General features: G+C 43.5%; 57 protein-coding genes, 1 tRNA gene, 1 rRNA gene and 2 riboswitches (2 of these 61 only partly in view). Of the genes, 18 read left to right on the plus strand and 41 right to left on the minus strand.

From position 1 onward, the window contains the following. Positions 1-846: ribosomal RNA gene (locus NYE53_RS15500) — 16S ribosomal RNA — on the minus strand (it extends 704 nt beyond the left edge of the window). A gap of 465 nt (positions 847-1,311) precedes the next feature. After that, positions 1,312-1,413, plus strand: a riboswitch (TPP riboswitch). Between the two features lie 99 nt (positions 1,414-1,512). Between NYE53_RS15500 and thiT the strand changes: the two genes are divergently transcribed. Next, entirely contained in the window at positions 1,513-2,091 is a 579-nt protein-coding gene (thiT, locus tag NYE53_RS15505) for an energy-coupled thiamine transporter ThiT (RefSeq protein WP_339245504.1), read from the plus strand. A gap of 41 nt (positions 2,092-2,132) precedes the next feature. On the opposite strand, the gene NYE53_RS15510 is transcribed toward thiT, so the two are convergent. The 3 genes from NYE53_RS15510 to NYE53_RS15520 are packed head-to-tail and all read right to left on the minus strand — an operon-like array spanning position 2,133 to position 4,746. Further along, positions 2,133-2,654, minus strand: coding sequence for a GNAT family N-acetyltransferase (locus NYE53_RS15510; RefSeq protein ID WP_339245507.1), 522 nt, complete (start codon positions 2,652-2,654; stop codon positions 2,133-2,135). Between the two features lie 17 nt (positions 2,655-2,671). Further along, positions 2,672-4,201 carry a flotillin lipid rafts scaffold protein FloT gene (gene floT, locus NYE53_RS15515; protein ID WP_003228960.1) on the minus strand — a complete coding sequence of 510 codons (1,530 nt, stop codon included), beginning with the start codon at positions 4,199-4,201 and terminating at the stop codon, positions 2,672-2,674. Positions 4,202-4,221: 20 nt separating this feature from the next. Beyond that, the gene (locus NYE53_RS15520) at positions 4,222-4,746 is read right to left on the minus strand and encodes a hypothetical protein (RefSeq protein WP_339245510.1); all 525 of its coding nucleotides are present in this window, start codon (positions 4,744-4,746) and stop codon (positions 4,222-4,224) included. A 167-nt stretch (positions 4,747-4,913) separates the two neighbouring features. Between NYE53_RS15520 and NYE53_RS15525 the strand changes: the two genes are divergently transcribed. Further along, positions 4,914-5,402: a DinB family protein gene (locus NYE53_RS15525; protein ID WP_003242867.1), complete on the plus strand. Its 489-nt coding sequence runs from the start codon at positions 4,914-4,916 to the stop codon at positions 5,400-5,402. A 5-nt stretch (positions 5,403-5,407) separates the two neighbouring features. Here the strand turns inward: NYE53_RS15525 and NYE53_RS15530 are convergent, their stop codons facing one another. From NYE53_RS15530 to betB, 3 genes are all read right to left on the minus strand, one after another. Beyond that, complete coding sequence (locus NYE53_RS15530; RefSeq protein ID WP_014477775.1) at positions 5,408-5,986, minus strand: MOSC domain-containing protein; 579 nt, start codon at positions 5,984-5,986, stop codon at positions 5,408-5,410. Positions 5,987-6,073: 87 nt separating this feature from the next. After that, positions 6,074-7,282 (minus strand): choline dehydrogenase, encoded by a 1,209-nt coding sequence (gene gbsB / locus NYE53_RS15535; protein ID WP_339248559.1) that lies wholly within the window; start codon positions 7,280-7,282, stop codon positions 6,074-6,076. A gap of 16 nt (positions 7,283-7,298) precedes the next feature. Continuing rightward, positions 7,299-8,771 (minus strand): betaine-aldehyde dehydrogenase, encoded by a 1,473-nt coding sequence (gene betB / locus NYE53_RS15540; protein WP_339245512.1) that lies wholly within the window; start codon positions 8,769-8,771, stop codon positions 7,299-7,301. Positions 8,772-8,969: 198 nt separating this feature from the next. On the opposite strand from betB, the gene gbsR reads away from it, so the two are divergent. Then, positions 8,970-9,512, plus strand: a complete 543-nt coding sequence (gene gbsR / locus NYE53_RS15545) for a transcriptional regulator GbsR (protein WP_339245515.1) — start codon at positions 8,970-8,972, stop codon at positions 9,510-9,512. 197 nt (positions 9,513-9,709) lie between these two features. Beyond that, positions 9,710-10,255 (plus strand): biofilm surface layer hydrophobin BslA, encoded by a 546-nt coding sequence (gene bslA / locus NYE53_RS15550; RefSeq protein WP_003243556.1) that lies wholly within the window; start codon positions 9,710-9,712, stop codon positions 10,253-10,255. Between the two features lie 56 nt (positions 10,256-10,311). Here bslA and NYE53_RS15555 read toward each other — a convergent pair. Beyond that, positions 10,312-11,501, minus strand: a protein-coding gene (locus NYE53_RS15555; RefSeq protein WP_339245518.1) for an IS3 family transposase whose coding sequence is annotated in 2 segments (ribosomal slippage) — positions 10,312-11,201 and positions 11,201-11,501 — 1,191 coding nt in all. Because the reading frame shifts where the segments join, the coding sequence is not laid out codon by codon here. Between the two features lie 212 nt (positions 11,502-11,713). Continuing rightward, positions 11,714-11,862, plus strand: a riboswitch (cyclic di-AMP (ydaO/yuaA leader). A 71-nt stretch (positions 11,863-11,933) separates the two neighbouring features. On the opposite strand from NYE53_RS15555, the gene ktrA reads away from it, so the two are divergent. Both ktrA and ktrB read left to right on the plus strand, forming a co-directional pair. Beyond that, a complete protein-coding gene (ktrA, locus tag NYE53_RS15560; RefSeq protein WP_003228942.1) occupies positions 11,934-12,602 on the plus strand; it encodes a potassium uptake protein KtrA in 669 nt (222 codons plus the stop codon). Positions 12,603-12,608: 6 nt separating this feature from the next. After that, positions 12,609-13,946, plus strand: coding sequence for a Ktr system potassium transporter KtrB (ktrB, locus tag NYE53_RS15565; RefSeq protein WP_339245520.1), 1,338 nt, complete (start codon positions 12,609-12,611; stop codon positions 13,944-13,946). A gap of 36 nt (positions 13,947-13,982) precedes the next feature. Here the strand turns inward: ktrB and NYE53_RS15570 are convergent, their stop codons facing one another. The 3 genes from NYE53_RS15570 to NYE53_RS15580 form a co-directional block, all read right to left on the minus strand. Continuing rightward, positions 13,983-14,246, minus strand: coding sequence for a YiaA/YiaB family protein (locus tag NYE53_RS15570; RefSeq protein ID WP_003222348.1), 264 nt, complete (start codon positions 14,244-14,246; stop codon positions 13,983-13,985). 108 nt (positions 14,247-14,354) lie between these two features. After that, on the minus strand, positions 14,355-15,203 hold the full coding sequence (gene lytG / locus NYE53_RS15575) for an exo-glucosaminidase LytG (protein ID WP_134154301.1): 849 nt from the start codon (positions 15,201-15,203) through the stop codon (positions 14,355-14,357). A gap of 160 nt (positions 15,204-15,363) precedes the next feature. Beyond that, positions 15,364-16,899, minus strand: coding sequence for an MFS transporter (locus NYE53_RS15580; protein ID WP_339245525.1), 1,536 nt, complete (start codon positions 16,897-16,899; stop codon positions 15,364-15,366). A 502-nt stretch (positions 16,900-17,401) separates the two neighbouring features. Between NYE53_RS15580 and cdoA the strand changes: the two genes are divergently transcribed. Then, entirely contained in the window at positions 17,402-17,887 is a 486-nt protein-coding gene (cdoA, locus tag NYE53_RS15585) for a cysteine dioxygenase (protein ID WP_339245528.1), read from the plus strand. Between the two features lie 105 nt (positions 17,888-17,992). On the opposite strand, the gene NYE53_RS15590 is transcribed toward cdoA, so the two are convergent. From NYE53_RS15590 to NYE53_RS15600, 3 genes are all read right to left on the minus strand, one after another. Continuing rightward, positions 17,993-18,065, minus strand: a tRNA-Ala gene (locus NYE53_RS15590). Positions 18,066-18,172: 107 nt separating this feature from the next. After that, complete coding sequence (locus NYE53_RS15595; protein WP_014477785.1) at positions 18,173-19,003, minus strand: undecaprenyl-diphosphate phosphatase; 831 nt, start codon at positions 19,001-19,003, stop codon at positions 18,173-18,175. Between the two features lie 92 nt (positions 19,004-19,095). After that, positions 19,096-20,262 carry an AI-2E family transporter gene (locus NYE53_RS15600; RefSeq protein ID WP_024571881.1) on the minus strand — a complete coding sequence of 389 codons (1,167 nt, stop codon included), beginning with the start codon at positions 20,260-20,262 and terminating at the stop codon, positions 19,096-19,098. A 181-nt stretch (positions 20,263-20,443) separates the two neighbouring features. Here NYE53_RS15600 and iolU point away from each other — a divergent pair, with 181 nt between their 5' ends. Next, complete coding sequence (gene iolU / locus NYE53_RS15605; protein WP_041850599.1) at positions 20,444-21,430, plus strand: scyllo-inositol 2-dehydrogenase; 987 nt, start codon at positions 20,444-20,446, stop codon at positions 21,428-21,430. 40 nt (positions 21,431-21,470) lie between these two features. On the opposite strand, the gene rhaA is transcribed toward iolU, so the two are convergent. The 9 genes from rhaA to mcpB all read right to left on the minus strand — a co-directional run bounded on the left by rhaA (position 21,471) and on the right by mcpB (position 35,968). Further along, the gene (gene rhaA / locus NYE53_RS15610; protein ID WP_339245531.1) at positions 21,471-22,745 is read right to left on the minus strand and encodes an L-rhamnose isomerase; all 1,275 of its coding nucleotides are present in this window, start codon (positions 22,743-22,745) and stop codon (positions 21,471-21,473) included. Between the two features lie 25 nt (positions 22,746-22,770). Then, the gene (gene rhaM / locus NYE53_RS15615) at positions 22,771-23,085 is read right to left on the minus strand and encodes an L-rhamnose mutarotase (protein WP_276353970.1); all 315 of its coding nucleotides are present in this window, start codon (positions 23,083-23,085) and stop codon (positions 22,771-22,773) included. Between the two features lie 17 nt (positions 23,086-23,102). Further along, positions 23,103-24,560: a rhamnulokinase gene (gene rhaB, locus NYE53_RS15620; RefSeq protein WP_339245537.1), complete on the minus strand. Its 1,458-nt coding sequence runs from the start codon at positions 24,558-24,560 to the stop codon at positions 23,103-23,105. Between the two features lie 4 nt (positions 24,561-24,564). Further along, positions 24,565-25,341, minus strand: a complete 777-nt coding sequence (gene rhaR, locus NYE53_RS15625; protein ID WP_339245539.1) for a rhamnose catabolism operon transcriptional regulator RhaR — start codon at positions 25,339-25,341, stop codon at positions 24,565-24,567. 56 nt (positions 25,342-25,397) lie between these two features. Beyond that, a complete protein-coding gene (locus NYE53_RS15630) occupies positions 25,398-27,467 on the minus strand; it encodes a bifunctional aldolase/short-chain dehydrogenase (protein WP_339245542.1) in 2,070 nt (689 codons plus the stop codon). A 134-nt stretch (positions 27,468-27,601) separates the two neighbouring features. After that, positions 27,602-29,590 carry a methyl-accepting chemotaxis protein TlpB gene (tlpB, locus tag NYE53_RS15635; RefSeq protein ID WP_339245545.1) on the minus strand — a complete coding sequence of 663 codons (1,989 nt, stop codon included), beginning with the start codon at positions 29,588-29,590 and terminating at the stop codon, positions 27,602-27,604. A gap of 113 nt (positions 29,591-29,703) precedes the next feature. After that, positions 29,704-31,689, minus strand: a complete 1,986-nt coding sequence (mcpA, locus tag NYE53_RS15640) for a methyl-accepting chemotaxis protein (RefSeq protein WP_003244077.1) — start codon at positions 31,687-31,689, stop codon at positions 29,704-29,706. A 125-nt stretch (positions 31,690-31,814) separates the two neighbouring features. Beyond that, positions 31,815-33,803, minus strand: a complete 1,989-nt coding sequence (gene tlpA / locus NYE53_RS15645) for a methyl-accepting chemotaxis protein TlpA (protein ID WP_339245548.1) — start codon at positions 33,801-33,803, stop codon at positions 31,815-31,817. Positions 33,804-33,979: 176 nt separating this feature from the next. Continuing rightward, positions 33,980-35,968 (minus strand): methyl-accepting chemotaxis protein McpB, encoded by a 1,989-nt coding sequence (gene mcpB / locus NYE53_RS15650; protein WP_003243461.1) that lies wholly within the window; start codon positions 35,966-35,968, stop codon positions 33,980-33,982. A 157-nt stretch (positions 35,969-36,125) separates the two neighbouring features. Here mcpB and NYE53_RS15655 point away from each other — a divergent pair, with 157 nt between their 5' ends. Next, on the plus strand, positions 36,126-36,863 hold the full coding sequence (locus NYE53_RS15655) for a protein-glutamine gamma-glutamyltransferase (protein WP_268553097.1): 738 nt from the start codon (positions 36,126-36,128) through the stop codon (positions 36,861-36,863). A 13-nt stretch (positions 36,864-36,876) separates the two neighbouring features. Here the strand turns inward: NYE53_RS15655 and NYE53_RS15660 are convergent, their stop codons facing one another. From NYE53_RS15660 to NYE53_RS15690, 7 genes are all read right to left on the minus strand, one after another. After that, a complete protein-coding gene (locus tag NYE53_RS15660; RefSeq protein WP_339245553.1) occupies positions 36,877-37,131 on the minus strand; it encodes a hypothetical protein in 255 nt (84 codons plus the stop codon). A gap of 255 nt (positions 37,132-37,386) precedes the next feature. Beyond that, positions 37,387-37,785, minus strand: coding sequence for a secondary thiamine-phosphate synthase enzyme YjbQ (locus NYE53_RS15665; protein ID WP_003243483.1), 399 nt, complete (start codon positions 37,783-37,785; stop codon positions 37,387-37,389). Then, entirely contained in the window at positions 37,745-37,879 is a 135-nt protein-coding gene (locus NYE53_RS15670; protein WP_003243642.1) for a hypothetical protein, read from the minus strand. Before NYE53_RS15670 ends, NYE53_RS15665 begins: the two co-directional genes overlap by 41 nt. 25 nt (positions 37,880-37,904) lie before the next feature. Then, positions 37,905-39,569 carry an alpha-glucosidase gene (locus NYE53_RS15675; RefSeq protein WP_339245555.1) on the minus strand — a complete coding sequence of 555 codons (1,665 nt, stop codon included), beginning with the start codon at positions 39,567-39,569 and terminating at the stop codon, positions 37,905-37,907. 126 nt (positions 39,570-39,695) lie between these two features. Beyond that, positions 39,696-40,985 (minus strand): hemolysin family protein, encoded by a 1,290-nt coding sequence (locus NYE53_RS15680; RefSeq protein ID WP_038828450.1) that lies wholly within the window; start codon positions 40,983-40,985, stop codon positions 39,696-39,698. A gap of 43 nt (positions 40,986-41,028) precedes the next feature. After that, positions 41,029-41,706: a zinc metallopeptidase gene (locus tag NYE53_RS15685; protein ID WP_003228889.1), complete on the minus strand. Its 678-nt coding sequence runs from the start codon at positions 41,704-41,706 to the stop codon at positions 41,029-41,031. A 41-nt stretch (positions 41,707-41,747) separates the two neighbouring features. Further along, entirely contained in the window at positions 41,748-42,011 is a 264-nt protein-coding gene (locus tag NYE53_RS15690; protein ID WP_015483620.1) for a membrane protein, read from the minus strand. 46 nt (positions 42,012-42,057) lie between these two features. On the opposite strand from NYE53_RS15690, the gene mstX reads away from it, so the two are divergent. Together mstX and kbfO are read left to right on the plus strand one after the other, a co-directional pair. Next, positions 42,058-42,390 carry a biofilm formation protein MstX gene (gene mstX, locus NYE53_RS15695; RefSeq protein WP_021480479.1) on the plus strand — a complete coding sequence of 111 codons (333 nt, stop codon included), beginning with the start codon at positions 42,058-42,060 and terminating at the stop codon, positions 42,388-42,390. Next, a complete protein-coding gene (gene kbfO / locus NYE53_RS15700; protein WP_327828690.1) occupies positions 42,387-43,373 on the plus strand; it encodes a potassium channel protein KbfO in 987 nt (328 codons plus the stop codon). Before mstX ends, kbfO begins: the two co-directional genes overlap by 4 nt. On the opposite strand, the gene NYE53_RS15705 is transcribed toward kbfO, so the two are convergent. The 5 genes from NYE53_RS15705 to NYE53_RS15725 form a co-directional block, all read right to left on the minus strand. Continuing rightward, positions 43,370-43,774 carry a YugN-like family protein gene (locus NYE53_RS15705; RefSeq protein WP_327828689.1) on the minus strand — a complete coding sequence of 135 codons (405 nt, stop codon included), beginning with the start codon at positions 43,772-43,774 and terminating at the stop codon, positions 43,370-43,372. The genes kbfO and NYE53_RS15705 overlap by 4 nt on opposite strands. A gap of 59 nt (positions 43,775-43,833) precedes the next feature. Then, a complete protein-coding gene (locus NYE53_RS15710) occupies positions 43,834-44,205 on the minus strand; it encodes a hypothetical protein (protein WP_327828717.1) in 372 nt (123 codons plus the stop codon). A 58-nt stretch (positions 44,206-44,263) separates the two neighbouring features. Continuing rightward, positions 44,264-45,616, minus strand: coding sequence for a glucose-6-phosphate isomerase (locus tag NYE53_RS15715; RefSeq protein ID WP_003243401.1), 1,353 nt, complete (start codon positions 45,614-45,616; stop codon positions 44,264-44,266). A 111-nt stretch (positions 45,617-45,727) separates the two neighbouring features. Beyond that, positions 45,728-46,900 (minus strand): iron-containing alcohol dehydrogenase, encoded by a 1,173-nt coding sequence (locus tag NYE53_RS15720; RefSeq protein ID WP_336156409.1) that lies wholly within the window; start codon positions 46,898-46,900, stop codon positions 45,728-45,730. Between the two features lie 102 nt (positions 46,901-47,002). Then, complete coding sequence (locus NYE53_RS15725) at positions 47,003-48,166, minus strand: iron-containing alcohol dehydrogenase (protein ID WP_003228869.1); 1,164 nt, start codon at positions 48,164-48,166, stop codon at positions 47,003-47,005. Positions 48,167-48,395: 229 nt separating this feature from the next. On the opposite strand from NYE53_RS15725, the gene NYE53_RS15730 reads away from it, so the two are divergent. Continuing rightward, positions 48,396-48,632 carry a DUF378 domain-containing protein gene (locus tag NYE53_RS15730; RefSeq protein ID WP_003220771.1) on the plus strand — a complete coding sequence of 79 codons (237 nt, stop codon included), beginning with the start codon at positions 48,396-48,398 and terminating at the stop codon, positions 48,630-48,632. Between the two features lie 77 nt (positions 48,633-48,709). On the opposite strand, the gene yugI is transcribed toward NYE53_RS15730, so the two are convergent. The 3 genes from yugI to NYE53_RS15745 form a co-directional block, all read right to left on the minus strand. Beyond that, positions 48,710-49,102 (minus strand): S1 domain-containing post-transcriptional regulator GSP13, encoded by a 393-nt coding sequence (yugI, locus tag NYE53_RS15735; protein ID WP_003228864.1) that lies wholly within the window; start codon positions 49,100-49,102, stop codon positions 48,710-48,712. Positions 49,103-49,304: 202 nt separating this feature from the next. Further along, positions 49,305-50,465 (minus strand): aminotransferase, encoded by a 1,161-nt coding sequence (locus NYE53_RS15740; protein WP_003228862.1) that lies wholly within the window; start codon positions 50,463-50,465, stop codon positions 49,305-49,307. Next, on the minus strand, positions 50,466-50,966 hold the full coding sequence (locus tag NYE53_RS15745; protein WP_009968070.1) for an Lrp/AsnC family transcriptional regulator: 501 nt from the start codon (positions 50,964-50,966) through the stop codon (positions 50,466-50,468). A gap of 147 nt (positions 50,967-51,113) precedes the next feature. On the opposite strand from NYE53_RS15745, the gene NYE53_RS15750 reads away from it, so the two are divergent. Next, positions 51,114-51,935, plus strand: a complete 822-nt coding sequence (locus tag NYE53_RS15750; protein ID WP_339245560.1) for an alpha/beta hydrolase — start codon at positions 51,114-51,116, stop codon at positions 51,933-51,935. A gap of 28 nt (positions 51,936-51,963) precedes the next feature. Here NYE53_RS15750 and NYE53_RS15755 read toward each other — a convergent pair whose 3' ends face one another. After that, a complete protein-coding gene (locus tag NYE53_RS15755; RefSeq protein WP_032722422.1) occupies positions 51,964-52,224 on the minus strand; it encodes a YugE family protein in 261 nt (86 codons plus the stop codon). Between the two features lie 87 nt (positions 52,225-52,311). Here NYE53_RS15755 and patB point away from each other — a divergent pair, with 87 nt between their 5' ends. From patB to kapB, 3 genes are all read left to right on the plus strand, one after another. Continuing rightward, positions 52,312-53,475: a cystathionine beta-lyase PatB gene (patB, locus tag NYE53_RS15760; RefSeq protein ID WP_129010235.1), complete on the plus strand. Its 1,164-nt coding sequence runs from the start codon at positions 52,312-52,314 to the stop codon at positions 53,473-53,475. A 125-nt stretch (positions 53,476-53,600) separates the two neighbouring features. Beyond that, the gene (gene kinB, locus NYE53_RS15765) at positions 53,601-54,887 is read left to right on the plus strand and encodes a sporulation sensor histidine kinase KinB (protein WP_003228853.1); all 1,287 of its coding nucleotides are present in this window, start codon (positions 53,601-53,603) and stop codon (positions 54,885-54,887) included. A 45-nt stretch (positions 54,888-54,932) separates the two neighbouring features. Then, the gene (kapB, locus tag NYE53_RS15770; RefSeq protein WP_339245562.1) at positions 54,933-55,319 is read left to right on the plus strand and encodes a kinase-associated lipoprotein KapB; all 387 of its coding nucleotides are present in this window, start codon (positions 54,933-54,935) and stop codon (positions 55,317-55,319) included. A gap of 26 nt (positions 55,320-55,345) precedes the next feature. Here kapB and kapD read toward each other — a convergent pair whose 3' ends face one another. Then, complete coding sequence (kapD, locus tag NYE53_RS15775) at positions 55,346-55,963, minus strand: 3'-5' exonuclease KapD (RefSeq protein WP_003228846.1); 618 nt, start codon at positions 55,961-55,963, stop codon at positions 55,346-55,348. A 75-nt stretch (positions 55,964-56,038) separates the two neighbouring features. Next, positions 56,039-56,242 (minus strand): hypothetical protein, encoded by a 204-nt coding sequence (locus tag NYE53_RS15780; RefSeq protein ID WP_029318498.1) that lies wholly within the window; start codon positions 56,240-56,242, stop codon positions 56,039-56,041. Between NYE53_RS15780 and NYE53_RS15785 the strand changes: the two genes are divergently transcribed. Beyond that, a complete protein-coding gene (locus NYE53_RS15785) occupies positions 56,175-57,353 on the plus strand; it encodes a multidrug efflux MFS transporter (RefSeq protein ID WP_015251341.1) in 1,179 nt (392 codons plus the stop codon). The two genes, NYE53_RS15780 and NYE53_RS15785, sit on opposite strands and share 68 nt — an antisense overlap. 92 nt (positions 57,354-57,445) lie before the next feature. Next, positions 57,446-57,671 carry the 5' portion of a transglycosylase domain-containing protein gene (locus NYE53_RS15790; RefSeq protein ID WP_339245564.1) on the plus strand. The gene runs 1,649 nt beyond the window's last position, so only the first 226 of its 1,875 coding nucleotides appear in the window; its start codon is at positions 57,446-57,448; the stop codon falls past the right edge of the window.

The raw sequence follows: 57,671 nt of genomic DNA on the forward strand, positions 1-57,671 counted from the left end.
CCCCTAACACTTAGCACTCATCGTTTACGGCGTGGACTACCAGGGTATCTAATCCTGTTCGCTCCCCACGCTTTCGCTCCTCAGCGTCAGTTACAGACCAGAGAGTCGCCTTCGCCACTGGTGTTCCTCCACATCTCTACGCATTTCACCGCTACACGTGGAATTCCACTCTCCTCTTCTGCACTCAAGTTCCCCAGTTTCCAATGACCCTCCCCGGTTGAGCCGGGGGCTTTCACATCAGACTTAAGAAACCGCCTGCGAGCCCTTTACGCCCAATAATTCCGGACAACGCTTGCCACCTACGTATTACCGCGGCTGCTGGCACGTAGTTAGCCGTGGCTTTCTGGTTAGGTACCGTCAAGGTACCGCCCTATTCGAACGGTACTTGTTCTTCCCTAACAACAGAGCTTTACGATCCGAAAACCTTCATCACTCACGCGGCGTTGCTCCGTCAGACTTTCGTCCATTGCGGAAGATTCCCTACTGCTGCCTCCCGTAGGAGTCTGGGCCGTGTCTCAGTCCCAGTGTGGCCGATCACCCTCTCAGGTCGGCTACGCATCGTTGCCTTGGTGAGCCATTACCTCACCAACTAGCTAATGCGCCGCGGGTCCATCTGTAAGTGGTAGCCGAAGCCACCTTTTATGTTTGAACCATGCGGTTCAAACAACCATCCGGTATTAGCCCCGGTTTCCCGGAGTTATCCCAGTCTTACAGGCAGGTTACCCACGTGTTACTCACCCGTCCGCCGCTAACATCAGGGAGCAAGCTCCCATCTGTCCGCTCGACTTGCATGTATTAGGCACGCCGCCAGCGTTCGTCCTGAGCCAGGATCAAACTCTCCGATAAATGGATCACAGGTTAAGTTCACCGCATCCTGCGGCGACACCTGTGTGACCTGCGTCGTGCAGGCCCTAGTTTGACTGACTACGCACATTGCCGTGCGATTTATAAAAATGAATTAACAGGTACGTTTTGTCTTGTTTAGTTTTCAAAGATCATTTCGTTACTTCTCAATGAAGCAGCTTTACTAATATAACATTCAGCTTCTTTTTTGTCAACAACTTTTTTCAAGTTGTTTTGAAGCATCTAGTTTGTGTCCGCTGTGCATCAGCGACGTTTAATAATATAACACCTGTATTTATTTATTGCAATAGTTTTTTTAAAAAAATCTATAAAACAAATAAACTATAATCCTCGCCATGATTTCTAAAGCGTGTGTATCATATAACTTTCTTAAAAGAACATATACATCAGTCATGTGATCTTGTTGTTTTTTTCGTTTTCTTGTATAGTAGAAACGAACTAAATACTGATGACCACAAGGGGAGCATTAAAGCTGAGAGTGAGCGGTTTCGTTCTGACCCTTTGAACCTGTTAGTTAACGCTGGCGTAGGGATGTGGCAAAGTCAAATGAATTGCAGATCGTAAAGCAGTGCGTGGAACTTTTCTCATCCTTCCGCGTGCTGCTTTTTTGTTGTCCTTTTGGTTATCTGTCAATGGAAGGAGATAGATATGAATCAATCTAAGCAACTGGTTCGCCTTATTGAAATTGCCATTATGACAGCGGCAGCCGTTATTTTAGACATTGTCTCAGGAATGTTTCTTAGCATGCCTCAAGGAGGCTCGGTCTCCATCATGATGATTCCGATCTTTTTAATTTCGTTTCGCTGGGGTGTCAAAGCAGGTCTTACTACAGGTTTGTTGACAGGTCTAGTACAAATAGCAATCGGAAACTTGTTTGCTCAACATCCTGTACAGCTATTGTTAGATTACATTGTCGCTTTCGCAGCAATCGGTATAAGCGGCTGTTTCGCTTCTTCAGTCCGTAAAGCCGCTGTATCAAAAACAAAAGCGAAATTGATTGTTTCAGTGGTCAGCGCAGTTTTTATCGGCAGTTTGCTGCGCTATGCCGCGCATGTCATTTCAGGAGCTGTGTTTTTCGGCAGCTTTGCTCCAAAAGGAACACCGGTATGGATTTATTCTTTAACTTATAATGCGACTTACATGGTTCCTTCATTCATTATTTGTGCAATTGTCCTATGTTTATTATTTATGACAGCACCCCGTCTGCTTAAAAGTGACAAAGCGTAAAAGTAACAATCCCCCAGCGAATTCCGCTGGGGGATTGTTCGTTATCTGTTAAGAAGTGTTTTTAAAGCTGAAAGATCCGGCCAGCCAAGACCTACTTCTTTCAGCCTTACTCCGGCAATTTCAAAGTTGTCCTCCGCTACTCTTTCAGGTGAATAGGCCTGATAAAATATAATCGAGGGATTCTGCTCAATAACCCAAACAAACATACTTGAAAAACCATGTTGAAGCAAAAACTCCGCTCCTTTTGCTAAGAGCGCCCTGCCTGCACCTTGCCGCTGGCGCTCTTCCAGAAGATAAATAGCGTATAACTCGCTGTCATAGCCTTCTTGTTCAGAGCGAATAGGTCCAAATGAAGCAAAGCCGAATACTGAACCCTTTTCGTCCTGAGCAACAAATACTCCCTTTAACGAGCGACTTTTCCATTTGTCTTCAAATTCCTTATAGTTCAGGCTGTTTAAATAATCAATCGGGATAATTTCGTGGTATGTTGTCCTCCAGCTGTCTACATGCACTTTTGCAATGTCCTTTATATCCTCTAACTTCGCTTCACGTACAGTTACCATACGGTTCTGCCCTTTCCTTACTCTGATTTTTGGATCGTTTTGGCTTCTTTGATTTCATTTGTTAATTCATTAATGCTTTGTTTTACGTTTCCTTTTCCTGAAAAGTTCTCAAGCATTTCTTTTACATCAATTCCTGAGGATGCTTTTAAACTTTCTTGCAGACTTGACATTAAGTTCGTCGCATAGCTGGTTACTTTGTTTGCTCCGCTTGATTCACCGCTTCCTCCTGTATCGACAACGGTGATTTTATCAATATTTGAAAGAGGTGCCGCTGCTTGTTTCGCGTATTCCGGAAGCATTTTGACAATCATATCGAAAATCGCCGCCTGCCCGTACTGTTCAAAAGCAGCCGCAATTTTCTCTTTTGCTTCCGCTTCTGCAAGACCTTTCAGGCGGATAACCTCTGCCTCTGTCTCTCCTTTCGCTTTTTCCGCTTCTGCTTTTGCTAGCCCGTCAATTCTTACTTTCTCCGCCTCAGCCTTTGCCATTGCTTCAATACTGTACTTCTTGGCATCGGCTTCCGCGAGCTGTTTGGCTTTCTCAGCTGCTGCGGACTGCTCAACAGAATAACGGTCTGCATCGGCTTTTTTCTTTACCTCTGAGTCGTATTGACGTTCACGGCGAAGAATTTCTTTTTCTTCTAGTTCTATTTGTTTTTGGCGTTCGATAATTTTAACCTGCATTTCCTGCTCTGTGACTTGCTGGCGCGCTCTGGCAGTCTCTAAATCATATGCCTGGTCGGCATTCGCTTTTGCCGTATCTTGTTCTCTGCGAAATTCAGCCATTTTGAGCTGATTGATTTTTTCAGCTTCAGCGATTTCCGTCGCCCGTTCAAGTTCTGATTTTTTTGCGTCTTTATCGGCTTCTGCCCGCTTAATTCGGGTTTCTTTATCAGCCTCTGCTGTTGCGATATCAGCATCGCGTTTTACTTGGGCAATTCTCGGTTTCCCTAATGATTCAAGATAACCGTTTTTATCACGAACATCTTTAATGGTAAAGGAGACAATCACAAGCCCCATTTTCGCGAGATCCTGTGAAGCGACACGCTGCACCTCTTGAGAGAATTTCTCTCTGTTTTTATAGATTTCTTCAACTGTCATTGAGCCGAGAATGGAACGAAGGTGGCCTTCTAAAACCTCCCGCGCTTCCTGCTCACGGTCGTCTTTTGATTTCCCTAAAAATTGTTCGGCCGCTGTAGCGATTTCTCCTATAGAACCGCCGATTTTAATAATCGCAGTTCCATCGGCCATTACTGGCACTCCTTGTTCTGTATAGACTTCAGGTGTCGAAACATCGAGTTTGCTTGATAATAGGCTTAGCGGCTCTGCCTGCTGGAAGACGGGAAGGACAAAGGTTCCTCCACCGCGGACGATTTTAATACGGTTGCCGCCTTCATCGACATGAACATTTTTATTACCTAGATAGCTCCCTGTTACAATTAACGCTTCATCAGGCCCTGCTGTTCGATACTTCGTAATAAACACAGCTATTAGTGCAATTAATAAAAAGAATACAACTCCAATGATCATTATAATCGGCATTGTCATATCAAATTCCTCCTTGTATGTTAAATGGGTTCATGCGGAGTAACCGAAAGAACTCCGTTGTTAATATCTACGACTAACACCGTTGTCCCGTAACTGATCTGCTGATTATCAAAACTGACCGCTGACTTTGAAATGGTGCCGCCTATCCCTTCTATGACCACTTCACCAAACCCGTCAACCGGCACAGCTGTAATCACTTTACCGAGTCTTCCTCTGAGATCATCTTCTCTATATGCCAATGATTCTTCTGCAGAAGATAATGGTACCAGTACAAAGATGTGAAGCAATACCACCATCAGGATCGAAAGGATGCAAGATAAAAGCGCAATCAGCAAGCTTGACAGAGGCAATACAAGTTCACCTATATATCCGCCCGCTGAAAAACATGTGAAAAATGAGAGCACTAATGTCGGATTAAGAAACGGAATGCCTTCTGACAGTCCTGCAAATACATCTCCGAAAAACAGGAATAATAGCGTAAGGCTGCCCGCAATAATAAGCGTATAAAGATAAATTGTTTGTATAGGCACTCCAAATAACTCCAATTTCCTCATCCTTTCTTCATCAATGCATTGATGAACGGCCGCCGTTACCATTTATACGAGACACCACGGGAAAGGTTTCAAAATTTTAAGACAAATAACCCATTTGAAGTGCTTTATAAATGATAATTGCTTATATATATGGTAATGTCATTTTAGGAGGAGATATGATGAGTATCTTTAATGAAGCCAGATTAGAAACGTGGAATGAATTGAAAGGACTTTCTGACGAAAAGCTGAACCAAAAGCCTTCTGCTGAAGAATGGAGCATACGGGAAGTTCTTGACCATTTGAAAAAAATCGATATGACCGCACAAAAAATGTTGAAGGAACGTGTAAAGGACGCTCCGATTAAAGAAATTGAAGAAAAACCGCTTGAGGTAGCACAGGACAGAAATAATAAACGGAAAGCCCCGAGTCATCTTGAGCCTGCGCATGATTTTATTTCAGGCAGCCAAATGAAACGTGAGCTTGATGTGGTAAGAGAGCAGCTGACTGCTGCGATTGCCTCTCTGAAAGAAGAAGATTTTGAAAGAGTGCTTCCGCATCCTGTGTTTCAAGAGCTGACTGTCAGACAGTGGATCGATTTTATCGGCCATCATGAAAAACGGCACCTCAGCCAAATGAAAGAAATTAAAGAAAAGATAGAAAGGGCCTGATTTAATCAGACCCTTTCTGCTTTTCGTTTGACTTTTCGCTGATAGGAATGAACTTCTATTTCATCACCTGTGTAAACAGCACCAGGTCTTTCCACAATACAGACAATCCCTCTAATGCCCAGTGCGTGGCGGACGAAAGCCGGCGCCAGCTTCGGTTGGTCCGGATAATAAGACTGAATGACTTCTCCCGGCTGGATACACGGATCATTTTCGCCCTCACACAGCAGAGCCGCTCCGCTCGGAAAAATAATCCGGCTGCCTTCTTTTAATGAAGTAAGATCTGGCATACCGCTGACTGCCACATTCGCCCCGAGCCATTCCGGCAAAATCCTCGGCACTCCCATTTTTAAAGCGATTTCGTTGCATTCCTCTATTGAAACAATTGAAATTTGTCTGCGGTTAAAAATTTCAGTCCCTCTTGAAAACATTGGTTCTCTGGCTCCCGCTTTTTTGGTCAGGCCAAAATGCAAGTCGCCTGGGATGCCGCCATAATCAAAATCAAGCTTGTCCATTTGCTTTGTTACGAAGCTTTCTGTATCTGCGATATATAAGCCTTCCGCTTTTGCAGTCATACGCTTCCACATCAGCTGGCACCTTCCTTCTTATCCAAAATTTCCACCTATGCTTCATTATCCCAAAAAATCCCGCTCTGTAAAGGAGCGGGATTTTGATTATACCGTTTTAGGCGTAAGGTTAAAGCAGCGCTTGTAGATCCAGTTGTATGCTTTTTCATTTAAATCTCTAGGGTTTCCGAAGGTTTGCGGATCTTTCATTGCTTCTTTAGACAAGCGTTCGATCATATCAGGTGATACTCCCTGCTCTTCTAAAGTCGGCACTTCTAAATCTTCGACCAGATCATACATCCAATTGACAGATGCTTTCGCAGCTTCTTCTGTTGTCATCTTGCTTGTATCAATACCGAACGCTTTCGCAATACGCGCAAACTTCTCAGGATAGCCCTTCCAGTTGTATTCCATGACAGGGCCCATCATCGCCGCTACACATTGGCCGTGAGCGACTGGGATAATACCGCCAAGCGTTTGGCTCATCGCATGAGCCGCGCCCGCTGATTCACTTCCGTAAGAAAGACCGGCAAGCATCGCAGCCTGCGCCATTCCGTACCTTGCTTCCAGATCCTCTCCGTCAGCAAATGCCCTCTTAATGTAATGAGCGGCATACTCAATCGCCATTAAGGCAACCGCATCCGTGATTGGCTGTGCAAATTTCATTGTATAGCACTCAATGGCATGGGCGAGCGCATCAATTCCCGTCATAGCTGTTACATGCGGAGGCATTGAAACATGAAGCTCAGGATCAATGATGGTCAAGTGCGCTGCAATCAGCGGACCGCCCGTGTTGAATTTGAATTCTCTTTCTTCATCTGTGATAACCGCCCATTGGGTTACTTCTGATCCTGTTCCAGCTGTAGTGGGAATTGTCGTCAGCGGAGGAATGCGGTTTTCCAGCGTTTTTTTCCCATCTGCCGCTTCATAATCAAGCACGCTTCCTTCGTGAGTTGCTTCTACTCCGATTGCTTTTGCTGTATCCATGGAGCTTCCGCCTCCGACTGCCACCAAACCATTACAGTTCTCTTTTTTGTAAAGCTCAGATCCTTCATTCACCAGACGGACAGGCGGGTTTGGCTCAACTTTATGAAAGAGCACCACTTCAATGCCTGCTTCTTTAAGTGATTCGATTACAGGATCAGCAACACCGGCTTTATAAATCCCTGGGTCTGTGACAAGGAGCGCTTTTGATACGCCCAGTGCAGCTACTTCCTCACCCGTATGCTTGATGGCTCCGATTCCATGCTTAATCACAGTCGGAATTTCAAATGTGTGGAATTTCTGCATGCTTTCTACCTTCATATTTAATGTCATCATCAATCTCCCCCTCTTATGAATTGAACCAGTTAACCGCTGCCGGTTTTGTATTGCGGTATACATGTTTGACTTCTGTGTATTCTTCAAGGCCTATTTTTCCAAGCTCGCGTCCGAACCCGGATTGCTTATATCCACCCCATGGCGCTTGTGCAAAGTACGGATGAAAATCGTTGATCCAAACGGTTCCCATTCTCAAGCGGGCTGCTACCCGTTCGCACTTTTCAATGTCTTTTGACCATACCGCTCCAGCTAAGCCATAGATGGTATCATTCGCAAGCTCGATTACCTCTTCTTCAGAGCTGAAGGTTTCGACTGTCAATACAGGACCGAAAACCTCTTCCTGAACGATTCTCATGTCAGAATTACAGTTTGAGAAAATAGTAGGTTCATAGAAAAAGCCGTTTTGAAGCTCAGGATCTTCCGGGCGTTTGCCTCCTGTCTCCAGCTTCGCGCCTTCCTCTATTCCGATCTCTACATATTTTTCTACCTTTGCCCTGTGCTCCGCCGAAATAAGCGGACCGCTTTCTGTCTCAGCATGAAAACCGTTTCCGAGTTTTATGCGTTTTGCCCGTTTGACCAGCTCCGCCAAAAATTGATCATGAATGGCATCCTCAACAAGCAAGCGGGAACCTGCAGAGCATACTTGGCCGGCGTGGAAAAATACAGCGTTTAAGGCCTGATCAACCGCAACTTCTAATTCCGCGTCCTTGAAAACAATATTTGGGTTTTTCCCGCCAAGTTCAAGGGCGATTTTTTTGACGTTTCCGCTTGCCGCCCGCATGATTTTTTTGCCTGTTTCAATTCCGCCCGTAAATGAAATCAAATCGACGTCTTTGTTTACGGCAAGCTCGTCGCCCACTGTGGCTCCCGGTCCAAGAACAAGATTTGCGACACCTTTTGGAACACCGGCTTCTTCCATCAGCTTAAAGACTTTGATTGTCGTCAGCGGCGTAATCTCACTCGGCTTCATGACGATTGTGTTTCCTGCAGCCAGTGCAGGGGCGATTTTCCAGCTTGCTTGAAGGAGCGGATAATTCCATGGAGTGATCTGGCCGCAAACCCCGATTGGCTCCCTAATAATTTTGCTTTCTGAATCAGGAATCGGAGATGAAATGATCTCTCCGCCATCTTTGTCTGCCAAGCCGGCGTAATATTGAAAAACATTGGCGATATCGTCCATATCGGCCTTGCTTTCTTCGAGTGTTTTTCCTGTATCAAGAGATTCAAGCTCAGCCAGCTCCTCAAGATCGCGTCTGATTAATTCCGCAATTTTCAGAACAATTTTCCCGCGTTCAAGCCCGGATAGCGATGACCATTCTCCTTTGTCAAATGCTCTGCGTGCGGCTGCGATTGCTTTGATGGCGTCCTCTCGCCCTCCCTCGCTTACAGTTGCAATTTCTTCTTGATTAAATGGGTTGATAATACTGCGGATCTGTTCTTTTTCGGCACTGATCCATTCTCCGTCAATGAATAATGTTTGACTCATATAAGCCTCCTTGACGTAAATAAAGTTTGTTAAATAAAAATTTAATGTTTTTAACAACATTAATCTAACATATGGTTTTTAAACTGTCAAAGTCCCATTTCGATTTTTCTTTTTGACTTTTCCTCATGATTCGTTAAGATAAAGAACATAAAGAAATAACTTAACGAATTTAATTTTCTAAAGGAAAAGAGGGTCAGTATGGATGAAAATCCAGAATTTGCAGCTATAGAACAGGCTCGGGATCTTGTTATTGACTCCATTGCTGAAACGATGGATCTTTACGGAATTACCCGCAGTGTCGGGATTTTATATGGGACGATGTATATGAGGGATGAGATGACGCTTGACGAAATGCGTGAGGAGTTGCAAATGAGCAAACCAAGCATGAGCACTGGCGTCAAAAAGCTTCAAGACTTAAATGTAGTGAAAAAAACATTTCACCGGGGAATCCGCAAGCATACATTTGTGGCTGAAAAGGATTTCTTTAAATTTTTCACAAATTTCTTTCCACCTAAATGGGAGCGGGAGGTTCAGGTGAATGTAGCAGCGATCGAGGAAGCTCAAGCTGATTTACAAAAGGTTTTAAGAAAGGAAGATCTCGATGAGGATACCAAAAATGAAGCACTGCAGTTATATGATCAGCTGGAAAGCTCTAAAGCTTACTATGACTGGCTGAAACGGCTTGCTGAATCGGTGCAGACCGGAGAAATTTTTAAATTTATACCGATCGAAACAAAGTAAAGCAGAAAACGCCTGGGAAACCAGGCGTTTTTTTGATGTAACTACTACAAATTTGAAAAATACGGGAAAAACACCCCATTTACTTCCAAAATATTTGATGGTAATTTTATGTAGGTAAAATTTGTATTTGGCCTTTCAGAGGAGGTGAAAAGCGGGCAGGCCTGTTTAATTTATCATTTTTTAGGGGGAATTTTGTTATGAAACGCAAATTATTATCTTCTTTGGCAATTAGTGCATTAAGTCTCGGGTTACTCGTTTCTGCACCTACAGCTTCTTTCGCAGCTGAATCTACATCAACTAAAGCTCATACTGAATCCACTATGAGAACACAGTCCACAGCTTCATTGTTCGCAACAATCACTGGCGCCAGCAAAACGGAATGGTCTTTCTCAGATATCGAATTGACTTACCGTCCAAACACGCTTCTCAGCCTTGGCGTTATGGAGTTTACATTGCCAAGCGGATTTACTGCAAACACGAAAGACACATTGAACGGAAATGCCTTGCGTACAACACAGATCCTCAATAACGGGAAAACAGTAAGAGTTCCTTTGGCACTTGATTTGTTAGGAGCTGGCGAATTCAAATTAAAACTGAATAACAAAACACTTCCTGCCGCTGGTACATATACTTTCCGTGCGGAGAATAAATCATTAAGCATCGGAAATAAATTTTACGCAGAAGCCAGCATTGACGTGGCAAAGCGCAGCACTCCTCCGACTCAGCCTTGCGGTTGCAACTAATGTAAAAGACCGGTTAACGTGGTCTTACCCCTGTCAAGTAGACAGCCATAAAAAGCCTAAGCAACCAGTGTGTTACGGTATTCTACCGGAGCACACTGGTTTAATTTTTTCTGGAATCGTTCGTGATTATAGAACTGGATGTAATCTTTAATGCTTTTGTGGAGCTCTTTTTCAGTTTGGCATGAAGAAAAGTATGTATTCTCTGTTTTGAGGTGCGAGAAAAATGATTCGATACAGGCGTTATCCAGGCAGTTTCCCTTACGGGAATGGCTGCCCTTCAAACCAACGGTTTCAAGTCGCTTTTGATATGCTTTTGTTGTGTATTGGAATCCTTGATCAGAGTGGAGAATGGCCCCTTGGACATCCCGTTGAGTTGTTAAACTTTCCACTGTTTTCATCACCAGTTCAAGATCATTTCGCTTTGACAGTTTCCATGCGACAACCTCATTGTTGTAAAGATCTTGTACTGCAGAAAGATAATAGAATCGTTGTCCGCAAGCAATATAGGTAATATCGGTTACATATAACTGATTAGGCTGATTGGTTTGAAATTCTCGGTTAAGCCGGTTTGGCAGGACAACCGATGCCTTTCTTCCAAAATAACGACGCTTTTTTCGAATAATCGAGTGGATGTTCATCTCTCTCATCAATCTGTAAACACGCTTATGGTTGACGCAGAAACCTTCTTTCTTTAAAGCGACAGTAATCCGAGGATAGCCATAGAAAGGGCGTGAATGATGAATCGCCATGATGTGCTCTTTTATGATCTGATCTCTCTGTTGCCTTGCCATTCGAAACCTTTGAGCCTTGCGCCATTTATAGTACCCTGACCGTGACACTTTGGCGATACATACCAGCCACGTAATCGGATAACGGTCCTTCAATTCGTGAACAGCTTCAAATCGTGCTGCCTTCAAAATCCGTCCTCCCCATGCAGATTTGGATAGCGCTTTTTTAGGTATTCGACCTGTGCCTTTAAATAATCTCGTTCTTCCTCAACACTTTTAAACGTTGTTTTAGGGCGTCCAATAAAAGGATTGTCTGACTTTGTATCTTTTCCCCTTTGATCATCAAAAGACTTGCCTTCCCGATATGTTTTCACCCAATTTTTGAGCTGGGTTGAACTTCGAAGCCCTAATTCTTCAGCTAACGTGTTATAGCTTTTGTTTCCTTCCTCGTACATTTTGACAGCTTTCATCTTAAATTCTTTCGTATAGTTTTGAAAGTGTTGCCCTTTTCTCGCCATAAAAAATCCCCTCCACGTATAGTGTAACAGCCACTTTTGAAAAGCGGGCTTTTTACACTGTCTACTTAGAGGGGATAATATCAAACGCCGGTCTTTTTTGCGTTTTACCCTCCCCTTTTTCTTTAATCCCCGTTATCTTTTTTCTGGTTTAAAATTTAAATTGACAAACACTAGAAACAGGAGTAAATTCTTGAGTGTTCAATTTCATACAGTCTCTTTTACCGCTTAATCAAACACGAACGGGGGAACCAACGATTGGCTGTTTTATTAACAGCCTTGGGGTGAATCTTACTAAGTAAGAGGGGGTACTCTGAATCCCTAATCCGACAGCTAACCTCGTAGGCGTATACAGAGAGGAGGTCTATTATCGGCCATTCTTTGCAATGGTCTTTTTTGCTTCAAAACGTTAATTCACTAAGGGAGATATGAACATTGGGAAGAATTAAAAATAAGCAATTTGCCGTGATCGGGCTGGGCCGGTTTGGCGGCAGCATTTGTAAAGAACTTCATAGAATGGGACATGAGGTCCTTGCGGTTGATATCAACGAAGAAAAGGTCAATGCATATGCTTCTTACGCCACTCATGCGGTAATTGCCAATGCCACCGAAGAAAACGAATTGCTTTCATTAGGAATACGCAATTTTGAATATGTGATTGTTGCCATCGGAGCAAATATTCAAGCGAGTACGCTGACCACCCTATTATTAAAGGAGCTTGATATTCCAAATATTTGGGTGAAGGCTCAAAACTATTATCATCACAAGGTGCTTGAAAAAATCGGCGCTGACCGGATTATTCATCCTGAAAAAGATATGGGAGTTAAAATCGCACAAAGCCTTTCAGACGAAAATGTTTTGAATTACATTGATCTATCTGATGAATACAGTATTGTCGAGCTGTTGGCTACGCGCAAGCTTGATTCAAAATCGATTATTGACCTGAATGTAAGAGCAAAGTACGGCTGCACGATCCTGGCCATCAAACATCATGGAGATATCTGTCTTTCCCCCGCGCCTGAAGACATCATTCACGAGCAAGATTGCCTGGTGATCATGGGCCACAAAAAGGATATTAAACGTTTTGAAAACGAAGGGATGTAGACAAAGGTGACACTTCAAAAGGATAAAGTGATCAAATGGGTTCGGTTTACACCGCCTCAAGTGCTTGCCATTGGTTTTTTCCTTACCATTATCATCGGGGCTGTCCTATTAATGCTTCCGATTTCCACTACGAAGCCATTGTCATGGATAGATGCCCTTTTTACTGCGGCTTCCGCTACAACTGTTACAGGGCTTGCTGTTGTCGATACCGGTACTCAATTTACGGTATTCGGGCAAACAGTAATTATGGGGCTGATTCAGATTGGCGGGCTTGGATTTATGACATTTGCGGTCTTGATCGTCATGATATTAGGAAAAAAAATCGGCTTAAAAGAACGAATGCTCGTCCAGGAAGCCTTAAACCAGCCGACAATCGGCGGTGTCATTGGCCTTGTCAAAGTCCTGTTTCTGTTTTCGATCAGTATTGAATTGATAGCAGCACTCATTTTATCCATCCGGCTTGTACCTCAATACGGCTGGTCATCCGGCTTGTTTGCAAGTTTGTTTCACGCAATATCTGCTTTTAACAATGCCGGGTTTTCGTTGTGGCCTGATAATTTGATGAGCTACGTTGGCGATCCTACAGTAAACCTCGTAATTACTTTCTTATTTATTACAGGAGGGATCGGATTTACGGTTCTGTTTGATGTGATGAAAAATCGGCGTTTTAAAGCTTTTTCTTTACATACAAAGCTCATGCTTACAGGAACGCTGATGTTGAATGCGATTGCTATGCTTACGGTCTTTATTTTAGAATACAGCAACCCCGACACGCTCGGCCACCTGCATATAGTGGATAAACTGTGGGCGTCCTATTTTCAGGCAGTGACGCCGAGAACCGCAGGCTTCAATTCTCTAGATTTTGGCAGCATGAGAGAAGGAACAATTGTATTTACTTTATTATTGATGTTTATCGGAGCAGGAAGCGCATCAACGGCGAGCGGCATTAAGCTGACTACGTTCATCGTGATTTTAACATCTGTTATTGCTTACTTGAGAGGTAAAAAAGAAACGGTTATTTTCCGCCGTTCCATCAAATATCCGATTATCATTAAAGCTTTAGCTGTGAGCGTCACCAGTTTGTTCATCGTGTTTTTAGGGATTTTTGCCCTGACGATCACAGAACAAGCGTCATTTCTTCAAATTGTGTTTGAAACCTTTTCCGCATTCGGAACTGTCGGCCTTACGATGGGGCTTACTCCTGAACTGACAACAGCTGGCAAGTGTATCATTATTGTCATCATGTTTATCGGAAGAATTGGTCCTTTAACGTTCGTGTTTTCATTCGCAAAAACAGAGCAATCAAATATCCGTTACCCTGACGGCGAAGTGTTTACAGGGTGATATCAAAAAAATCCGGCGTACAGTCGCCGGATTTTTTTATGATTCGATATGAGATTGATTTTGTCTTTTTTCCTGTTCCGCGATGATTTCGTTATCCTCCGCGTTATCACGGGTCACTTTTTGTGTAAGAATCGCACCAACTGCTACAAGTATCATAACAGCGATGTAATAACCTTTTTCATTGAGTTCCAGGTTATCAGCATTATAGAGTCCGATACTAAACAAAAATACTCCTGCAAAAAAAGTAAAATAAGCTAATACTGTAAAGGCAACCGTATTTCTGCGTCTATATTTCTGCACCTTTGTTCCCTCCCGAAAGCATAGTTAAAAAGTGATAACTTCCGTGGAATATTATACCTCAAATTCCCCGGAATGGAACAAAGAATTAAAAATACCAGTAAAAAGGGCTTAGGTTGCCTCCTTTATTTCAACAGCTGAATCATCAATCCAGCCGATAAGTTTATCATTGATTTGGAATTGGTACCATACAGACTGGCCTTTCTGTTTTTTAGACACAACCTTTATGTCTTTGCCGACGTAAGATTGGGCAGAGGTAAGCCTTATGGACCGATCATCAGTAGAAGGCTTGGACCATACGTCTTGAACGGCACTGTCTTTAATAGAGGCGTTTAAATCCACAGATTTGAGGGATGGATTTACCTCATCGTACTCATCTAAATCGTATTTTTCCACAATAGCGCTGATTTTGTCAGCATAGTCAGGATCTGTAGCATATCCTGATGTTTGCAGGGCTGTTGCCGCTTCCTTATAATTCCCTGCCTCAAGCACCGGTTTATACTTCTTTTTATTCCACGATGTGCCACGAACGAACAATTGGGCGTGATCATCCATAGATTCAAAAAACGTGCTGTATTTTCGAAACTTCGCGCGAATGGTTTTTCTTTTCCCTTTTTCAACTTCGTCCGTTTCCATCGTGACATGATGGCCTTTATAATTCCCTTTTACGCCAAAAAGGTTGTTGGCCTTAGCAGCCAGTTCACTGTTCCCCCAGTCCGATTCGAGAATGGCCTGAGCAATTGTGATGCTGGGGAGAACATGGTATTTTTCATACAAAATTTGGGCATGTCCGGACAGACTGTCTATAAATACTTGCTGTTCATCGATTTCTTCAGTTTCTTTGGATGTTTCAATCGGTTTTGATAAAGTTGTCGCTAAAACAAACAGAGCTAGCGGAATCGATACAAGGAAAAATAGTGAAATCAAGAGTTTACGTTTTTTAAGTTTTTTACGGGCCATGAAAACCTTCCTTCGAATTAAAAGATTACGAATGTAAAAGAATCTACCTTTTAGAATTTTACTTGCACTTCTAATATTTTTCAATTCTTTAGGGATAAAGTTGGGAAAAGATTGCAAAATAAAAACCTTTTCGCTCAATGAAAAGGTTTTTACCATGTTTCTATTTTTGTAAATTTCTGAGTGCATTACGATATTCCGTATCATTTATTACTTTATATGATTTGACAGTTGCCTTCGACAAACCTTGTGCTGAGACGGCCGGTTTTTCCGGAGCTGTTTTCGCTTTATCATGTGGTTTATGTGCCAGCTTGTGCCCCATTCCAGTGGCATTCATACAAAATGACATGCAGACGAGCAGCACGCTAAGGATAAAAGAAATGAAGAAGAGATCATGATAAGCAGTCATCATAGAATCCTGTACCGAACCGCTTTGTCTGGCAGCATCTTTTTTCGTGAAAAAGCCGATGAGAATGGGGACTCCCATATAGACAAACAATCTTAAAAACTGAACAGCTGTCATTCTCTTGACCAAATCAGGCAGCGGGCCTCCCATGGCAGCTCCCATCAGCCCTGCGGCGACTGTCAGGCCTGTTCCCGCTGCAAGCATGATAAACAGTGCCGCGAACATATAAAGAGAAGATCGATCCTGCATATGCAGCCATTGAAAATTCACAAAGACGAGAATGAGTCCGCCGATAATACCGAGCATCCCTGGTCCGACTTTATCATAAAACAGAGCGCTCAAAATAGCCGCGATCGCCACTCCGAATAGAAGAGTCAAGTTTAAAAGAATGAGATGCTCTTGAGAAATATCATACATTTGACGGAGCAAGCCTTGAAAAGCAGACAGGCTGACAGCTACCGTTATCGTCCCTGCAGCTATGATCAATAAGCCAAGCACCGGTTTTGGCAGCAGCATCAGTTTAATAGATATGAAGGGGTTTTTCACTTTATATTCCACAATCAATAGACCAATGAGCAAACATAACGTCACCCCGAAACCAATCCATACATAACCCGATGACAGCCCCCATTTTTGCAGAAAAATGAATGAAACCGCTGAGGCTGCGGCAAGGAAAACAGATAAAAGAATTCCTGCACGATCAAGCGGCTGTTCTTGATCCGCCGCTCCGTGATGCTCGTCATGAAGAAAGAAATAGCTCACCGCGACACCGATCAGGGACAAGGTGCCAAAGATGAAAAACAGCCATCTCCAATGCCCGCAGCTTGTTGCAATGGTTCCCAGGATTGTGCCGATGATAACAGAACCATAGAATCCCCCGATCAGTACAAGCAGTGCATAGTTCCTGCGTTCAATCGGGAATGACAGTACAAGCATTGGAATCATAATCATCAGCATGACGCCTGTTGCCGCCCCCTGTAAAAAGCGCCCTGCCGCCATCCATGCAATATCGCTTGAACATGCGATGAGCAGTGAGCCTAGTATAAAGACAGGTAATGAAGCCAGATAGACTGGACGAGCACCGAATTTTTTCCTCAGCAACGGTCCTGCCGGAACTAACAAGGCAAAGGCCATATTGCCGATCAATATCGGATTTACTGATGTGAAGACACTTGTTCCAACCGCTTTCTGAACAAGGCCTTGAACTGACGACAATGCCGTGTTAGACATCAATCCCGGCCCGACCGCTAAGACGGCGAGCAAAGAAATCACCCAATAGTGTTTTGTCTTCATGTTGTCATTCCTTCCTATATGAATACATGCGAAACACATCATTTTTTGAAAACAAAAGAAGCTAATAGATTTTGCATACCATTAGCTTTCATTCTAATATTCTCCCTTTCAGGGGAAATGATATTATTTTATTATAATTATGTGAATGAATGAGCATATAATCAAATATTATTTCAAATCGATTGTGTTTTGTCAATGGAGTAAATTTCAAGCACAACATAGAAAGTCTGAAAGCTTTTCCCCGATATTGTGTCTAGAACTGCACTTATGAATCCCTGCCCGTTCCCTCAAGCGAATTAAATCAGGCCGTTTTAATCCTTTCAATCCACTATTCCAACTAATAAACTCGAATAAGTTGGTGATAAGACAACATTTTGGCCGCACATTTTTTTGTGTTTACTGGGCGTTTGCCGCCTCTAAATTGTATATGGGTAAATACCATGAATTAACCTATGAAATACCAATGTAAGGAAATTCTAAATATTCCAGGAGGCAAAAACGAATGGAACTGTATGAGTGTATCCAAGACATTTTTAGCGGCTTGAAAAATCCATCGGTTAAAGATTTAGCAACGTCTTTAAAACAAATTCCAAACGCAGCAAAATTGAGTCAACCGTATATTAAGGAACCAGACCAGTACGCCTACGGCCGAAATGCCATCTATCGAAATAATGAATTGGAAATTATCGTGATTAACATTCCGCCAAACAAGGAGACAACAGTACACGATCATGGTCAATCTATTGGTTGTGCAATGGTGTTAGAAGGAAAGCTTCTTAATTCTATTTATCGATCAGCCGGCGAACCCGCAGAACTCTCCAATTCATACTTTGTCCACGAAGGAGAATGCCTTATTTCAACCAAAGGTTTAATTCACAAAATGTCCAATCCAACATCCGAACGAATGGTGTCTCTTCATGTCTACTCCCCTCCTTTGGAAGACATGACGGTCTTTGAGGAACAAAAGGAGGTATTGGAAAATTCATGATTGACAGATAAACTGCTCACTTTGACTTCGCTCAACTGGAGGATTCAGAGAATGAAACCTTTTCCTCAAACAAAAAAACCCTTATAGAATAAGGGTTTACAGGTATGGAGCCAAGGGGGCTCGAACCCCTGACCTCTACACTGCCAGCGTAGCGCTCTCCCAGCTGAGCTATGGCCCCGTATGTAACGTCATGTTTATTATAGATGATTTTTTTTTGAAAAACAAGCTGTTTCCTCTCGAATTGACAGAAAAAATAAGGCTCGGAAAAGAGCCTTATTTTTCGACTTACATCATGATCAAAAGTAAAATCACACCGAGAATAATTCGATAGATTGCAAATGGGACAAGTTTGATTTTGTTAATCAGCCTTAAGAAGAAACGGACGACAAACAGTGCGACCACAAAGGCACAGATAAAGCCGACGATGAAAAATGGCATCAGATCCGAGCTTAAGCTGTCCCAATGCTTCACGAGGCTTAGAAAGCTGGCTCCCATCATGATCGGCATCGCCATAATAAACGTAAAGTCGGCTGCCGCTCGGTGGTTTAATCCGAGAATAACACCGCCGGAAATGGTTGAACCCGAGCGCGAGAAACCCGGCCAAAGGGCAAGACATTGGAATAAGCCGACTGCTATCGCCTGTTTATAGGAAATGCGGTCGAGCGTGTCTGTCGCTGTTTTCCGCTTATTGACCCAGTCAGCAAAAAGCATCAGGATTGCCCCAGCAATTAAACCGATGGCCACAGTTTTAACGGAAAATAAATATTCATCAATGTAATCCTCAAACAAAAAGCCGAGAACAGCTGCAGGCACGAGTCCGACGGCAATTTGGGCAATGCTTAATTTATGTCCCTGCTCCTGGTCGCTTGTGATATTTTTTTTCAAGCCGAGTAAGTTTAAAATTCGGTCTTTAAACACGATAGCTACTGCTAAAATGGAGCCTAGCTGAATAACCACCTTGAATGAGTTAGCAGCTTCTTCTGACATCAGATTACTTGATTTAAGCCAGATGTCGTCTACTATAATCATATGTCCTGTCGAAGAAACCGGCGCGTACTCTGTTAATCCTTCTACGATTCCTAAAATGGCGGCTACAAACAATTCCCATAGAGTCATGATTTTGATTCTCCCCATTAGACATTTATTTTTTTACATAACGGGAGCTTTCCATAAATGGAAAGCCCGTCTTATATAACTATAAACGAAAATCACACTTTATGACCCGGCGTATTTTCATTTTTTTCTTCGTCGTATAAATGTGACCGCATTTTAAACCAGTCAAATAAATGTGTCGTAATGACTTTAGCAACTGCATAGCCCGGAATGGCAAGAATGATTCCAACAACGCCAAACAGTTTGCCAGCTGTTAACAGCAGAAAAATAATTGTGATAGGGTGGATGTGAAGGTTTTTTCCCATAATTTGCGGAGAGATCAGCTTCCCTTCAATCAGCTGAACAATGGTCCAAACGATCACCAATTTAAGCAGCATGAGCGGCGATGTCACTATGGCAATGATAATCGCAGGCGTAATGGCAATCGTTGGCCCTAAATATGGAACGATGCTAGTACAAGCCGCAATGACGGCTAGCAATGAAGCATAATCCAGCCCGATAATCAAATAACCGATAAACAGCAAAAACCCGATACAGAAGCTGACAATGATCTGGCCTCTGATATAAGAGCTTAACCGATGATTCATTTCGCTTAAGACTGTGTATGTCTGTTCTTTCAATTGCGTCGGAACAAACTTCAGTATGTAGACCGGCAATTTTTTTCCGTCCTTTAACAAATAGAAAAGGATAAACGGAACCGTAACGATTGAAATGATAATCTCAGTCAGGGCGCCGATAAAATTCCCAACGCCGGTAAAGGTACTGTTCACAATTGTCGCTGCCTGATCTGAAACCTTTGTTGCGAGATCAGATATATTGATGTTCGTCGTTTGCTGGGCCTGATTGACGAAGTTGCTGCCGATCAGCTGTTTCGTCTGATTTTCAACGATATCCACATATCTTGGGATGTTGTCGATTAAACTCATAATTTGTTCTTTTAAAAAGGGAATGATGGACACGATTGTGATCGTGATCAGCCCGATAATCAATAGATACAACAGTAAAATAGAATAGATTCTTCTTATTCTTCTTCTCTCAAGGAAATCGACGACCGGGTTTAACAGATAAAAAACAATGCCTGTCAAAATAATCGGAAGTGATATCGTTTTGAGCAAAACAATAATCGGGGTGAAAATAAATGATGTTTTTGTAAATACTAGAATATTTAAACCAATCAGCAGCAGCACAAGCAAAAATAAAACAAACTTATTGTCCAAGAAGAATCGCTTGAATCTGCCGCTCCATGTTTGCAACGTCTCCACTATCGTTCCTCCGTCATACATAGTTTAATTAAATTGTACACTATCGTCCCTATAATGAAAAATAAAAACCGTTAATTGCTGGAAAAGCTTTCACGGTTTTAACATTCTATTTATATCTATCATGTGATTTTATTCTATTTAAGCTATAATTTAGCTATATCATACAAAAGGAGCGATACGAGTGATACGTTTTGCAATAATAGGAACCAACTGGATTACAGACCGCTTTCTTGAGTCAGCAGCAGATATCGAAGATTTTCAGCTGACTGCTGTTTATTCAAGATCGGCTGAACGCGCTGGCGAGTTTGCTGCTAAACACAACGCTGCGCATGCCTTCTCAGACCTTCAGGAAATGGCGGCGAGCGATTGCTTTGATGCCGTATACATAGCGAGCCCGAACGCTCTTCACAAGGAACAAGCCGTTCTCTTTATGAACCATGGCAAGCATGTGCTTTGTGAGAAACCGTTTGCTTCGAATACAAAAGAAACAGAAGAGATGATCTCAGCAGCTAAGGCAAACGGCGTTGTTCTCATGGAAGCAATGAAGACCACTTTCCTGCCGAATTTCAAAGAGCTGAAAAAACACCTGCATAAAATCGGCACTGTCCGCAGATTTACCGCAAGCTACTGCCAGTATTCCTCACGATATGACGCGTTCAGAAGCGGAACTGTTTTGAATGCGTTTCAGCCTGAGCTTTCCAATGGGTCATTAATGGATATTGGCGTCTATTGTATTTATCCGGCTGTTGTGTTGTTTGGCGAGCCAAAGGATGTAAAAGCAAACGGATATGCTTTATCTTCAGGAGTGGATGGAGAAGGAACTGTCATTCTGTCTTACGACGGGTTCGAAGCTGTTCTGATGCATTCTAAAATCTCTACTTCCTATGCCCCGGCGGAAATCCAGGGTGAAGACGGGACGATTGTAATCGATACGATTCACCGGCCTGAACGTGTTGAAATCCGCTACCGGGACGGCCGCCTTGAAAACATCGCGATCCCTGATCCTAAACCGGCGATGTTCTATGAAGCAGAAGAATTTGTCACGCTCATAAAAGAGAATAAGCTGGAATCTGAAGAAAATACATTTGAACGGTCTTTGACCACCGCAAAAATTATGGAAGAAGCAAGAAAGCAAATGGGGATTGTATACCCTGCTGATCAAGCTTAAAAAAATCCGCCCGCGTGCAAATGCCGCGGCGGATTTTTTATTAGACAATCGGAGAAGATGCCTTCCTTTTTAAAAGCACCTGTTGCTCATATTCTTTGATGTCATGAAGCCATGCCTCTTTTACCGGAACGCCCATTTGCTCACAGTAGGAATCCCAGATGGCTCCGAAAGGATATGTTTTGAATTCCTCCATCAGGGCCAGCCTTTCTGTATAGCGGCCCTCTTCCTGCAATTGTTTTAAATAGCCGTTCGGGAGAAGCAGGGCATACAATAAAGCTTTGATCATATTTCTCGTTCCGATGGTCCAGGCGGCTACACGGTTAATGCTGGCATCGAAAAAATCCAGACCGATGGCGACCTTCTCAAGAGCATGATTTCGTACAATTTCAAGAGCGATTTCTCTCAATTCATCATCCAAAACCACTACATGGTCGCTATCCCAACGAACAGGCCGCGATACGTGCAAGGCAAGCTTGTCTGTGTAAAGCAACATGGACGAGATCTTGTTTGATACCGTCTCAGTCGGATGGAAATGGCCTGTATCAAGTAAACAAAGCTTATGATTCGTCAAAGCATAAGCTAAATAAAATTCATGAGATCCGACAACATATGATTCGGAGCCAAGCCCGAACAGCTTGCTCTCGATTGAATCAAGATTGTGTTGTTCACTGATCTCCTCTGCGAAGATCCGATCCAGTGATTCTTTTAGTCTTTTACGCGGTGTCAGCCTATCACTCGGGATATCCTTATAGCCGTCGGGAATCCAAATATTCGTCAAGCAAGGTGTTCCTAATTCTTTCCCGAAGTATTCCCCGATACGGCGGCAAGCGATGCAATGCCTGATCCAAAATTCTCTGATGTCCGGATCAGGGTGTGAAAGGGTGAGTCCGTCAGCCGCTTTCTCATGCGAAAACAAGGTTGGATTAAAATCTAAACCGAGACCAAGGTTTTTTGCCCATTTCACCCAGTTTTCAAAATGCTGCGGCTTCAATTCGTCACGTTCTACCGCTTCCCTGTTTGTTTCTGCGTATATCGCATGCAGGTTTACGCGGTGCTTTCCAGGAATGAGAGAAAGAGCCTTCTCCAAATCTCTTCTTAATTCTTCAGGAGTTTGCGCTTTTCCGGGATAATTGCCGGTCACGTCAATTCCGCCTGAAAGCTCGCCCTTATTTACTTCAAAGCCTTCAATATCGTCACCCTGCCAGCAGTGGATCGAAATGGGCACTTGCTCTAATTGCCGAAGCGCCTCTTCAACATCAATTCCCCATTTTTCATATGCCTGTTTTGCACTGTCATAATTGGTTTTTATGGTCATATGGCTCTCTCCCTTTATCAGTTTTTTAATCCAAATAAAAAACTTCCTTTAGATCTATCGAAACAGGACTGAAATCCGAATTTGTTTTCATTAATGGCGACATCGATTCCCACCATCTTCGGCAAACTTCTGTGTCCGCCATCTTTCTCCATTTCTCTTCATCCTCTATTTCTAAATATGCAAAAAGCCTGCCTGTTTCCTCGTCTAGAAAAATGGAATAATGGTGTGCTCCATGAGCTTTGAGTGCTTCGGCCATCTCAGGCCAAATGTCATCATGCCGCTGTTTGTATTCTTCGTACTTGTCTTGATGGACAAACATGATACTGGCTTTTCTTTTCAAACCTTTTCACCTCTTCATCATTGAGATAGCGCTTTCAAAACAGTTTGCTGAAATGACTGAATGATCGTGCTTCTGTCAATGTCTTTAGGTGTAAACACTTTGATCGGAAAGGAATTTCTGACGACTTGCCGGGCTTCTTTTATGTCTTTGACTTCTTTGGCAGCAATCATTTGCATCAAAAGATTTCCGGTGGCAGTTGCCTCTATCGGCCCTGCATATACCGCTTTTCCACTCATGTCTGCCGTTAATTGATTTAAGAAGTCATTTCGGGCTCCGCCGCCGATGATATGAAGCTGCTGAATCTGTTTTTCTGTGATCGTTTCCAGCTCTTTGATGGCTATCGCATAGATGATGGCTAAATTGCTGTAGATGCAGCAGGCAAGTTCGCCTGCAGTGCGGGGAATCTTTTGGCAGGTTTGTCTGCAATAATGTTGTATTTCCTTTATCATGTTTTCTGGATTTAGAAAACGTTTATCATTTAAGTTTATAAATTGCTGGAATGGTTCTGTTTTTTTGGCTTCTTCTGCAAGCTGCTGGAAAGAGTAATCTGCTTGTAACTGCTGTCTGACTTCTTGTATCACCCACATGCCGATAATGTTTTTGAGAAAGCGAATGGTGTTGTTTGCGCCGCGTTCATTTGTATAGTTGTTTTCTAAAGCAAGATCAGTTATTATCGGTGTTTTGTTTTCAATCCCGATTAACGACCATGTTCCGCTGCTGATATACGCCCAGCCATCATGTACGCCTGGCGCCGCAATGACGGCCGAGGCCGTATCATGTGTTGCGACTGTCATCACCTTGCACGCCGGGAGATCATAATCCGAGAACCACTCATTTCTTAGCTTCCCGAGCTCACACCCCGGTTCAGTGAGCGGCGCAAATTGCTGTTCCAGAACAGACACGGCTTCAAGCAATTCAGGATCAAGATTTCCCGTTGAGACGTTTAAAAGCTGTGTTGTGGACGCGTTTGTGATTTCCGTTACAGCTTTTCCGGTTAAACAATAGCCTAAATAATCAGGAATCATCATAATTTTGTCTGTCTTTTTCAGCAGCTCACGGTCTTCTTCAAACAATTGATAGATCGTGTTGAAAGGCTGAAATTGTATTCCTGTTTTTTGATAAATTGCGGCTTTTGAGAGGGTATGTTCCAGTTTGTCTATTGTGTGATCTGTTCTTCTATCACGGTAGGAGATTGCTTCCCGCAACCGATCTCCTTTTTCGTCCAGTAAGACATAATCAACTGCCCATGTATCAATGCCTACGGTGCAGTGTTCATACCCAAGCGTCTTTACTTTTTGCAGTCCTTGCAGGATTTGTTTTAGCAAATGATCAATATCCCATAAGCAATGCCCGTCTCTTTGACTGAAACCGTTAGCGAACCTGTGCATCTCTTGTATGTCAAGCTTCCCTTCATTCAGTTCACCTACCATGATTCTCCCGCTTGATGCGCCTATATCAATGGCAGTATAAATCATCCTTTCACCCTCTCTTCGAAAGAGGAACAGCTGTCACCTTCACCTTTTTGTCCTCAAGAGCTTTTACCGATGCCGGATCAAGTCCAGAATCCGTAATAAGGCGGCTGACATCTTGCAGCGAGGCGATATGTGAAAACTCGCGGTTCCCCCATTTGCTTGAATCGGCCATCAAAATGGTCTGGTCCGACCTTTCGATCATCCGTTTTTTGAGCAGCGCCTGCCACTCATTTGAATCACTCATCCCGTTGTGTACGTCAAATCCCTTACATGACAGAAAGGTTTTATTGACATGATAGGTCTCAAGTGAACGCTCTGCTAACGGGCCGGCAAACGATAATGATTTTTCAAGCAAAATGCCGCCTGTTGAAATGACTGATATGTTTTCTTTATTGCTGAGTTCAATAGCTGCTTTCATTGAGTTTGTAATCACGGTGAGCTCAATGTCAGGGAGTATTTTCGCCATGTACCAGGCAGTTGTGCTTGCATCGAGAATAATTCGGTCTCCGCTTTTTACATATTTGGCCGCTTCGTGAGCGATGGCTTTTTTTTCGATGACATTCGTGATTTCCCTTTCGGAAAAATGAATTTCTGATTCCTTCTGCTGAATACTGACCGCTCCTCCGTGGCTCCGGCTCAGTTTATGTTCTTTTTCAAGCTTTTCAAGATCACGCCGAATGGTTTCCTCTGTGACTGAAAATATGTCACTTAATTCTGCAACGCGAATGCTTGAACGCATATTTACTATTTCTACTATTTTTTGCTGCCGTTCTGCTACTAGCATCGGTAACGCCCTTCCTCATATCGTAGTCCGTCTTATATTTTTATCATAGCATATTTCTAACGCGTAAAAGCAGCAGGGACGCCGCCGTCTACCGTGATCATGCAGCCCGTTGTTTTTTCGGCTTTGGAAGAAGCGAAGAATGCAATGGCTTCGGCAATATCCTCCGGGTAAATATTGACGAGCAATGCTGTCCGTTTCCGGTAATGTTCCTCCAGCTGATCCGGTTCAATCCCGTACGCCGCGGCTCGTTCCTCCCGCCAGCTTGAACCCCAGATTGCCGATCCTTGAAGAACTGCATCAGGCAAAACGGAGTTGACCCTAATGCCGAATTCTCCGCCTTCTGCTGCGATGCATCTTGCTAAATGGGTTTCAAGCGCCTTAACAGAGCTGTAGGCAGAGGCGTTTTTTCCCGCATAAACCGAATTTTTCGATCCGACAAATACCATGCTTCCGCCTCTATTTTGATGTTTCATCTGTTTAAACGCTTCACGGGCTACAAGGAAATAGCCTGTTCCTAAAACATTCATATTAAGATTCCATTCTTTTAGACTTGTTTCGTCAAATGGGCTTGATGTGGCCAGCCCGGCATTATTGACGACGATATCAATGCCGCCGTAAGCAAGCGCCGCTCGTTCAAAAGCTGACTGTACGTCTTCCTCCTTTGTCACATCCATTTTGACAGCCATTGCCCGTCCTTTTCCGTATGCATCGTTTATTTCCCCGGCAATTTTCTGTGCGCCTTCTATATTCAGATCAGCTACGATCACGTGCCCTCCCTCAGCTGCAAATCGGCGGCATGCCGCACTGCCGATTCCGCCGGCTCCTCCAGTTATCAACGCTACTTTTCGGGAAAATTCTGCTTCCGGCGGGGCCAGCGTGAGTTTATATAGTTCGAGCGGCCAATATTCGACATGGTAGGATTCATTTTCATGTAAAGAAACAAATTGCCCCAGAGCGGTTGCTCCTTTCATTACGGCGATGGCCCTCCGATATAAAGCCCCGCTTACTTTAGACATGGCATAACTTTTTCCTGTATTCACCATTCCGATTCCAGGAATTAATATCACCCGCGGGGCGGATTCAAAGATTTGATCCTCATCCTGCTGATTGCGTGTAAAGTAAGCCTGATACTCTGATGTAAAGGTCTCGACTTCTGACTTGATCAGATCTGCAAGCTTGTGCACATCTTGAGTTTCCGGATTCCAATCAATGTACAGCGGAACCCGTTTTGTGTGAACAAGGTGATCCGGGCATGCCGCACCGATTTGCGAAAGTGCTGGCGCTTGGACACTGTTTACAAATTCCAAGACATCGTCATGATCATCATAGGAAAGGATCATTTTCTTTTCTTCACTTACTGCTCCTCTGATCACAGGCATGATGCCTGCCAAGATTTGTTTTCTTTTATCCTCCGTCAGCGGCTGATACCTTTTGCCTCCAAATACCTCATGCTGATTGATACGATCGTTAATATACTGCTCGGCTTCTTGAATGATGGATATCGTTTTTTGATAACATGTTTCAGACGTCTCTCCCCAAGTGACTAAGCCGTGTTTCTCCATTAATACAAGCTCGGCGTGGGGATTGTTTGCTACGCCTTCAGCGATCATTTTAGACAAAGTAAATCCAGGGCGGACGTATGGCACCCATACAAACCGATTTCCGTAAATGTCTTCAGCGATTTGTTTTCCATTATCCGCACAGCATATGCTGATAATCGCATCTGGATGGGTATGGTCAACATGTTTGTATGGCAGAAAAGCGTGTAATAGCGTTTCAATTGAAGGGCGGGGATGTTTGCTGTCTATCATACAATGAGACAGGTAATTTACCATTTCTTCATCTGGCATTTGGTCCCTTTTAATCAGCGGGCGGATATCATCTAATTTCAAACCGGTAAAGTTATGCGCTTTCATTGTTGCCAAATCCGAACCGCTTCCTTTTACCCACATGACTTCTATTTCACGGCCTCTAAAATCCTTTTCCGTTGTTTTCATAGATGTATTCCCCCCGCCCCAGTTGCAGACAGTGCGGTCTGACCCGATCAGATTGGACCTGTACACCAATTCCTCTACACCTTTAGGCAGCTGTGCAGCTCGCTCTGAATCCCATATATGTTTCACCATATTTGATATTCCTCCATCCCCTTTTATTTGTATCCGTTTTCATTATATATGATTTCTGTTTGTTTTTGAATTGTTTTGTTTATTTTTGTTTTCAACAAAAAAGAAAGCAGCAGATATGCCGCTTTCTTTTTTCATTAAGATTCAATTTTAAATTTCTTCGTAATGTCCTGAAGTTCTTCCGCCATGTTTGCCAACGTTTCCGCTGAAGAGCTGATTTCTTCCATGGACGCAAGCTGTTCTTCCGCCGAAGCTGCGATATCCTGAATGCCTGCTGAGCTTTCTTTCGCCACTGCAGAAATATCTTCAACAGCACTTGACACTTCCTGTGATCCGGCTGACAGTTGTTCAACCGTCGCGTTCAAGTTTTGCAATTCGCCGGAAATTTGGGTTGTCATCTCATAGATTTGTTTAAAGCTTTCTGCTGTTTGATCCGTAATCTGCAAGCCTTCTTTCACTTCATGATTCACGGATTGGAACATTGAAAGTGAAGTGCTGATTTCTCTGACAATCTCTTGAATTAATCCTTCAATTTCCTTGGCGGAGTCTGCTGATTGTACAGCAAGTTTTCTAACCTCTTCCGCAACTACTGAGAAACCTCTTCCGTATTCTCCCGCTCTTGCCGCCTCAATCGCAGCATTTAATGCCAGCAGGTTGGTTTGATCAGCGATCCCATTAATCACATTCAAGATGCTAGTGATGTCTTGCGATTTTGTTTCAAGGCCCTTCACAACCGCTTCCGCTTGTTGAACGGATTGGTCGATTGTTTTCATTTGGCCGACTGTGTGTTCCACCAGTTTCTCGCCGCTGCCCGCTGCCTCAGAGGACTGAATCGATGATTTCGTAATGGTTGAAGAAGCTTGTGCCACTTTTGAAATCCCGTGATTCATTTGAGAAAGGTGGTTTGAGCTCGTTTCCAATTTCTCACTTTGTGCCTCGTTGCCATCTGAGAACTGTTCGATGGCGAGTGTAATATGTTCAGTTGCCTTACTCGTTTGAGCCGCGCTTGCCGTCAGCTCCTCAGAAGATGAGGCGACGTTTTCGACAGACGTTTGAATAACGCCGATTACAGAACGCAATGATGCAGACATTTCATTAAAGCTCTCACCAAGCTGGCCAAACTCGTTTTTCGAGTGAATATCAATGACTTCTGTGAGATCACCGCTGCTGATTTTTGCAGACGTTGAAACAAGTTTTCTTAATGGCTTGGTAATGGCACGAATAATATAGAGTATGAGTATGCCGCCGATTACAATCGACACGCATAAAATGATAACCGCAGTGTTCAGCACCGGGCTTGAAGCATCTTGTAATTCACTGACAAAATAAGTGCCCGCGATTTTCCAGCCAGTCAATTTATTTGTCGTAAAGGCCATTTTCTTTTCTTTGCCTTCGAATGTATATTCAAAGGAGCCGTCATTTTTGGAATATACTTGGTTTGTCCAATCGCCGGAACCGGTTGTCCCCGGCTTAATGGTCGGATGGGCGATATATTTTTTGTTGCCAGTTGTAATAAATGCAAAGCCTTCTTTACCGATTTTGATTCTTTTTGATGCAGTAAGCACTTCATCCAGGTTTAAATCAAGCGCTATAACCCCTGACCCGTCTTTTAATTGTTTTGAAATTGTGACAACGGTATTCCCTGTTGCTTCATCAGTATACGGTTCTGAGAAAACAGCCTGTCCTTTTTCCGCAACGGCCTGTTTGTACCAGTCACGTCCTGTCGGATCGAAGCCTTTCGGAATACCGCTATCCGGATATTTATAAAGCTTCTTATCTTCTGAAGCAGCATAGATTGCGCCTACATCGTCGTTAAGTGTCGTGTACTGCTTAAATTTCTCTTTCAGTAATGTTTTGTTTTTGCCTAACAATATGTCTTTATCGACTGTCTCACTATAATAATCTATTGCTTTTACTTTATCTTCTAATTTATTTTGCAGCGTACTGTTTAGTTCTTCAACATTTCCCTTCGCACTGCTTATGAGCTCTCTGTCTAACGCGTTCCAAGCTGATTGATAACTGAAATATGCTAAAACCCCAACCGGCAAAATAAGCACTGCCAGAAACGCAGCGATTAGCGGTTTGCTGATCGATGGCTGTTTGATCCATTGTATGAATTTTCCCATTCTCGTTGACTCCTCCTTTAAGATAAATCTAATATCGTCAAACTAGGATAAAAGGTTTAATAAAAAAACTAAAAAAAACACCCAAGCGCAACAAGCTTGGGTGTTAAGGCTTATTATTCGATTTTAAATCGTTTGGTCATATCGCGAAGCTCTTCCGCCATAGAGGAAAGGGTCTCTGCAGACGAGCTGATTTCTTCCATGGAAGCTAGCTGCTCTTCAGCTGACGCCGCGATATCTTGTATATGCGCTGAGCTTTCTTTTGAAATCGATGCAATGTGCTCGGATGCTCCCGAAACTTCCTCAGAGCTCGCAGAAAGCTGCTGAACCGTCGCACTCATATTTTGCAGTTCGCCGGCGATTTGGTTCGTCATTTCAGAAATGCGTTTGAAGCTCATTTCTGTTTTATCTGTGATGTCAAGACCTGTCTGCACCTCTTGATTGACAGATTGGAACATGCCGAGAGATGTATTGATTTCCTTCACAATTTCGATGATTAATCCTTCAATCTCTTTTGCTGAATCTGCTGACTGTACTGCCAGTTTTCTTACTTCTTCCGCTACAACGGAGAAGCCGCGGCCGTACTCACCTGCGCGCGCTGCTTCAATTGCTGCGTTTAAGGCAAGCAGGTTCGTCTGGTCTGCGATGCCGTTGATCACACGCAAAATGTTTGTAATATCTTTCGATTTCGTTTCCAATCCGCGTACGACTTGCTCCGCTTCTTTAACGGACTTGTCAATGACATTCATTTGGCCGACGGTTTGATGAACAAGCTTGCCGCCTTCACTTGCAATTTCTGTCGATTGAACAGATGAATCAGTGATCACTTCAGAAGCTTGAGCCATATTCGTCAACCCGTCATTCATTTGATAAATGTGCTCTGCTGCCGTTTCAATGTTTTCGTTTTGTTTTTCATTGCCGTTAGAAAATTGTTCAATCGCCAATGTAATGTGCTCTGTTGCCTTGCTCGTTTGCGCAGCTGATGCAGTGAGCTCCTCAGAGGAAGCGGCAACATTATCTACCGAATCCTGGATGGCGTGTATGAGAGAACGAAGTGACGACGCCATATTGTTAAAGCTTTTGCCGAGCTCGCCCAATTCATCTTTTGAACGGATATCAATGGTTTCCGTCAAATCTCCCTCGCTGATCCGCTTAGAGGAACCAACAAGCTGTTTCAGCGGTGTTGTAATCGACCGAATGATCAAAGTCATGACGATAATCCCTATGATAATAGCTGCGGCCAAGACAATTAAAGCAAGGTGAAGGACAGGCTGGGCTGCCTCATGTATTTCATCCAAATACATGGTGCCGCCGATCTTCCATCCCGTCAACTTGTTTGTGTCAAAGGCCATTTTTTTCTTATCGCCATCCATGGTGTATTGAAAATCGCCTTTATCAGCACTCAGCATTTTATCGAGCCAGTCGCCTTTTAATTCAGTTCCTGATTGTTCATTAGGGTGAGCGACAACTTTTTTGTCCTTCGTCATGATAAATGCGTAGCCTTGTGTGCCGATGTTGACTTTTTTGGTTGTTTTCAGCAGATTTTCAATCGTCATGTTGATTGCGATAACGCCTGAACCATCTTTTGTCTGCTGGGCGATTGTCACAACCATCGTATTTGTCGACGCGGTTTTATAAGGGTCTGTGATCACGACTTTCCCTTTATTTGCAACCGCTTTTTTGTACCAGTCGCGTTCAACCGGATTATAGCCGCTTGGCATCGGAAGATCCGGATAGCGGGTAAAGTGCCCTTTTGTGTCGCTTGTATAAATGGATTCTACATCCTTGTTAATGCTGATATATTGTGAGAATTTCTCTGCAATGCTTGCATTGCTTTTTGCATTGTATTTCTCTTTTGTCAGCCATTCGCTGAAATAATCAGCACTGTTTTCTTTTTCGCCGATGCTGGTGTTAATAATTTCGTTTAATTGCTGTACATTTTCCAATGCGCTCCCCATCATCTGTCTGTCGAGTGAGCTGCTAGCCGATTGATACGCAAAGATCGCCAATATGACAACCGGTATGATGAGGATCGACAGAAAGGAAACAAGAAGCTTCCGTGTAATTGATCTTTGTTTTATGAGTTGGAGTATTTTTTTCATCATTCATTTCTCCTTTTTTATGCTACCCTTCATATCGGCTGGAAATGGGTAAATATATACAGCAAAAAAGAAGAAATTCAATAAAAGTAACTAATTTCCCATAAATAAATAGTATTTTAGACCTATTATTTATCTACTTTAAATTGTTTTGTCAGATCACGGAGTTCTTCAGACATTCTTTCAAGCGTCAGTGCAGATGAACTAATCTCCTCCATGGATGCCAGCTGTTCCTCAGCTGAAGCAGCGATATCTTGGATGCCATCCGAGCTTTCCTTAGAAATGGCTGTGATATCATTTGAAGCTGCGGAAATTTCTTGAGCTCCCGCTGACAGCTCCTCAACCGTTGCATTCATGTTTTGCAGCTCGGAAGCAATTTGATTGGTCATTTGCGATATATGTTTGAAGCTCTGTTTAGTTTCATCCGTCATGACAAGCCCTGTTTCAACTTCTTTGTTTACGGACTGAAGCACGTTCAGTGATGTGTGAATTTCTTTTACTATTTCACTGATCAGCGATTCAATTTCTTTTGCTGAGTCAGCCGACTGTACCGCGAGCTTTCTCACTTCCTCAGCGACGACTGAGAAGCCCCGGCCATATTCACCCGCTCTGGCAGCTTCAATGGCGGCATTTAAAGCCAAAAGATTGGTTTGATCCGCAATGCCGTTGATGACACGCAAAATATTCGTGATATCCTTTGATTTGATCTCCAGCCCTTTCACCACTTGTTCCGCTGCTTTTACGGAATGGTCAATTGTGTTCATTTGGCCGGCTGTTTTCTGGACGAGTGTCTCCCCCTTGCTTGACACTTCTGTTGAATCTGCGGATGTTTCTGTAATCACTGCTGCAGCCCGCGCCAGCTCTGCCAATCCGTCATTCATTTCATTAATTTGTTCGGTTGTCGTTTCTATTTTCTCGCTTTGGCTTTCACTGCCGTTTGAAAATTGCTCGATAGCCATCGTAATGTGCTCAGTGGCTCTGCTTGTCTGGTCTGCCGATGCAGTCAGCTCTTCAGACGAGGAGGCAACGTGTTCTACTGAGTCTTTGATCCCGTGAATGAGCGAGCGAAGCGAGTGTGCCATATGATTGAAGCTCTCGCTCAGAACGCCGAGTTCATCTTTTGAATTGATTTCAATCGTTTCGGTTAGATCGCCTTCACTAATTTTTTCAGCGGATGCGACAATGCGTCTCAATGGCTTTGTGATGGATCGAATCACAAAATAAATCGCCGTCATTCCAGCTCCGATAGCAATCGCCAGAACGATTGAAGCCATGATCAGAACCCTGCTTGCAGCATCGTGAATCTCGTTTGCATACATCGTGCCGCTGATTTTCCAGCCTGTTGTTTCGCTTGTTGCAAATGCCATTTTTTTCTTTTTGCCTTTGTACGTATATTCAAAGTCCCCGCTTTTATCCCTGTAGAGCTTATCAACCCAGTCCCCTTTTAGCTCTGTTCCCGCTTTTTCTCCGGAGTAGGCGATAACTTTCTTGTTTTGGTTCAAGATAAAAGCATAGCCTTCTTTTCCGATATTGATTCCTTTCGCGGTAGTGACTAAGTCATCAATTTTCATATCAATGGCGACAACGCCTGACCCATCCACCGTTTGACGGGCGATGGTGACGACCATTTTTCCTGATGAAATCGATTCATAAGGCTCAGTGACAATTGTTTTGCCTTTATTGGCCATTGCTTCTTTGTACCAATCTCGTTCCAAAGCATTAAAGTCGCTTGGCATGTCAGCGTACGGATAACGTGTGAAGTCCCCGTCTTTGCCGCTTGAAAATACCGCAGCGACATTATCATTCATTTGGATAAATTGTTTAAACTCCTGTTTCAGCTCTGATTTCTTTTTATCCTGAAATTTTTCTGCTGTAGCCCAATCGCTGAAATATGCGAGGCTTTTTTCAGTCGTGCTGATTTTATCATCAATGATGTGATCTAATATCTGAACATTTTCCTTTGCGCTTTGCGTCATCTGTACATCAAGTGAGGCAACTGCTGATTGATAAGCGCTAACCGAAAGGGCGGTTATCGGGACAATTAAGATCAGCAGGAAAGAAATAATAAGTCTCCTTGCAATTGATGATCTGCGAATAGTGGTGAGTGTTTTTTTCATTTCCTTTTGAACCTTCTTTCAATAATTTACAAATTATATCGGCGGATCTTCCTTTAAATTACATTGAAAATGGAGGAAAAAATGAAAAATGGTTCTAAATTCACCTGTTAAACTAGGACTTTATTATTGTTTACCATATAAAAAAACAGCGCTTTGATAGCGCTGTTTTTCGGTTTTTACTCGATTTTAAATTGTTTCGTCAGATCGCGAAGCTCTTCTGCCATCTGCGCAAGAGTCGTCGCTGAGGAACTGATTTCTTCCATGGAAGCAAGCTGTTCTTCAGCTGATGCGGCAATGTCCTGGATGCTTGCCGAGCTTTCTTTCGACACGTCTGCAATGCCGCTGACTGCTGCTGAAACATGCTGTGAACGGTCTGACAGCTGCTCGACGGTGGAATTCATCGTCTGCAGCTTGCCCGCGATTTCGTTTGTCATGCTGAAAATGCTCTGGAAGCTTTCTTTTGTATTGTCTGTGACAACAAGTCCGGACTGTACTTCCTGATTGACCTCTTTAAACATGTGAAGAGAGGTGTCGATTTCTGCGACGATTTCTTGGATCAGCTTTTCGATTTCTTTCGCTGAATCGGCTGATTGGACAGCCAGCTTGCGCACCTCCTCCGCTACGACAGAGAAGCCGCGTCCTGACTCTCCGGCACGCGCCGCTTCAATGGCTGCATTTAGTGCAAGCAGATTTGTTTGGTCAGCGATTCCGTTGATGACTCTCAAAATGCTTGTGATGTCTTTTGATTTTCCTTCTAAGCCTTTGACAACAGCTTCAGCCTGCTGAACAGATTGATTAATCGAGTTCATTTGTCCGACTGTCTGCTGCACAAACTTCTCACCCGTTCCGGCGATTTCCGTTGATTGGATAGATGCCTTTGTAATATCTGACGATGTTTGTGAGACTTGCTGGAGTCCTTCATTCATTAAGTTCAGCTGATGAGAGCTGGATTCAACCTTTTCGCTTTGCTCCTCGTTTCCGTTTGAGAACTGCTCAATCGCCATCGTAATATGCTCGGTGGCTTTACTCGTCTGCCCGGCAGATGCGGTAAGCTGTTCGGAAGATGCGGCCACATTGTTCACCGAGTCCTGAATAGCGCTGATCAGAGAGCGGAGAGATTGTCCCATTTCATTGAAGCTTTCCCCAAGCTCTCCAAGCTCATCCTTTGAATGGATTTCGATCGTTTCGGTCAGATCCCCCCTGCTGATCGTTTTCGATGATTGAACAAGACGTTTTAACGGTTTTGTAATCGAACGAACGATAAACAGAATTAAAATTCCGCCTGCCACAATGGAAGCAATCAGCACAATCATTCCTGTTGTCAGCACAGACTTTGAGGCATCCTTAATTTCATCCATATACATTGTGCCGGCTATTTTCCAACCAGTCAGTTCGTTTGTAGTATAGGTCATCTTTTTATCTTCGTTATTAAGAGTATACTGGAGTTCACCGCTGTCATTCGCATACATTTTGGCTACCCAGTCGCCTGAAAGCTTTTCTCCAGCCTTATGGTTCTTGTGGGCGACATAGGTTTTGTTTTTTGTTGCAATGAAAGCATAACCTTCTTTTCCGACCTTGATTTGTTTCATTTGTTCTAACAATTTATCAATGGTAATATCCATGGCGACAACGCCAGATCCGTCCTTCAGCTCCTGTGCAATGGTAATGACCATGCTTCCGTCACTCGCAGCCACGTAAGGATCTGTCACGACAATTTCACCGCCGGCCTTCATCGCATCCTGGTACCAAGGCCGTTGTCTCGGGTCGTATCCTTCCGGCAATTTTTCTTTTGGCGCTTGTACGTAAGTGCCGTTATCTGCGCCCCCATAAATTCTGGCTACTCCTTGATTAATAGATACATATTGTGAAAATTTAGCTTTGATCTCTTCTTGATTTGATTTCCCTTTGAATGCGGATCTTTTAAGAGATTCACTGAAAAAGGTGACTGCTTTCGCTTTTTCTCCCAGATCATTTGTAACAGTTGTATTAAATGTATCGACACTGTTTTTCGCATTTCCCATAATTTCCTGATCCAGCTTTCCGCTGGCGCTTCGGTAAGAGCTAAATTCTAATATAAGAATAGGGATAATGAGAATCGCAATAAATGAGACGATTAATTTCTTTGAAATAGACGGTTTCTTCAGCCAATTGATAAAAGTCTTCATGTCACTTGCTCCTTCAGGTTTGATACAGTATATATCGGCTGCTTAAAAAAGTTTTAAAATATAAAATGGAAGAAGTTCTTTTTGGCTGTCTTCTGCCTTTTTAACTTTCATTGCCCAAGCTCTTTGCATATCTTATAAAAAACAAGGGGGGCTAAACATGATTATTGTATCAGGACAATTGCTCCGTCCCCAGGATATTGAAAATTGGCAGATTGATCAAAATCTGAATCCGCTGTTAAAAGAGATGATTGAGACGCCTGTTCAGTTTGATTATCATTCAATTGCTGAACTGATGTTTGAGCTTAAACTGCGGATGAATATTGTAGCAGCGGCAAAGACGCTGCACAAAAGCGGGGCGAAGTTTGCCACTTTTTTAAAAACATACGGGAATACAACGTATTGGAGGGTTTCACCGGAGGGCGCCTTGGAGCTGAAATACAGAATGCCGCCTTCAAAAGCGATTCGTGACATTGCTGAGAACGGCCCGTTTTATGCGTTTGAATGCGCAACCGCAATCGTTGTCATTTATTACTTGGCCTTAATCGATACAATCGGAGAAGATAAATTCAATGCCAGCTTTGACAGAATTATTTTATATGACTGGCATTATGAGAAATTGCCGATATATACGGAAACAGGACACCACTTTTTCCTTGGAGATTGTTTGTATTTTAAGAATCCTGAATTTGATCCGCAAAAGGCGCAATGGAGGGGCGAAAATGTGATTTTACTGGGGGAAGATAAATATTTTGCCCATGGTCTTGGAATCTTAAACGGACAGCAAATTATTGATAAGCTGAATTCTTTTAGGAAAAAAGGAGCCTTACAGTCAGCCTACCTTCTGTCTCAGGCGACCAGACTGGATGTTCCGTCTCTTTTCCGCATCGTCCGCTAAAAAGCCCCATCGCCTATTTTCCGGACGATGGGGTTTCAAATGCCTTTCGTTTTCGATAGAAGGGGGCTGTGCCGAAATATTGGTTCGCAGCCCACTCCATTTTTTCAAGGTCATTTCTTGTCACGATTGGATCCAGGTTGCTCCATTTGATAAAGCGGACAAAATAGTAGCCTTTGATAGGAACCATTGTAACTTTTGAGTGAGGCCAGCCTTCAAATACAAACTCAATTTTCCCTCTTTTTTTATAAGAATATTGAAGAATGTTCATATCTGTCACCTCAGTTTATCAAGTTACGTTCGGCAAAGCTCGGTACGTTTACATCCATTGATTGACTATCCCTCATGCAAGGCTTTCCTTTATTTATTTCGCATATGGATTAGCTTTTCGAGCATGTCGTGACTGAGATAGCCGAATGCCAAGCGTGCCTTCATTCGATAAAGCCGCAGCGTGGGCGGGTGTGACAAGCCCTCCGGCTATCGGCGCTTGTTCAGCGATCATGCTTTTGTCATAAAAAACAGCCTATTATCCCATCATTTTGATATAGCATGTCCGGGTGCGAGGCCCGTCAAATTCGCAGAAATAAATGCCCTGCCACGTTCCAAGAATAAGCCGGCCGTTTTCCACAATGACATGCTGTGAAGCTCCGACTGTACTCGACTTCATGTGTGCAGCTGTATTGCCCTCCATATGGCGGTCCAGCTCATGTTCCCACGGATATACCTCATCAAACCTTCTGAGCATATCTTTTTTGACGTCCGGATCGGCATTTTCATTAATTGTAATGCCCGCAGTCGTATGCGGACAGTAAATCAGCGCTGCGCCACTCGTTATACCTGTTTCTTGAAGAAACGCTTCCACCTCCCGGGTGATATCAATCATTTCATCTCGTTTGGTTGTTTTGATTTGCAGTGTTTTCAGCATTTGTTTCTCCTTTCGTTTGTCCGCTCTCATCGCTTAATTCGTTCTGTGTTCTTTTTTTTCCTGTTAAACCGCTCTCATAAACCCGATAAAACAAAAAAACTCCAGTCTAAGGCTGGAGTTTAGCACCATAGATATATTCTTGCTTCATACGGCTTTAAGAGTACTGATGTCATATGCTTGTGCGGCTCTGTTTCAATATTTGACAAGACGAGTGCATCTGATGACAATGGCAATCCAGAGTGCCTGAACAACGCCGGTGTTCCTGTCAGATTGGCCGCAATCAGTGCAGTATGGCTCTCGTTTTTCCGAAGATATGCAAAGATTTGCTGATCTTCCGGTAAAATGAGCTCGTATGTCCCGTTAATAAAAACATCATATGTTTGGCGTAGCTTGATCAAGCTTTTGTAAAAATGGTAAACGGATGTTTTATCGTTTTTTTGCGCCTCGGCATTCAGCCATTTGTAATTCTCATTGATTCCGATCCACGGTTTGGCCTCAGAAAATCCGGCGTATGGACCAGCATTCCATTGCATCGGCGTTCGCGAATTGTCTCTTCCCTTTTTCCAGACAATCTTCATCACATCCTCGTGTGATGTGCCTTTCGCTGTTTTTGTTTCATACAGGCGTTTCATCGCGACATCATCATAGTCATCAATAGATGGAAAAGCCACGTTCGTCATCCCGAGTTCCTGTCCCTGATAAATAAACGGTGTGCCTTTCATGAGAAAATAAACAGCGGAAAGCGCTTTTGCACTTTCTTTCAGGTACACTCCGTCGTCTCCCCACACAGAAACTGAACGGGGCTGGTCGTGATTCTCCATAAACAAAGCATTCCAGCCGATCCCTTCCAGACTGTCCTGCCAGTCAGTTAAAATTCGTTTAAATGCAACGATATCAATACTTTCATTGATCTCTACATCCCACAGGCCGAGATGCTCAAATTGAAAAATCATGCTGAATATGCCGTTTTTTTCTCCAGCCCAATCAGCTGCTTCTTTTGCAGCGACGCCGTTTGCTTCACCAACTGTCATAATCGGATAGCGGGAAAATGTGTTTTCCTTCAGCTCTGTTAACAAATCCATAATGCCGTCAGCATTCATATGATAAGGAAAGGAATGGACATAGTCCAGCCCCTTTGGATTCGGCATGTCGGGAAGCTCTTCTTTTTTCTTAATATGCGTAATGGCATCCACCCGAAATCCGTCAATTCCTTTATCAAGCCACCAATTGATCATGTCATAAACGGCATTCCTCACCTGTTCATTTTCCCAATTCAAATCAGGCTGTTTTTTATCAAAAAGGTGAAGATAATACTGGCTTGTCTTTTGATCATACTCCCAAGCCGGCCCGCCGAAAATGCTTTCCCAATTGTTGGGCGCTTTTCCGTTTTTGCCGTCTTTCCAAATATACCAGTCACGCTTTTCCGAGTGTATGGATGAACGGGATTCTATGAACCATGGATGTTCGTCGCTTGTGTGGTTCACAACGAGATCCATAATCAGCTTCATCCCCAGATCATGAATGTCACCAAGCAGTTCATCAAAATCTTCCATGGTGCCAAACTCGCTTAATATGTTTTGATAATCCCGGATATCATAGCCATTATCAGCATTCGGTGAGTCATACAGCGGGCAAATCCATATGACGTCAGCGCCCAGCTCTTTTATGTAAGAAAGCTTGGATCTGATTCCTTGAATATCCCCAATTCCGTCGCCATTTGAATCTTTAAAACTGCGGGGGTAAATTTGGTAAACAACGGCTTCCTTCCACCAAGCCTTTTTCATACAGCCACTCCTTCCCAGTGTACCGGTCTTATATATCCTATGTAGAAAAAAGGCTTCACAGCATTGCTTTTTAAGAAATGACTTGATGACACAAAAAACAGCCGTTCGTTCCCCGGCTGTTTTTTATTAAAAATCAGTTTTTTTTATTTCTACAAAACGGATGTGATGATCTTCGGCGTCGAGGATTTTAAATTCACAGCCCTCCGCGTGTATCACATCTCCTGCTTTCAGCTCCATTTTTTGCGTTAGAAGCCAGCCTGCAATCGTATCAATTTCTTCATTTTCAATCGCAATATCGAGAAGGTCATTCACTTCGTCTATTAGCGCTTTTCCATCCATCACATAATGGTGCTCGCCCTTTTTCAGGATGTGCGGTGTTTCATCCTGATCATACTCATCGCGGATTTCCCCGACGATTTCCTCTATAATATCCTCTACAGTGACAAGCCCCGCAGTTCCCCCGTATTCATCTACGAGAATCGCCATGTGAATCCGCTCCTTCTGCATGCGGATTAAAAGCTGCTGAACAGGAATGCTTTCAATGACTCTGATAACGGGCCTCATGATTTGATTCAGCTTTATCGGCTGGCCGAGAAAATAAGCTTTAAACATATCTTTGCTGTTGATGATCCCTAAAATATGATCCTTGTCATCTTTGATGACAGGATAGCGCGTATACCGTTCATTAATGATGTGATGAATCGCCTCTTCAAGCGACTGCTCCAGAGAGATAACCGCAATTTCTGTCCGCGGAATCATAATCTCTCTCGCTACCCGGTTGTCAAATTCAAAAATCTTATTTACATAGCGGAATTCAGACTGATTGATTTCTCCCTTTTCATAGCTTTCAGAAAGGATCAGCCTTAGTTCCTCTTCGCTGATGACAACCTCATGCTCCTTTACTGAATGAAAGCCAAACAATTTCACAAGAAAGCTTGCAGAGCCGTTTAATGCTTTAATAAACGGGTACGTGATTTTATAAAACCAGATCAGCGGCTTTGCAATCCATAAGCTTACAGCTTCAGCTTTTTGAATAGAAACCGTTTTCGGGGCAAGCTCCCCCATCACCACATGCAAAAAAGTGACGATAATAAATGCAACTACAAATGTGACAATGTGGTTAAACGGTTCCGGCATGCCTGTCATTGTAAATAAGGGATGAAGAAAACGTTCAAATGTAGGTTCACCAAGCCACCCAAGGCCGAGGGCTGTAATCGTAATCCCGAGCTGGCAGGCTGATAAATACTCGTCAAGATTGGAGATGATTTTATGTGCGGCTAGTGCTCGGCTGTCACCGCTTTCGATGAGCTGATTGATTTTTGAACCTCTGATTTTGACGATCGCAAATTCCGCTGCAACGAAAACAGCCGTAATGCCAATCAAAACAAAAATGGCGATCAATTGTAAAATAAGCAAAAAAAGCCCTTACCATAAATGGTAAGGGGCCACCTCCTTAACGTTAATTCTCATCACGACCGTTTAAGAAAATCATCACAAAACGAAGTAGTTCAAACAGGGAAACCAGGGCGGCGGCCACATACGTTAAGGCAGCAGCACTCAGCACTTTATTTACCCCATTTTCTTCATTGTTTCGGATGAATCCTTCTGACACAATAATCTGCTTCGCACGTGAACTTGCATTGAATTCGACAGGCAATGTAATCAGCTGGAAAAAGACTGCCGCTGAAAACAGTATGATGCCAAGCCCGATCAAATTCAGGCTGCCGAGAAGCATGCCTCCTAAGAAAAGCAAAGGAGCTACACCGGATGCAAAATTCACGACTGGGAAGATTTTATGTCTCAGCACAAGCGCACCATATGACTCCTGATGCTGCAAGGCATGTCCGACTTCATGGGAAGCTACGGATATGGCGGAAATTGAGCGGCCGTAATAGACCGGCTCAGATAAACGCACCACCCGTCTTGTCGGGTCGTAATGGTCTGTTAAAGTGCCTCTTACCGGTTCGACCGGCACGTCGTAAAGACCGTTTATATCTAAAATCCGTCTTGCCGTTTCTGCCCCTGTACGTCCGCTTGAGGCTTCCACTTTTGAATATTTTTCAAAGTTGCTCTTTACTTTAAATTGTGCCCAAAACGACAATCCCAATGCGGCTATTGTTAAAAATATAAACAGCATTTTTTCATCATCCTTTTTCCATGATCATTTCTCTATTACGATTATTTTAATGAGTTTTCTTTCCCGTGTACAGAAATGCGCTTTTTCTTCCGGCTTGGAGCACACAATCCAATCAGCAAAAAGAACAGGCCTGCTGAAAACAAATAAAAGGCGAAACTGCCGGCCAGTTCTTTCAGAAAATGAAGCCAGGAGAAGCTTCCGGAAAAGTGATTATATGAATTCAAATCGAAAATAAACAAAATCACCGCGGATGCCGCCAGCTGCGTACCGATTAAAACCACGATCGTTCTTTGAAAGATCGTCATCTTTTTCATCCTTTTTGTTTTAGTTTATGGAGAAATCCGGTTTTATATGTTTTGTACATTTTTTGAAAAACATCACCGGAAGTGGGACATACTGTTAGAAAAAAGCACGGGTGTGATGGAAGCTATGAAAGTGACGAGTGAGGAAAAGGAACAGCTGAGCACAGCAATCGACCGAATGAATGAAGGACTGGACGCGTTTATCCAGCTGTATAATGAATCGGAAATTGATGAACCGCTTATTCAGCTTGATGATGATACAGCCGAGTTAATGAAGCAGGCCCGAGATAAGTACGGCCAGGAAAAGCTAAATGAGAAATTAAATACAATTATTAAACAGATTTTATCCATCTCAGTATCTGAAGAAGGAGAAAAAGAATGAAATCAAATCGGATATTTATTTCATGGCTCAGGTGGCCGTTATTTATCCGAATCGGGGTTATTATTTTATGTCTGATTCTTTTGTTCGGCCAAATCATTTATATACTTGAGCCTAAGCAGTTCACTTCGGTATTCGAAGGTATTTGGTGGGCTGTCGTTACGGTTTCTACAGTCGGTTATGGAGACTATGTGCCGCACACGCCGCTGGGACAGGCAGCCGGAATACTGCTGATTTTGAGCGGAGCAAGCTTTGTCACAGCATATTTCGCTACGTTATCAGCGGCCGCATTCAGCAGACAGCATCGCTACATCGAAGGAAAAGTTGCTTACAAAGGCCGGGACCACATCATTCTGATCGGGTGGAATGAAAAAACAAACCGGCTTTTGAAGGACCTTCAGCTTGCCGCCCCTTCCAAAACAGTCGTACTAATCGATGAATCCTTAACAGAAGGCCCGCTTATTGAAAACGTTCATTTCATACGCGGGCACGCTGCCGATGATGGGACACTGAAACGGGCCAATATTACTGAAGCGGAATCAGTGATGATTACTGCCGATCAGTATAAAAGTGAAACTGATGCTGATATGCTGTCAGTGCTGACTCTTTTATCTGTTAAAGGGCTTAATCCCCTTGCTTACTGCATCGTCGAGATTTTGACTGACCGTTTTATCACCAATGCGGAGCGGGCAGGCGCAAACCAAATCATCGGAACTTCAGAATTTATCAGCCGGGCGATGCTGCAGCATTACCAAGTCAAGTTACGGCCGTCTAAACAGCAGAACGGAATCAAGCTGACACTTGATCAGCATGTGGAGCTTCTTGCTGTTCCTGACGAACTAAAGGGAGCGGCTTACAAAACCTGTGTTCTCTATTTCCTTGATCACAACACAACAATTATAGGCGTACAAAAAAAGGAGGGACCGATGCTTTCCCCTCCTCTTACATACAAGGTGCTCGAAACAGATCAATTCCTTGCCATCTAGTTTAACAAAACATCCTCCAATTCTTTCACGAGAGAGGCGCCGATATCCAAAAATGCCGGATCAATTTCCGCGTCCCGCCTTTCCGGTTCGGAAAATTGATTAAACAGTGATTGGAAAGGCCCTCCCTCGGCGTGATCGTCAACATCCGCCTGAAACACCTGTCTCAGCATAAACGGCGTTCCGATCCGGACGGCCGCTCCTCGTTCATCGAGACTGCCCTGTACCGCATTGACGGGAATTCTTAAAAATAAATAGCCGTCTCTATCATCAATTTTATAATCAAAGTAGCCATGATCGTATTCCCAGCCGCCGTTTATCACATAACCGAGCGGCTTCATCACTTGTTCCAGTTCTTGAAGCAGAAAAGACTGCCCATCTATCGCGGAAGGTATTGGTATCATCAGAATGCCCCTTTTTTCACTTATCCTGTCCTGCCGAACAAGACTTCATTCAGAGGCGCCTACATGGAAATCGTTGTTTCTTTTGCGCGGCCAACAGAAAAGAAAGCGCATTCAATTAAGAAGTAAACAGTCATTGCCGCTGCAAGCCATACAGCTGAATCCCAAGACACATAAACAACCGTTGCATAGAGTCCTAATTTAGTGAAAAGAGTATGGGTTCGTTTTAAATGCAAAATCCGATGTACCGCATCGGTAAAAAGGGCAAGCGGCAAACCAATGAGAAGAAAGGCGTGGATGAAAAAATGTGACAGCGTGCGGCCAAAGCTTGAAGAAAACTCTGTATACACGGCATCAAAGGAGATAAGGAAACTTAAAATAGCTGCAGAAAAACCGGCAATGATGAGATGTTTAACCAATTGTTTCATGAACATCAGCACCTTTCTGATTTTATAAAAAGCCGACCGGCAAATGCCAGTCAGCTTTCTCACATTAATCTTCCAGACGTTTTTCAAGCTCTGCTTTTTTCTCTTCAAAGCCAGGTTTGCCGAGTAACGCAAACATATTGACTTTATACGCTTCTACACCAGGCTGGTCAAACGGATTGACGCCAAGGAGGTAACCGCTCATCGCGCAGGCTTTTTCGAAGAAATATACAAGGTATCCAAAAGTATATGCATTCAGCTCAGGAATGTTAACGATTAAGTTCGGAACATTTCCGTCTGTATGGGCAAGCATCGTGCCTTGGAATGCTTTCTTGTTAACGAAATCAACAGTTTTACCGGCTAAATAGTTCAAGCCGTCAAGATCGTTATCCGCTTCCTCAATTGTCAGTTCATGTTTAGGCTTCTCTACGTTCAGGACCGTTTCGAATAAATCTCTGCGGCCTTCTTGTACATACTGGCCTAAAGAATGAAGGTCTGTTGAATAGTTCGCTGAAGAAGGATAAATGCCCTTCTCATCTTTCCCTTCGCTTTCTCCGAACAGCTGCTTCCACCATTCCGCAAAGTATTGAAGCGCCGGTTCGTAGTTGATGAGCATTTCAATTGTTTTGCCCTTATTATAAAGGACATTGCGAACAACCGCATATTGGTATGCTGGGTTATCTTCCAGTTCAGATGTTGCAAAATCTTTGCTCGCATCCAGGGCGCCTTTCATCATGTCATCAATGTTGACGCCGCTGACAGCAATCGGCAAGAGGCCTACAGCTGTTAAAACTGAATAACGGCCACCGACATCGTCAGGAATAACAAATGATTCGAAGCCTTCTTCGTTAGAAAGCGTTTTTAATGCGCCGCGCTCTTTATCAGTTGTTGCATAAATCCGCGCTTTCGCTTCTTCTTTACCGTATTTCTCTTCAAGAAGCTTGCGGAAAATACGGAAAGCGATTGCAGGTTCAGTTGTCGTACCTGATTTAGAAATCACATTAATAGAGAAGTCAACATCTTCAAGAAGATCCATGACGTCTCTCATATAAGATGAACTGATGTTGTTCCCGATAAAAATGACTTGCGGATTGCCGCGTTTTGCTTTTGGCAAAGTGTTATAAAACGCGTGATTCAGCGCTTCAATCGCTGCCCGCGCTCCAAGATAAGAACCGCCGATGCCGACAACAAGCAAGACATCAGAGTCAGATTTGATTTTTTCCGCGCTTTTTTTGATGCGCGCGAATTCTTCTTTATCATAATGTTCAGGGAGGTCCACCCAGCCTAGAAAATCGCTGCCCGCGCCTGTTTTTTCATGGATATTATGGTGTGCTGTTTTTACAAAGTCCCGCAGATATGTAAGTTCATGTTCGTTGAAGAAAGTCAACGCTTTTGAGTAGTCAAAGCGTACATGCGTCATTGCTTGTCCCTCCATAACGGTATAATGTTTTCATCTTTCACTTTATATGAACTTATCTGTGAAATCAAGTCAAGAAGAAAGGGCGGAATGACTGGATTCCGCCCTTTGGGTTTATAGAGACGCGCGAAGGATGGCAAGCACGTCATCTTTGTTCAGTTTTTGGAAGTTGCCGAAGCCGCCGTGTTCCATTTCCTTGGCTGCGATATCAGCAATCAGTTCAAGCTTTTCTTCTCCAATATTGTAATCAGCAAGACGAGAAGGTGCACCGAGGCTTGTCCAGAACGCAGACAGTTTATCGATTCCTTCAAGCGCAATTTCTTTATCTGTTTTGCCTTCAGTATCAATGTCAAACATGTTGAGCATTAGGTTTTTAAAACGGCCTACATTTGTATCAAGCGTGTATCTCATCCAGTTTGGGAACAGTATAGCCAAACCGCCCGCGTGCGGAATATCATATACAGCTGAAACAGCGTGTTCCATTGTATGAGAAGCCCAGTCACCGAAGTAGCCCATTTGGAGCGTGCCGTTTAAAGCAATAGTACCAGCGTACAAAATCGTTTCACGAAGTTTGTAGTTTTCCAGATCTTCAAGAAGCTTAGGAGCTGTTTCGATGACCGTCTGCAAAACAGCAAAGCACATTCTATCCTGAAGCGGCGTGTTTTCAACATTATGGAAGTATTGTTCGAATACGTGGCTCATCATGTCAACCATGCCGTATACTGTTTGATTTTCTGGAACGGTGAACGTATTTTCAGGGTCTAAAATAGAGAAACGCGGATGAGTGACATTGCTGCCCCATACAAATTTCTCGTTTGTTTCCCAGTTTGTAATCACGGAATCAGGGTTCATTTCAGACCCTGTTGCAGCAAGAGTTAAAACAGTGCCAAACGGCAGCGCATCCTCCGCTGTTACTTTTTTGCTGAAAATATCCCAAGCGTCGCCATCGTATTTGACGCCAGCTGCGATTGCCTTTGTACAGTCAATCACACTGCCTCCGCCGACAGCAAGCAGAAAATCAATGTCATGCTCTCTGCAAAGTCCTATGCCTTTTTCCACTGTTGCAAGACGCGGGTTCGGCTCTACACCTGACAGCTCATGAACAACAGCGCCCTCTTCTTTTAAAATGCCTGTGACTTGATCATAAAGGCCGTTGCGTTTAATGCTGCCGCCCCCGTAAACAAGCAGTACATTTTTGCCGTATCGTTTGAATTCTTTTCTTAATTGTTCAAGCTGACCTTTTCCAAAAATCAGCTTTGTCGGATTATAATAAGTGAAATTTTCCATAGTAAAACCTCCAAATGATGCTGGTAAAAAACAGATTTTCCATTGTAACATAAGTTGACAAAAAGAAAAAGGGAAGCAGCCAAACAGCTATTTCCCCTTTTTTTATAGAGATGCTTTCAAAATTGACAGCACATCTTCTTTGTTGAGTGATTTAAATTGACCGAATGTACCGTTAGCCATTGCCTTGTCAGCAATTGTGTCAAGCTGCTCATCATTAATATCATAATCAGCAAGACGGTTCGGAGCGCCAAGGCTTGTCCAGAATGCGGACAGCTTATCGATACCTTCAAGGGCGATTTCTTCATCCGTTTTACCTGCTTCTTCAACATCAAACACGCGAACTGCAAGCTGTTTCATGCGGGCAGGGTTTTCAGACAATGTGTGTCTCATCCAGTTCGGGAACAAAATTGCCAGTCCGCCGGCATGCGGAATATCATAAACGGCTGATACTGCATGTTCAATATTATGAGTAGCCCAATCCCCTCTTGCCCCCATAGAAAGCATGCCGTTTAATGCGATTGTTCCTGTGTACAGGATCGTCTCACGCAATTCGTAATTTTCGAGATCATTGATCAGCTTAGGCGCTGTTTCAATGACTGTACGCAAAAGTGATTCACACATGCGGTCCTGATACGGCGTGTTTGATACATGATGGAAGTATTGTTCGAATACGTGGCTCATCATGTCAACCATCCCGTAGATCGTGTGGTTTTTAGGTACGGTGAATGTATTCACCGGATCAAGAATCGAGAATTTAGGGAATACGAGCGGGCTGCCCCAGCCGTATTTTTCTTTTGTTTCCCAGTTTGTAATAACAGATCCTGAGTTCATTTCTGAACCAGTTGCAGCGAGAGTCAATACCGTTCCGAATGGCAAAGCATCTTTTGGCTGATGCTTTTTCGTAACGATATCCCACGCATCACCATCATACTTCGCTCCTGCGGCAATCGCTTTTGTACAGTCGATTACGCTTCCGCCTCCGACAGCCAGCAAGAAATCAATGTTTTGTTCTTTACAGATGGCAACACCTTTATTAACAGTCGACACACGAGGATTCGGTTCCACACCTGCTAATTCATGCACGGTCGCTCCGGCTTTATTCAGTTGTTCAATCACTTGATCATACAGGCCGCTGCGTTTAATGCTGCCGCCTCCGTACACAAGCAATACGTTTTTTCCGTAAGGTTTGAGTTCCTCCGGAAGTCTTTCCACTTCGCCGCGCCCGAAAATTAATTTGGTCGGATTCCAGTATGTAAAGTTTTGCATGACATCTCCTCCTTAGATTTTTTATTATGCAGAATGTCCTCACCACATGTAAAGCAATCAGCTCTTACCGATCAGCATACCAGATGGTTTTATTTTGCAGGATGCTGGGAAAGAAGCTGATATAAGCGAGGGCAGGCCAGCTTCCCTCATATGGAGAATGCATGTATAGATTCTCCAATATGTCACAATCTATAACTGTTTTAATAATTCATGGAGGAGGTTGCAAAACATGAGTACCATTCAGAGAATTTGTCTTGTATTAACCATCATTGGCGCTATTAACTGGGGACTGATCGGATTTTTCCAATTTGACTTAGTAGCGGCTATCTTCGGCGGCCAAGGGTCAGCTCTTTCCCGTATCATTTACGGACTTGTCGGAATCGCCGGCTTAATCAACCTCGGTCTGCTATTTAAGCCAAACGAGGAAAGATCACGTGAAGAAGCAGCAAATCCTGAAATGCGATAGGATATCAATCACGCTGAAATAGGATTTTGCATGAAATCAAAAGCACCGAACATTCCTGTCCGGTGCTTTTTTCATGCTTATTTTTTGATAAGGTCTTTGCGGTTGGACATTTCGATCCACTCTTCAAGCTTATCTTTTAATGTGTTGAAACCTTGTGGTGTAGAAGCTTCTTCGCTTACTTGAGCAGCTTTAGGTTTTCTTGGTTTGCTTTCTTTTTTCTCAGGCGCAGCTTGTGTCGCACGAATTGAAAGGCTGATTTTTCCTTTTTCTTCATCAACAGCAAGTACTTTTACTTGTACTTCGTCGCCAACTGAAAGGTGCTCGTTGATATCTTTTACGAAACCGTGAGTCACTTCAGAAATGTGTACTAAACCTTGAGTTTCTTCATCTAATGCAACAAACGCACCATACGCTTGTAATCCTGTAACTTTACCAGTGTAAACACTGCCCACTTCAAATTTTGCTGCCATTCATAACAACTCCTAAGTTAAATTAAATATCTGTTTATACGCAATTTAAAATTATATCACACATGTCTTATTTCCGCAAAGAAAACTTTTTCATAAAAAAATCAGGTTTATACACAGCAAAAAGGGGGTAAACTGAAAATACCAAAGGCTTTCTAGTATTCCCCCCTTTTATTGGATGCGAACAAAAGGTTCGTATCTTTTTTTATGTTGTTTTGTGCAGGAAGCGTTTCATTCTGACTAACGCTTCTTGAAGCTGTTCAATCGAGGTTGCATATGAACAACGGATATATCCCTCACCGCTCGGACCAAACACACTTCCAGGAACAACGGCCACTTTTTCCTGCGTCAGAAGCTCCTCGGCAAACTGTTCTGAACTCATTCCCGTGCTTTTAATAGATGGAAAAGCATAGAAAGCGCCGCCCGGATGATGACAGCTGAGACCGATTTCATTGAGCGATTCTACAAACAGATTCCGTCTTCTTCGATAGCTTTTTTTCATTTTTTCTACGTCTTCCATGCCGTTCTTCAGGCCTTCAAGGGCGGCAAACTGCGCCATTGCGGGCGCGCACATCATCGCATACTGATGAATTTTAAGCATGGCATCCCGAAGCAAGGATGGTGCCGCAGCAAAACCGAGCCTCCAGCCCGTCATTGCAAATGCTTTTGAAAAGCCTGAGATGACTACCGTCCGTTCCTTCATTCCCGGTAATGCCGCTATACTTGTAAATTCCTCATCATATGTCAGCTCCGCGTAGATCTCGTCGGCTAAGACGATGACATCATGTTTTTTGGCAAACTCAGCAATCTCATTCAGCTCTTCCTTCGAATAAACCGAACCTGTCGGATTCGATGGTGAGCAGATGAGAATGGCCTTTGTTTTTTCAGTGACTGCCGCTTCAAAATCAGCAGCCGTTGCTTTAAATCCTTTGTCTGCCGTTGTATGAACGTGAACCGGGATACCGCCTGCCAAAGAAACAAGCGCATCGTACGCCACAAAACACGGCTCAGGAATGATGACCTCCTCACCTGGATTCACAATGGCGCGGATCGCAATATCCAAAGCCTGACTTGCCCCCACTGTCACAATCAGCTCATTATCTGGCGAGTAGCTAAGGTCAAACCTGTTGCTCAAATAACGGCTGATTTCCTCCCGCAATGAGTATAAACCCGCATTGGCCGTGTATGACGTATATCCTTGTTCAAGAGAGAGAATGCTTGCTTCGCGGACATTCCACGCGGTAACAAAATCAGGCTCGCCGACGCCTAAAGAAATGACGCCTTCCATCGTTGCCGCCAAATCAAAGAATTTGCGGATGCCGGATGGTTTTATTTGTTGTACATAGTCTGATAAATACGAAGTCATTTACGGTGACACCACGATTCTTTTGTCGTCGTCTCCTGTTTCAAACACTTTGCCGTCATGCTTGTATTTTTTCAGGATAAAATGGGTTGTCGTAGATACAACTGAATCAAGCGTTGACAGTTTATCCGAAACAAAACGCGCTACGTCAGACATCGAATTGCCGCGAATCACGACAGACAAATCGTATACGCCTGACATCAGGTAAACTGATTCAACCTCTTGGAATCGGTAAATCCGTTCCGCCACTTCATCGAAACCGACGCCCCGCTTCGGCGTTACTTTGACGTCGATCATGGCCGTAACGCCCTCATGTCCGTCGACTTTTCGCCAATCAATCATAGCGGAATAATCGATAATAACCTTTTCTTTCTCCAGTTTGTCAATAATTGTTTTTACTTCATTTACAGGGATGCCTGCCATCTTTGCGATTGTTTCTAAATCGGCGCGGCTGTTTTCGTCTAAAATTTCTAATATTTCTGTTTCTTTTTCTGTCAATTTCATTTGATTCACACCTTTGCAATGTCAAGAAATCTCATGACATTATATCACGTTTTTTGACGAATGCTAAGAAAAAACGAGGAGAAACTTCCGCTAGAATTGACAATTTCAGGGCATAATACAACCATCAAAAAAAGGGAGTGACACAGAATGGAGGCGGTTTCACCAATAAGGCGGTTTACGGTCGATGGAGTCAATGTATACTACGAACATTATCAAAATCCCGGCAGGCAAACGCTGGTCTGCGTACACGGTTTTTTATCATCTGCATTCAGCTTCAGAAAAGTAATTCCTCTCCTTCGGGACAAGTACGACATCATCGCGCTTGATTTGCCTCCTTTCGGCCAATCTGAAAAATCAAGAACGTTTATCTATACCTATCAAAACCTTGCTAAGCTTGTCATTGGGATTTTGGAGCACTTGCAAGTGAAACAGGCTGTGCTTGTCGGGCATTCTATGGGCGGGCAGATATCGCTGTCTGCTGCTCTCCAAAAACCTGAGCTTTTTTCAAAGGTTGTGCTGCTTTGCAGTTCAGGGTATTTAAAACGTTCACACCCGACGATCATTTTCGGGACCCATATCCCGTATTTTCATCTTTACATCAAACGCTGGCTCTCGAAAGAAGGCGTGATGAAAAATTTATTAAATGTGGTGCATGACAAATCGCTGATTGATGAGGAGATGATCGACGGCTATGGCAGACCGTTTCAAGACGAGCAGATTTTCAAAGCCATGACAAGGTTTATCCGCCACAGAGAAGGAGATTTAGAACCCGAGCAATTGAAGAAAATGAACAAGCCTGCTCTATTGATTTGGGGCGAGGAGGATCGAATTGTCCCAATGGAGATCGGTAAACGGCTGCACGCGGATTTGCCTAATTCCGAGCTGTACTCACTTGGCCAGACCGGACATCTGGTGCCTGAAGAACGGCCTGAACTTGTTTCTGAACACATTGCTGATTTTATCAAATAACAAAAAAACCGGTGCTGAACCGGTTTTTTTAAGGCGTGCAGGAGCTGCTGTTTTTAATGAATAAAAGCTGGCCAGCCACTTCCCGGCAGCTGGCGATCGGCAGCGTTTGTTCAAAAGAAGTTTCAAATATTTGCTGAATGCTTTTCGCCAGCACGTCAGGATCGTCTTCATCATAGACTGCCTGCACGACATCAACAGCCTCCGTTTCGTAAAACTCTTCTCCATATTTAAACGGGTCCCATTTGGCAATGATCTTAATCATTTCCCTGACCGCTTGACTTTCTTCCATATTCATCACCGCTTATAATAAAATTTGCAGTTCTATCTTATCATAGTGAAGCTTAGAAGAATAAACATACATGAGGGGGGTAACAGAATGAACTTTGATAAACGAGAAGAACGCCTTGGCACCCAATCTGTTAAATGGGACAAAACAGGCGAATTATTTGGCGTGACAGACGCACTCCCGATGTGGGTGGCGGATATGGATTTTCGCGCCCCGGAAGCGATAACTGAAGCGTTAAAAGAGCGTCTTGACCACGGTATTTTTGGTTATACAACTCCAGATCAAAAAACGAAGGATGCTGTGTGCGGATGGATGCAAAACAGGCACGGCTGGAAGGTAAATCCGGAAAGCATCACATTCAGCCCCGGCGTTGTAACAGCTTTGAGCATGGCGGTACAAGCTTTTACGGAGCCTGGCGATCAAGTAGTTGTTCAGCCTCCAGTTTATACGCCTTTTTACCATATGGTGGAGAAAAACGGCCGGCACATTTTACATAATCCGCTGCTAGAAAAAGACGGCGCATATGCAATGGATTTTGAAGATTTGGAGACAAAGCTTAGTGACCCAAGCGTTACATTGTTTATTTTATGCAATCCTCATAACCCTTCTGGGCGTTCATGGAGCCGGGAAGATTTACTGAAGCTAGGCGAATTGTGCCTTGAGCATGGCGTCACAGTTGTATCGGATGAAATCCATTCCGATTTAATGCTGTACGGACATAAACACACGCCGTTCGCTTCGCTCTCTGACGATTTCGCTGATATTTCTGTGACATGTGCTGCTCCAAGCAAAACATTTAATATCGCCGGATTGCAGGCTTCAGCAATCATTATTCCGGATCGCCTGAAGCGCGCCAAGTTTTCCGCAAGCCTTCAGCGCAATGGTTTAGGCGGACTGAACGCATTTGCCGTCACTGCAATCGAAGCCGCGTATTCAAAAGGGGGACCGTGGCTTGATGAATTGATCTCTTACATTGAGAAAAACATGAACGAAGCGGAAGCCTTTTTGAGCAACGAGCTGCCAAAGGTCAAAATGATGAAGCCGGATGCATCATACTTGATTTGGCTCGACTTCAGCGCTTACGGCTTGTCCGATACAGAGCTTCAGCAAAGAATGCTAAAAAAAGGAAAAGTTATTTTAGAGCCCGGGACGAAATACGGGCCTGGCGGAGAAGGATTTATGCGCCTGAACGCGGGATGCTCTCTTGCAACCCTGCAGGACGGCCTGCGCCGCATCAAAGCCGCATTATCGTAAATATAGCTGTAAACGCCTTTACGTCTTCATTTGTAAAGGCGTTCTTAATAAAGGAATTTTATATTTTACTTCTAATATTTAGTGTTATAATAGATTCATATTTTATACGAAAGGATTTCACACGAATGGAAATTCTAAAAGACTATCTTCTGCATATCTGCTTTATTTTGTTTCCTATTCTTCTTTACCAAGTGTTTTGGCTTGGAAAACCTGCGATTCTTGTGCCAAAAATAAACAGCGGTTTGGTCACGCTCTTCGCCTGCGGCGCCTCCGTTTTATGCATTATTTTCCCGATTCATGAAATGGACTACATACAATACGGCCTTCAGATGATTCCCGTTATCATTTGTTTATTTTACATTAGTACCGCTTCCGGACTTACAGTCGCCGCATCTGTCCTATGTTTTGAACTGCTTTTTTACGAACCTTCCGCAATGTTTGTTTTCACTTTGCTGCCTTTTCTTATCATTATCCCAATCTTATTTCAGAAAAAATGGCCATTCATGTCCAAAGCGAAAAAACTGCTGCTGTCTTTATTGATCAGCTGCGTGGAGATTTTCCTATTTTTCGCCTCAAGCTGGATTCTTTCCGCCTTGAATATTTTAAATTTTCAAAAATCAGGAATTTTCGTTTACGAGGCGGCAGTCTCAGGGCTTTTCCGCTCCAGTGTTCTTCTATTAAGCATCTATATTATCGAAAGCATCGCCGAAAATATCGCCCTGCGTTCACAGCTTATCCATTCTGAAAAAATGACGATTGTGAGTGAACTGGCAGCGAGCGTCGCCCATGAGGTCAGGAATCCGCTGACAGTTGTCCGCGGGTTTGTCCAGCTGCTTTTTAATGACGAAACCCTACAAAACAAGTCGAGTGCGGATTACAAAAAGCTTGTACTGTCAGAGCTTGACCGGGCGCAAGGCATTATCACAAACTATCTCGATATGGCCAAACAGCAATTATACGAAAAAGAGGTTTTTGACCTATCTGCCCTTATCAAAGAGACAAGCTCCCTTATGGTGTCGTACGCCAATTACAAGTCAGTAACCGTCGAGGCTGAAACAGAACCGGACCTTTTGATATACGGAGACGCAACAAAGCTGAAGCAGGCTGTCATCAACCTGATGAAAAACAGTATTGAAGCGGTTCCTCACGGGAAGGGGATGATCCACATATCAGCCAAAAGAAACGGCCATACGATCATGATTAACATCACAGACAATGGGGTCGGGATGACAGACCATCAAATGCAAAAACTCGGCGAACCTTATTATTCCTTAAAAACGAACGGAACGGGACTCGGCCTCACCGTAACCTTTTCCATTATTGAACATCATCACGGGACCATTTCATTTAACAGCAGCTTCCAAAAAGGCACTACGGTGACCATTAAGCTTCCCGCTGATCTTCCTCACTAGCAAATCGATTGGAACTTTAATAGAATAAATGCGAGGTGATGACAGATGAGCACGTTTAAGACAGGCTCTATCGTTAAAGGATTTTACAAAACAGGTGTATACATAGGAGAAATCACGGCTTGCAGGCCGCAGCATTATTTAGTGAAAGTGAAAGCGGTTCTTACCCATCCCGCTCAGGGAGACCTTCATCATCCAAAACAGGCGGATGTGCCATTTTTTCATGAGAGAAAAGCGCTCGCACATGGTGAACAGACCAATATCCCCCACCATATGGTGAAGCCTTATGACGGTGAAGTGCCGGATTATACCGAATCTCTGCGAGAGGCGACAGCACAGATGAGAGCCAAATTGAATGAGGATGGTTCGGAGTGGGCAAAGCGCTCCCTTCATAATCTGGACATTTTAGAAAAAGAATATTTTAACCTGCCATAACCCAGTCTGACAAAAGATTGGGTTTTTCACGTCGCGCGCTTCAACAGTTCGGTTAAATCGATTCTTTCGCCGATTGTGGGCGGTTTTGGCTTTTCGAGATACTGCTTATCCTGCTCAACAAGCTTAAAAAGTTTATATGCTGTAAGGGCATCATCAAGCGCTTTATGATGGGTGCCGGTTCCGGAATCTCCATACTCTTCGGCAGCTTTCCATAAACCCGTCAATGTCCGGTCTCCAAAAAAGTTTTTGTATTCAAGCGATAAATCTCTCATTTCTCCCTTAAACGGGAAAGGGATATGGTTAAACATACAGTTTTGCTTCAGCACTTTCATATCCATGTTTCCCCACGTAATAATTGTGCTGTTTTTCTCAGGATCCAGCTCGTTTAGTTTACGGATGAAATCCTCGAATCTCATTCCTTCGTCTACCTGTTTTTGGGTTATTTTTAAAAATGATTTGCATCGTTTCGTAAGCTTCGGGAACTTTTTCGGTCTAACATAGCTAGAAAACGTCTCAACCACTTCATCATCAATCGACTTTACAATTCCGGCTTCAATGATTTCCGGGAAGAAGTTTTGAGGACTGTACTTTCCATCAGGCATTGTAAATTCGAAATCAATAATGAGTAAGCTGTTTGTCGTCACCTTTTTACACCTGCCTTTCCTCCGATCAGAAAATGCTATCTTTATAGTATATCAATTCCCCTTCTCGACATTTCTTCATTTTCTAAAAATAATGAATTTTCCCAGCCGCTTCGTTTCTTTTAAATTGTGAATCGTTTCTTTATAATTAGTAAGGAACCCGAAATAATAAGAAGGTGATGTTATATCTATCCGTAAGAAAAACTTTGTCATTGTGTGGCTGGCGAACTTTTTTGTCTCCGCTAGCACAACGATGATCGTTCCTTTTCTCTCCTTATACATTGAGACGCTCAGCTCTTTTTCAAACGGCTTTGTGCAAAGGTGGAGCGGCTATGTGTTCGGCATTACATTTCTCATGGCGTTTTTGGTATCCCCGTTTTGGGGACGGTTCGGAGACAAACGCGGATACAAGAAAATCCTTATGGCAACCGGAACGGGCATTGCCCTCAGCATTTTCTTCATGGGCTTTGTTACATCGGTGTACCAATTGTTTTTTCTGCGTATGGCAATGGGTCTTGTAACCGGATTCATCCCGACATCTCTTGCGATGATTTCGGCACAGACTCCGAAGAGCTCAGCCGGCAAAACACTTGGCACGCTGCAAATGGGGCAAGTGTCCGGAAGCTTGTTCGGCCCGCTTTTGGGAGGCATGCTTGCTGATCGTTTCGGCTTTACGTATACCTTTTTTATCACATCCTTTGTGATTTTCTCGTCTGTTCTTCTCGTGTTATTTGGTGTCAAAGAAAAGCCTCTTGCAGAGAAAACAGCCAAACGTACGTCTTACTCGAGAAAAGAAGTGCTCTCCTATATTTTTCACCATCCGGCGCTGTGGGTCATGATGCTGTTAACCATGCTGATTCAAACAGGCAATTTCAGTATCCAGCCCCTGCTCGCTTTATATGTAAATGAGCTGCACGGACCTGTCAATCTTGCCTTTTTCTCCGGCATGGCATTTTCAGCAACGGGGCTCGGAAGTTTGCTGCTGGCTAGAAAATGGGGTGATCTGGGCGACCGCTACGGCCACCGCCGCATTTTAATCGGACTTTTGCTCGCCGCCTCTTTCTTTTTTATTCCGCAGGCGCTCGCGTCCTCACTCAGCGTGCTCCTTGTTTTCAGATTTTTATTCGGAATGGCGATGGGCGGTTTGCTGCCATGCATTACGGCAGCGATCCGCGTTCAGGCTCCCGGCAGCATTCAAGGTGAAGTTCTCGGCTACAATGTCAGCTTTCGCTTTTTAGGAAACGTGCTCGGGCCTCTGCTCGGCGGAATCATATCGAGCCATTTTACCATTTCGGCCACCTTTTACGTCACGGCGTTTCTCTTTTTCGCCGGCGCCTGCATGCTTTGGATCATGCAGAAACTTCGGAAAGATTCTTATGCCAAAGCAAGCTGATTCCGAGAAAAAACTGAGGAATCTTCTAAATTTAACCTTCTCGTAATCTCAAAAGAATGGTACGATATGGCTAGAATTTAGGAGAAAAGAGAGTGACCATGTTACGAAAAATAATCGGATGGATTTTGCTCCTTTGCATAATCCCATTGTTTGCATTTACAGTTATCGCTTCCGGAAAAGAAGTAAAACAAATGAAGTCCCTGGATCAGGTGCTTGATAAAAATATTGATCTGAAAGATATCAGCCTTGTTCAGAACAGCTACATGTATGACAGGGACGGCTCCCTTGTCTCGGAAATCGTTAGCGACCACGAAAACC

This window comes from Bacillus sp. FSL R5-0523 (assembly GCF_037975295.1).
GTDB classification, from domain to species: domain Bacteria; phylum Bacillota; class Bacilli; order Bacillales; family Bacillaceae; genus Bacillus; species Bacillus subtilis.

Excerpts from the sequence above, each read along its gene's own strand:
- thiT (WP_339245504.1), top strand. The coding sequence starts at position 1,513 with ATGAATCAATCTAAGCAACTGGTTCGCCTTATTGAAATTGCCATTATG.
- NYE53_RS15510 (WP_339245507.1), bottom strand. The coding sequence starts at position 2,654 with ATGGTAACTGTACGTGAAGCGAAGTTAGAGGATATAAAGGACATTGCA.
- floT (WP_003228960.1), bottom strand. The coding sequence starts at position 4,201 with ATGACAATGCCGATTATAATGATCATTGGAGTTGTATTCTTTTTATTA.
- NYE53_RS15525 (WP_003242867.1), top strand. The coding sequence starts at position 4,914 with ATGAGTATCTTTAATGAAGCCAGATTAGAAACGTGGAATGAATTGAAA.
- NYE53_RS15530 (WP_014477775.1), bottom strand. The coding sequence starts at position 5,986 with ATGTGGAAGCGTATGACTGCAAAAGCGGAAGGCTTATATATCGCAGAT.
- gbsB (WP_339248559.1), bottom strand. The coding sequence starts at position 7,282 with ATGACATTAAATATGAAGGTAGAAAGCATGCAGAAATTCCACACATTT.
- betB (WP_339245512.1), bottom strand. The coding sequence starts at position 8,771 with ATGAGTCAAACATTATTCATTGACGGAGAATGGATCAGTGCCGAAAAA.
- gbsR (WP_339245515.1), top strand. The coding sequence starts at position 8,970 with ATGGATGAAAATCCAGAATTTGCAGCTATAGAACAGGCTCGGGATCTT.
- bslA (WP_003243556.1), top strand. The coding sequence starts at position 9,710 with ATGAAACGCAAATTATTATCTTCTTTGGCAATTAGTGCATTAAGTCTC.
- lytG (WP_134154301.1), bottom strand. The coding sequence starts at position 15,203 with ATGGCCCGTAAAAAACTTAAAAAACGTAAACTCTTGATTTCACTATTT.
- NYE53_RS15580 (WP_339245525.1), bottom strand. The coding sequence starts at position 16,899 with ATGAAGACAAAACACTATTGGGTGATTTCTTTGCTCGCCGTCTTAGCG.
- cdoA (WP_339245528.1), top strand. The coding sequence starts at position 17,402 with ATGGAACTGTATGAGTGTATCCAAGACATTTTTAGCGGCTTGAAAAAT.
- NYE53_RS15595 (WP_014477785.1), bottom strand. The coding sequence starts at position 19,003 with ATGACTCTATGGGAATTGTTTGTAGCCGCCATTTTAGGAATCGTAGAA.
- rhaA (WP_339245531.1), bottom strand. The coding sequence starts at position 22,745 with ATGACCATAAAAACCAATTATGACAGTGCAAAACAGGCATATGAAAAA.
- rhaB (WP_339245537.1), bottom strand. The coding sequence starts at position 24,560 with ATGATTTATACTGCCATTGATATAGGCGCATCAAGCGGGAGAATCATG.
- rhaR (WP_339245539.1), bottom strand. The coding sequence starts at position 25,341 with ATGCTAGTAGCAGAACGGCAGCAAAAAATAGTAGAAATAGTAAATATG.
- NYE53_RS15630 (WP_339245542.1), bottom strand. The coding sequence starts at position 27,467 with ATGGTGAAACATATATGGGATTCAGAGCGAGCTGCACAGCTGCCTAAA.
- tlpB (WP_339245545.1), bottom strand. The coding sequence starts at position 29,590 with ATGGGAAAATTCATACAATGGATCAAACAGCCATCGATCAGCAAACCG.
- mcpA (WP_003244077.1), bottom strand. The coding sequence starts at position 31,689 with ATGAAAAAAATACTCCAACTCATAAAACAAAGATCAATTACACGGAAG.
- tlpA (WP_339245548.1), bottom strand. The coding sequence starts at position 33,803 with ATGAAAAAAACACTCACCACTATTCGCAGATCATCAATTGCAAGGAGA.
- mcpB (WP_003243461.1), bottom strand. The coding sequence starts at position 35,968 with ATGAAGACTTTTATCAATTGGCTGAAGAAACCGTCTATTTCAAAGAAA.
- NYE53_RS15655 (WP_268553097.1), top strand. The coding sequence starts at position 36,126 with ATGATTATTGTATCAGGACAATTGCTCCGTCCCCAGGATATTGAAAAT.
- NYE53_RS15660 (WP_339245553.1), bottom strand. The coding sequence starts at position 37,131 with ATGAACATTCTTCAATATTCTTATAAAAAAAGAGGGAAAATTGAGTTT.
- NYE53_RS15665 (WP_003243483.1), bottom strand. The coding sequence starts at position 37,785 with ATGCTGAAAACACTGCAAATCAAAACAACCAAACGAGATGAAATGATT.
- NYE53_RS15675 (WP_339245555.1), bottom strand. The coding sequence starts at position 39,569 with ATGAAAAAGGCTTGGTGGAAGGAAGCCGTTGTTTACCAAATTTACCCC.
- NYE53_RS15685 (WP_003228889.1), bottom strand. The coding sequence starts at position 41,706 with ATGCTGTTTATATTTTTAACAATAGCCGCATTGGGATTGTCGTTTTGG.
- NYE53_RS15690 (WP_015483620.1), bottom strand. The coding sequence starts at position 42,011 with ATGACGATCTTTCAAAGAACGATCGTGGTTTTAATCGGTACGCAGCTG.
- mstX (WP_021480479.1), top strand. The coding sequence starts at position 42,058 with ATGTTTTGTACATTTTTTGAAAAACATCACCGGAAGTGGGACATACTG.
- kbfO (WP_327828690.1), top strand. The coding sequence starts at position 42,387 with ATGAAATCAAATCGGATATTTATTTCATGGCTCAGGTGGCCGTTATTT.
- NYE53_RS15705 (WP_327828689.1), bottom strand. The coding sequence starts at position 43,774 with ATGATACCAATACCTTCCGCGATAGATGGGCAGTCTTTTCTGCTTCAA.
- NYE53_RS15710 (WP_327828717.1), bottom strand. The coding sequence starts at position 44,205 with ATGTTCATGAAACAATTGGTTAAACATCTCATCATTGCCGGTTTTTCT.
- NYE53_RS15715 (WP_003243401.1), bottom strand. The coding sequence starts at position 45,616 with ATGACGCATGTACGCTTTGACTACTCAAAAGCGTTGACTTTCTTCAAC.
- NYE53_RS15720 (WP_336156409.1), bottom strand. The coding sequence starts at position 46,900 with ATGGAAAATTTCACTTATTATAATCCGACAAAGCTGATTTTTGGAAAA.
- NYE53_RS15725 (WP_003228869.1), bottom strand. The coding sequence starts at position 48,166 with ATGCAAAACTTTACATACTGGAATCCGACCAAATTAATTTTCGGGCGC.
- NYE53_RS15730 (WP_003220771.1), top strand. The coding sequence starts at position 48,396 with ATGAGTACCATTCAGAGAATTTGTCTTGTATTAACCATCATTGGCGCT.
- yugI (WP_003228864.1), bottom strand. The coding sequence starts at position 49,102 with ATGGCAGCAAAATTTGAAGTGGGCAGTGTTTACACTGGTAAAGTTACA.
- NYE53_RS15740 (WP_003228862.1), bottom strand. The coding sequence starts at position 50,465 with ATGACTTCGTATTTATCAGACTATGTACAACAAATAAAACCATCCGGC.
- NYE53_RS15745 (WP_009968070.1), bottom strand. The coding sequence starts at position 50,966 with ATGAAATTGACAGAAAAAGAAACAGAAATATTAGAAATTTTAGACGAA.
- NYE53_RS15750 (WP_339245560.1), top strand. The coding sequence starts at position 51,114 with ATGGAGGCGGTTTCACCAATAAGGCGGTTTACGGTCGATGGAGTCAAT.
- NYE53_RS15755 (WP_032722422.1), bottom strand. The coding sequence starts at position 52,224 with ATGGAAGAAAGTCAAGCGGTCAGGGAAATGATTAAGATCATTGCCAAA.
- patB (WP_129010235.1), top strand. The coding sequence starts at position 52,312 with ATGAACTTTGATAAACGAGAAGAACGCCTTGGCACCCAATCTGTTAAA.
- kinB (WP_003228853.1), top strand. The coding sequence starts at position 53,601 with ATGGAAATTCTAAAAGACTATCTTCTGCATATCTGCTTTATTTTGTTT.
- kapB (WP_339245562.1), top strand. The coding sequence starts at position 54,933 with ATGAGCACGTTTAAGACAGGCTCTATCGTTAAAGGATTTTACAAAACA.
- NYE53_RS15780 (WP_029318498.1), bottom strand. The coding sequence starts at position 56,242 with ATGTATAAGGAGAGAAAAGGAACGATCATCGTTGTGCTAGCGGAGACA.